Source organism: Sphingobacterium sp. ML3W (assembly GCF_029542085.1).
Classification (GTDB): Bacteria; Bacteroidota; Bacteroidia; order Sphingobacteriales; family Sphingobacteriaceae; genus Sphingobacterium.
Map to the genome: position 1 here is coordinate 1,441,056 of NZ_CP107036.1, position 57,671 is coordinate 1,498,726.

The window sequence follows — 57,671 nt, forward strand, 5'->3', positions numbered from 1 at the left end:
ACATGATCCAAGAATTTCGACTGTTCCAACTCGGCCAGCAGCAGCTGTTCATTGACTTCATCCAACAGCGTCAATGGTAGCCGCGGCTGCCCCAGATCTAATCCGATTTTTTTCATAATAGCGCGCTGCACCGGGATAGGCCCATATTTTACCAGCAGCTGCACCATCTCCACGGCTTCAAAATGCAGGTTGCGTGCCGCTTCGTGGGCACCGGCCTCAAACCGGCGGATTACCTCCAGATACAGGGGGGCAGCGTAATTGTAGGTACTGCCAATGGCGCCAGTGGCTCCCACCGCCAGTGCCGGCAACAGCAGTTCATCGTAGCCAAACAGGATATCGTATTTGCCCTCCTTGTATTGTAGGCAGGCCTGGTATTCGTGCAAGGTCGCCGCCGTATATTTGATTCCCTGAAAGGTCGGAATTTTCTCTTCCGCCAAGGCAAGAAAGCGGAGCATATCGATCTGTAGCCCCGTGACAGCCGGAATATGGTAATAGTAGAATGGCGTATGGGGGGCCGCGGCCGCAATGGCGGCCATGGCATCGACCAGGTTTTCTACGGATGAAGGCTTGAAATAGAAGGCCGAGACTGCTGAAATATAATCCGCACCGATGCTTTCGGCATGCGCTGCCAGGCGCTTGGCTTCGGCAATGGAGCTATGCCCCACATGGACAAAAGAAAGGATCCGGCCGTCAATGGCCTTGATATAACGTTCGGCAACTGCCATGCGTTCGGCCGTCGAAAGGCTCGGTCCCTCACCATTGGTCCCGCAGATAAATATTCCCCGCAGCCCCTGGCTGACAAGGTGCTCCGTCATGGCCGGAATAGCGTCCAGGTCAATATTTCCGGTAGGATCATAGTTGGCAAATGCCGCGGCGATCAAGCCTTTTATTTTATGTTTTTTTTTCATTATTTTTTGCAATAGTTGAGGTTATAACAATTCTTTTAGTGGTATCTGCTGAAAGATCAGATCTGCCTGGCTGCTTTCATAGAGCACGCCAAGCGTATGCTCGTCCACGGAAGTGATGCAGGAATAACCCCGACCCTTGCCTTCGTCAAGCAAAACCTTGGGCTGCCAGGAGTCGCCATTATCCTTACTGGTTTTTAAGGTAATATGTGAACGGACAAATTTTGAATCGGGATTGCAGAATACCAGCAGAGATCTGCTGTCCTTTCCGGACTGATAGACATGCCTGTGGATACTGGCCATGCAGGTCGGTTCAATCAGCGCTTTGTGCGAACTGGGGTGTTCGGTCCAGGTCTCGCCCAGGTCCTTCGTTACGGCAATGGCGCGGCCATTGTCATCGCCTTTGTGGGTGGCATTATAGTTTGACCGCATATTTAACATGATCTCCCCATTATCCAGCTGCACCGCCATGCATTCCGTTGTGGATTCTGCCAGTGCCGGATTGGATGTTTTCCAGGTTTGGCCACCGTCTTTGCTGTAGGTGATATTGGAAAACGCCTTGCCCGTCTCATCACGTCCCTGGCTTGGCATCAGCAATGTGCCATCCTGCAGGCTGATGCCATGTCCGGGTGCAGGTGCCCAGAGCCACCATTCCGCCTTTTTGAGATGGGTAAGATTGAGCGGTTTGGACCAGGTTAGCCCATTGTCTTCGCTTTTTACCAGTAGAAATTGCGAGGTCTGTTTGACCTCAAATCCCGGTTGCGATCCCTTATTTTTCCATTGATGATTGTGGATTTCGCGGCCATCTTTGATCCCGGGATACCAGGTACCCGTTTCGTCGAGTACACCATGCATCCATAGCCCTGCAACATAGATCGTCCCGGTTCGCTCGTTGAGCAAGATATTGGGATCGGAGACGCCATTGAATTTCTGCGGCAGGCCGCCGAATGTGCCCATATCGATCGCGGTCTCCATCGGCAGCCAGCTGCGGCCACCATCTAGGCTGCGCGATACGCCGATATCGATGTCGCCTTGCAGGTCCCGGCCCAGCTCCCTGCGGGCATCGTATACCGCGACCAGACTGCCGTCTTTGGCCGTAATTATGCCCGGGATACGGCTGGTATGGACTCCCTCAGCGCCTTGCCGGTGTACGGCAACGGCGGGCCTGTAGCGGTCGAACTTGCCCGAAAGCTGCGATTGAGATGCTAAGCCCGCGAGTGAAACTCCATTTATGGCCACTTGAAAAGTTCGGTTTAATTGTTTAAAAGGACGTACTTTGGCCGTCACCCAAAGGTAGTTGACGCCCTTCTCCAGGGTTAGCGGAACCTTTATTTTCCCTGTTTTTCCTTTCCATTTCTGTGCTATCAGCAGCTGCTTTGCGCCGGGCTTTCCGTTTTCAATAATTGTCGAGTCCGTGCCGGCAAACCAGCAGCTCAGGCTATCGATCTGCTCCGCCCCCAGTGCATCGACCCTGATCCTAAGCTCCGCATCGACACGTTGCTGTTTGTCTGCCACAAATTCCAGCCGTTTGAGGATATTTATTGGTTGATCTGCCAATACAGGCAAGGTATAATGCCGTTCGGCAATCTTTACCTGGGCTACAGAAGTCGCTGTCAGTAAACTGAAAAGGGCGAGCAAGCTGTAGTGTATTTTGGTTATCATTATCATATTTTAGGTACTTATGTACTACATTATAGTATATAAAAAATATTGGGAAGCGGCTAGCGTTCCCCAAGAAATTCTAGGTGCGGACGCAAATGTTCCTGCATGGCCTTTGAAAAAGCATCGCGGTCGCCGGTTTTGAGTATCTGCACCAGATCGCTGTGAGAGACCTCCGATTTGATGCTATGGTGGCTTTTGTTCAACACAAAACCAAAGATCGGCATCAGCATCGTCTGGAAACGTTTCAGGGTAGTATTGCCAGTAATTTCATACAGCTTACCGTGAAATGCAATTTCCTGGCTGATTCTGAACTCTTCAGCATCGGCATTTTTGTCCTTTTTCACAATGCGTTCCAGTTCGGCGATATCTTTATCCGTCTTGCGCAGGTACAGCAGGTCAGCCATCCCCAGTTCAAGGAGCAGGCGCAGTTCAAAAATATCCTTCATTGTATTTTCGTCCATCAGCTGCGGATTCAGTACCCGTTCAAACGAGCCCAGGATATCCGGTGCGGACAGCACCATGCCGCGTTTCTTTTTGGTTTCGATCAGGCCCAGCATGCGCAGGCGGCTCAGGGCTTCCCGCAGTACATTGCGGCTCACATCGAGCGCCTCCGCGAGCTCCAGTTCTGTTGGGAGGGTATCCCCTGCTTTTAATTTCTTGCTGGAAAGATATTCTCTTATGCGTATTTCGACTATATCAGCGCGGGTACTGGTCGCTATTGGGGTAAGGTCATTGATCATATTATAAGCAAATAAATCATTTATTATGTTCTACAAATTAACAAAAAAAGAATAGCAATCCAAGCGCCCTAATTGTAGCCCTCGGTCTGTTTAATATTGGGATTCGTGTTGATTGAGCTATCGTGAACCGGCCATAACAGGATGTTTGTTTTAGACTGTTGGTTTTTTAGGCTCTCGACTTCATTAAACACCACGCCGAGACGGATCAGGTCCCACCAGAGTTTACCTTCGGCCACGAATTCCCGTTTCCGTTCACTGAGTATGGCAGTATTGATGTCATTGGTCGGAAGTCCGGCTGCATAAAAATTATCCGTTCCATACGCCCGTTTTGCGATCTTGTTCAACTGTTGGATGGCAGTCTGCCCGTTCCCCAGTGCATTTTCGATTTCGGCACTGAACAGAACGGCATCCGCATACCGGTAGACAATCAGGTCTGCATCAAAAATGCGGGTGGCATTCTCCCATTTCCCAGCATATTTATTGATCCATTGGAAGGTCAGGTTTTTACCTTTGTCGAAAGCCGTATCAAAACTGACCTTTGCGCGGGTGTCGGCCGTATTTTCCGTCAAAAAAGCCTTGTAACTGTTCGTCAGAAATATCCACTGCTGATGTGAGCCCACTTTAATGGGATTTTCAACCAGCCCAGGCGAAACATATTGGATAGGCACCAGGAAATCCGCGGGATAGCCACCCGTAAATTCATCCTGTGTCAGGCGCCAGCAAAAGATCACTTCGGGATTCAATTCCGTAGCAAAGATATCCGGGAATTTCTGCATCAGGGTGTGCTTTCCCGTTAATACCTTATCCACAGATTGTTTCGCCATATTCAATGCCGCTGCCCCACCATTCTGCCGTTTGGCCATCCAGAGGTAATAGTCTGTTTTGAGTAAACGGATCGCATCCAGATTACCATACTGTGCTTTTGTGGCCGTAGCCGGCATCAGTTCCTCCGCCCGATCGAGATCCTCTTTGACCAATTGGAAAACTGCCTGCACAGGCTGACGTGATGGATAGAGGTCCTCCTGATTGGGTGATTCAAAACCGGCGGTCAGCACCGGTGCGTCGCCCCAGATGCGGGCGATCCAATAATAACAGAATGCACGGATAAAATAGGCCTGCGCGAGGTATTCATTCTTTTTTTCCACCGTGGAAAAACTGATTTCCGGCAGATGTTTCAAGATCAGGTTGCAGTCGTTGATCGTGGTATATAAATTATTCCAGTTTGCATGGGCATGTGTACTGTTCAGCTGATTTAAGAATGCCGTGCTGTAGGTCGCATTGGTTTCAAGTCCGGCGCCCCAATAGCCTGTGCGGTATTCACCCCAGAAGATATAAGCCGTGGCAAAGGTACTGCGCATACGTACGTAGGCACCTGTTACGGCCGCCTGGGCATCGCTCTCATCCTTCCACATGGAGTTGGCATTGATGGCAGCTTTCAGATCGGCATCTAGTTTATCCGAACAAGCGGTTCCGGATAACAGGCCCAGGAATAATATTGATCCGTATAAAATTCTTTTTGTCTTCATTTTCGTTTCTTTTATAAGGTTAACTTGGCACCGATCGCGATTTTACGGATGGCCGGATAGTTATAATAATCGTTACCATAGGTTGTTCCGGCGCCGAGTTCCGGTGAGATACCCGTTCCCCGCAGCGCGGAAAAATAAAAGAGGTTCTGACCGGAAACCGAAAGCTGCATGGAGCGGATCCCGATGCGTTTGCTCCAGGTATCGGGCAGCTGATACAGGAAAGATACCTCCCGTAGACAGAGGTAGTCCCCTTTGTAATTGAATACGTCTGAAGTTCGGGAGAAATTGCTGTTCCCGGTATCAGGGTCATTGGCGGTAAAGCGGGCATATTTCGACTGATCGCCTGGATTTTTCCAGGTCTGGTTGACCTCATCTACCAGGGTGTAGTTGTTGGCAAAGGTATTCATGAAATAGCGCATATAAGCCGTATGATTGATGGAATGACCCAGTGCCCAATCCACAAAAATATTAAGTCCGAACGAGCCATAGCTAAAGTTATTGGCCAGTCCGCCCGTGGTATGCGGTACGCTGACCCCCAGTTCATATTGATCCTTGCTGCTGATGACCCCATCGCCGTCGCGGTCCTGCCATTCGTAGTCACCGGCGAGTTTGCGCCCTTTGATGTTCTTCTTGTCCGTTGGGCTCCAGCCACGTGCCGACTCATCGTAACGGGCGGCAGCAGCCTCTTCGGGAGTCTGCAGAATATGGTCCACCTTATACCCGAAATAGCGGTACAGCGATTCACCCTCAGCGGTACCGCCAAAGGCTGTGCCGTCCGCCAGCTGGATCCCGCCGATACGGTTTTTATCGCGGCCATTGTCAGGAAGCTGCTGTACCCTATTTTTAACAAAACTTAAGGTCAGCTTGCTGTCCCAGCGAAATTTGCCGGAACGCATATTCTCACTGCCGATTTCAAGATCAAAACCCCGGAAGCGCACCTTACCCACATTGGTCTGCACCGTTGAAAAACCCGAGGTATTGGGCAGCTGTACGCTAAAAAGCAGGTTTTTGGTGATCTTGTTGAAATAGTCCGCCTGGATATTGATCCGGTTGTTGAACAGGGCAAGGTCAAAGCCAAAGTCAAACTGCGTTGAGGTCTCCCAGGTCAGATCGCGGTTGGGCATGGTTGCGGCATATATCCCTGCTGCACCGTCGTACCGGATATCGGTGCTATATTTTCCCAGCGCATCATAAAGCCCGATGGAATTATTTCCCGTCTGGCCATAACTGGTACGGAATTTTAGGTAGTTCACCGTCTGCTGATCGCGCATAAAAGGTTCCTGTGTCACGACCCAGCCTGCCGAAACACCCGGAAAAAATCCCCAACGGTTTTCCTTGGCAAAGAGCGAGGAACCGTCGTACCGGAAGGTTCCCATCAATAAGTACTTTTGTTTGTAGGCATAATTGGCACGGCCGAAATAGCCGATCAAAACCTGTTGCCAGATATCCTCTTCGGCACCCGTTTTATTCGGTCCTGCCGACAGTGTGGGTACCTTGTCCGAACTCGCACCATTGACGGTCGCGTTAAATGAATTAAAATCCGTCTGTTGATAAGAGTAGCCGCCAAGCAAGGATAAGGTATGGTCTGTATTCCAGTTGGCATCGTATTTCAGTAAGGCATCCACTTTGGTACGGTCCAGCTGGGATTGACTCGCCCTGGTCGTCCGCAATCCCGAAAATTCATGCGCTTTTTCGAAATAATGGTAGTTGGAGAGATGGGAATAGTTGGATAGCTGCACCTGTGCTTTAAGCCCATCGATAATGGCATAGTCCAGGCCACCAATCAGCGATAAACGCCGGTCTTTGGTACCATAATCCCGGGTATAATCCCACCAGAGCGGATTTGGTGAGGTGGCATTATAGCCCGGTGTTGGGCGGCCATTGTCGAAGTACATCTTTTGCGTTGCCGGTGTGGCCAGACCCCTAGCAATCACGTTGGTCTGATTGTCAAACTCCTGCGAATTGGTCAGGGAATAATCAAAGGCCGTATTGATCGAGAGTTTTTTCGAAATGCTGACATCCCCCTTTCCCCGTGCAGAGAAGCGGTTGTACCCTGTACCCAATGCTACACCCGCATCGTCCGTATAGCCTGCACTCGCAGCATAACGGACAAGCTGGCTCCCCCCGTTGACACCGACGTAATAATTCTGCCAGCCCACATTCCGGAAGAGCAGGTCCTGGTAGTTGTTGTCCTGGAAGATCAGCGTTTTGCTTGGATCCAAGGGATCCGGCATACCCTCATAACCAGCAGGCATCGCCTCTCCGGCCTGAAGGTAGCGCGTTGAATAGATCGAATTCGCATCATTGCCCGAGCTAGCGGAGTAGCCAGAGCTGGAATTATAATTGGGATTGGGGCTCAAGGCCACGGCAGGCCGCACGATCTGGATATAATCACGGGCGCTCATCATATTTAGTTTAGATTCCGGTTGCTGAAAGGCATAGGTAGCATCAAATGTAATGGTTGCCTGTTCAGCCGCTTTTCCCTTTTTTGTCGTGATCAAGACCACCCCATTTGATGCGCGGGAACCGTAGATCGCTGTTGATGCCGCATCTTTCAGCACCTCAATGGACTCCACATCATTGGGATTGACCCCTGAAAAGGAACGTTCGACACCATCTACCAGGACCAAGGGATCGTTGGTTTTATTGATGGATGATCCACCGCGGATCCGAAAGACCGGATCCGCTCCGGGACTATTGTTTGACTGATACACCCGGGCACCAGCTACTTTCCCTTTTAGTCCCTCACCGACGGTGCTGACGGGAACATTTTCCAGCGCCTTGCCATCCACTTTGCTGATGGCTGTGGTCAGCGTGCGGCGCGACTGGGTGCCATAGCCAACGACGACGACCTCGTCCAGACTCCGGTTTGTGGCAGTGAGTTCTACTATCAGCGGAGCCGTCGAGGAAACCAGCCTGTCCAATGGCTGATAGCCTACCGAACGGAACTGCAGCGTATCCGGCAGCTGCTGTACATCCAGCCAGAATTTTCCGTTGGCGTCCGTCTGTGTCTGGCTGCCCGAGCGGAGGCCTATCACCGTAATGGATTGTAAAGGTTTTCCCTGTTGATCCCGTACCGTCCCTTCGATACGCTGCTGCGCATACAGAGATGATACAAGGATAATTTGGGCGCCCACAAATAAGCTTGCTTTTTTGCTTGTCCAAATCATAATTTATGTTTTAATAAGTGTAAAAAACTTATACAGATGAGCGCTTCCCTTAAACGCTCTACAAACGATGACCTAACCCAAATTTATTCCAAAGCAACTCGATATCCATTTCGTTTTAAGGCTTATAATCAGGTATATCATTTGATTTATTGGTTATTCTTTATATGTATAAAGTTGTTATGTCCTACATAAAATTAGAAAGAATAAATCGATAAAACAAAATTTATTTAATGTTCAGGAATAATTTGCTTTCAATTGTCAATGTATTTTGAGGGCTCAGCTGAGTAAAGAAGCCATGTGGTGCACTATGCCCATATACCTCCGTACATTATCTTTATGCCGATATCATTAAAGCAGACAAAATTTTGGGCCAAGCATATACAACGCTTGACCCAAACTACATCCTAAAATATTGTTATCCAATATTGCAGGATTTTAAAATCGGTAACACACACGGATGCCATGCCCTTTATCAACTTCTACTGTTGCCTTCGGTTGCCCCACCGTCCCAGTAACCTGCTTGTCGCAAAACTGACCAGCGTACCCAATACAGCGGTCAATACAGTCTGTGCTATATCACCAAAGGAGAAGCTTGCCCATACCGAACAAAGCGTACCTCCCAATGCAGAAATACGGATATCATTCAGCTTCATCGGCTTCGCTCCTTTCCACCTTATCTATTTTTGGGGAACTGTCCAATACATCCGGCGGCGACTCCTCCTCGTCCAATACCGTCTCCAGTATGCCCAATCCAATAGCCACATACTTCAATACATTCCCCACCTTACCCGGTAGTTTAACAGGCGCCGCCAGCACCAGCTGCAGCACCTGTCCTATTTTGTTAAAGATCTTTTTCATTTTGTTACGCGAAATAGACATGATGAGCGGTCAGAAGCAAGATATTCCGATTGCAAATTGATGAAGTCAAATGGCGTTAAGAATGAATTCTTGTCTGAACATAGTGAGTTTGAATTCATTTAGCCATTGGGCAATAAACAAATTGCACCAAGGAATATAGCGAATGACCACCATCATGTCGTTTAACGCCACAAGCCTTCTATTTATCGAATACTCAAATACACTTCATCACCCATATCCCACAGGCAATACACCAGCGCTTTCAGCTTGGCCAGGGCCTTCCCACTTCCGATACCCTGTCCCTCACCGGTCAGACTGGTGACCGGCGCGATGCAGCCAAGCAATTCGTTCTTGGCATTATTAGCCGCGTGTATCAGGATACCCTCACGGTTTAACACATGCGGGATACCGATCTGCTCGCCATGCCGCTGGTAACGGATTTTCTCCAGTTTGTACTGACCGATCGGGATGCAGCTGATCCGCTTGATGTTATTACGGTCAGGCAATTCGATGGTATGGCAGATATGCTCACCGTTGTACGTGATCGTTCCATTTGTTCCCTCAGCCCCATATTTCCGTAGGAGCTTGAGGGTATGCCTGTTGCTCATGGCTATACTATGGAATATCGACCTCGACGATGGTCATCGCGTTATAGGGATTGTTCTTGAGTGGATAGAATTCGTCGTTAACTTCCTGGTACATCGAAATACCGACAATGATGTACACGACCTTTGCAGCATCTACCACCAATGGCGCCTGGAGGGTTTGCTCGGCATGTACACCGATCAGCGGAATATATCCCGACCTTACCATGACTGGACGTGGCGGAACATCCTCGGTACTTAGCTCTGCGGCAGCCAGGGTGAATAGCATATGCGTAGCCCCCGGCAGCAACATGACATCATTCTGCGGATTGAATTCTGGAATGGTCAGTGTGACTTCGCCGGCAGTACGGTCATAGGTTGTATCCAGTTTTTCGCCCAGCAGCATTTTTAGGTTGCTGGCCTGGTTGAACTCAAAGCCTTTGAGCATGGCGCTATTTTCCTCCAGAAAGATGCGCTCGCCACGTGCATTGGACGAATCCGACTTTTGGATCCTGTGGATCAGTGAGGTCAGCCTGTTGCGCATGGTATTGTCTGCAAATGTGCGCAGCAGATTGTTCAGCTGGATACGTAGGAGTTTGGCTGTGCCCGCAGCAGTACCAAATTCGGCCATGTTTTCACGTGTCCGCTGAAAATTGGGATCCGTCTGGATCCGTGCCTTGTCCACACCACCCTTCATTCGGACTTCGTAACCGCGACTGCGGTGTTTGCTAAAGGAAAGGTCCCCGACCTTGCCTCTAAACTTGATTAAACTTTCTTGTTTTGCCATGATATTGAGTTTTTAATGACAACACAAAGATGTCGAGGACCAAACTGATCCCTGTCCAAAATGGCCGCATATGGCCAACATGGCTTAAATAGACAGCATTAGGCTCGGAATGGCAGAATATGGCACAATATGTCCATCAAAAGGAAGTGCAAAGGTACGGTGAGTGTACTGGGAGTGTACTGAAAAGGTACCAATGCCCTACCAAAAAGGTACTGGAGAGCTACTAAAAAGCTACCAAAGAGCTACAGCAATCAGTAGCGTAGCAGTATGTAAAATGTGAATGAACCGTATCCATTTGGCGGGGGTCGCGTGCCTGGACATCGGAAGAATCTATGTGCCGTTAATGGCGGTTTATAACCCTATGTAATAGATCAGATAACATACATCAAATCATTATAATACAATTATTTAAAACAAAAATTCGATTGATTCGTTAATTCTAGATTATTAATTTTTTTCTTAAGGGCTGTCTATAACCGACATTGACGAATATGGACAGAGAGGTATCCAGCTGACAGGAAGATCATGGTACCATTAGGTATTGTCTGCGGCATGCGCTTGCTATGCCCATAGTCAATACCACAGCCCGATTTCTTATGACTAAAAAATATCGACTGTGTATCAGTGCAAAGGATGTCGCCTCCGTACTCGACCTTAGCCCCAGACAGGCACAGCGCAAATACCAGCAGGCAAAAGATGCTTATGGAAAGGCCAGGCATCAACAGCTAACCGTACAGGAATTTGCAGCATATTATGATTTACCCCTAGCGGAAGTTATTGAACGGCTTTAAGTGCTTAAAGCCAACCAGGGGGCGGCCCTCCGCCCCTTGGATCTTATCCTATCTTGGATCCACAATTATCCATTCTTCCCTTATTTTCAGCAGCCTATCGTAAGCCTCGGCTGGTACCTTCAGCTGCTCCTGATCTATACCAAATAGCTCCACAATATAATCACTGCCCACCCTATATTGGTCTTTTATGGCCAGCTGTTGTATCAAAAGCCCCCGACCGGCACGGAAAAATAAATTAGGCCATAGTTTTTCAATTTTTGCCAGCGAGTCTATATCCACCGTACCTTCACGGCCATCCAGTAAACGTACATCGACCAATTTGGATTTGGCAGAGCCTTCCTTGAGATGGAAATACGCTATCTGTGGTATTCTTACGCATTCATTGACAGCCCCTATCATTACCTCAATCTGTTGGGTGGCCTCTTTGAGACAAGCCTTCAATCTGTTTTCGTCACTGCTCAAACGATCGTGATTGGCACGCAGTCTTTGCTTCCGATTTCTTAGTTCATTCAATTCATGCTCATAATGCATCCGAAGCTCATTGCTCTTTTTTTCCTCTGCTCTTATCTGCTCATCTTTCTGCAAAAGCCATTTTTGTATTACTTTTACACGTTTTTTACTATAGTTATTAATCTTTCTTTCCTTTCGAAAGGCATAATAGAACTGAACCATTATAAAGCAGAACATGACTACGACAAAATCCCGCTCAAAATAATCGCCTTTTTGTAGATCTTGCCCAAATACCACTAAATAAACCTTGTAAACAATTCTTAAAGCCACGGCTCCCAAAACTAAAACGAGTAGCGCAAATTGGATCAGATAGCGTACGAGCTCATACGGTTCAAGGTATTTATTCGAGTCAAGTCTGTATACGACAAATGCAACAGGGACTATTGCCAATAGCATTAATACCCAACTAAAAAGAAATATCAAACCATGATTTTCCATGGTTATACTCGAAAATGTTGATTCTTCAGTAGTATAAAAAGTGATGAAACAAGATGAAATACCTGCAAATAATAATATAATCCACATGTTCCCATACCACGACCGAAAGAAAGATTTAAGTGCTATCATAATAGGCTGAAAATAAGATTAACCTCTAAGTTAATAATATGTATGATTACTTAAGGTAACGTTTCCTTTACATGCTATCATAGATTTAATTTATTCCTTCGTAGAGTTCGCAAATGCGTTTAAGCAGCCCTAATGCGTATTTTATACTTGTTTCGACGAAACGAATTTCGTTTTCGCCGATCTCGGCCTTTGTTTCCTTCGCTTTTTAGTGATTTGGTTTTAGATTCGCTTTTCGATCGAATTATAAAACTAATTTAAATTTTTAACAAGGTGAATACTAGTCGGCTAGGTGTAGCATTGGCATGCTTGCTATATCCTTTGGGACTAGCGATCACCGATAAACTAAACAGTATGAATAAATACACACTTGATGACACAGGAGTCAAGCGATGGCTCCGGGACTTGTACAACTCGACCATCGAATTTCAGACGATGGAACAAAAGCTGATCCTGCTGTGCTTACGCAGCTGGCTTATGTCCCGTTTTGAACTTTCGGAGAGCCAGGTTGATTATATCATATCCCTGTCCGCCGACTTCAAAAACAATCTTGCACAACAGATTGCTTTTGCCATTAACAATCAGGCAGACATCACTTTGGATAAGCAGACCAATGAAAAAAGCACCAGTACACTTTCCCGGGATTCGGTCAAGGTGACGGAATATGAGTCAAACAAGATCCAGTCAGATACACCGGAAATCCCCGTCGGATCTGAAGCGAATGAGATCTTTAGTCGCCGTTTGGAAGGGCATTTAATCGTCCGGATTTACTACACGCTTCTATAGGCTATCTAAAATAATTCAACAAAAACGCCATGGGCCATATCTCTCTCATGGCGTTTTTGTTTTTTATGAACTGTTCATTTACAATATATTAACTGTGAAACGTTTTACCAAACATTTAAATACCTATTTCAATGCAGATGATCCCTGTCGCGACGAACTCATAACGCATACCAAACTACGCCAGGGAAAGCGTGGGCAGATCTATTGCCGGGAGGATGAAAGTCGTCCCTACTGGTGCTATGTGCTTGATGGCAAAGTGGGTGCTTATGAGATGAAACTCAAAAAGCCCTATCTCCACTGGATCGCGACCGAAGGGCATTACTTTACCGGCACCAAGCATGAGTACAGTTTTAACAGCCAGGATCTGAATATTCAATTTCTCAAAAAAAGTACCATTGCCTGTATCCCGCTGACGGTCTTGCAGGAGCTGCAAGATCAGTATCCGAGCATGCATCACTTTGTCAGTATCATGCGGCAGCGGAAATCAGATTTTTTCAATAAAAAGGGACTAATTATGGCGCAGGAAGCGCGTGACAGGTCGGCGAAGCTCAAAGAACTAATGCCTGCACTATGGCATAGTCTGAATAATAAATTGCTGAGCCAATTTTTATATATAGATCCCAAGACTATCTATCGAAATAGAAAATGAAATCACAAAAAAAGTAAAATACTACCCACATGCCCGATTTTAGGCTGTAAAGTATCCGCTCCTTTGTAATAGACAAACGGACAACTATGTTACAAAGTAGAAAGCTATCATACGAAGAAGAAAAATAAGATCATGAAGACCATTGGCACAGCTATTAAAAGATACCGACGCAAGTTTGCAGTATTTCCCTTCATGGGTGAGGGAAAGAAGACCACTTTAGTGATAAAAGCCTCTGTTTCACAGAAGCTTTTATGTGGCCATCCTGTTACGCACAAGATGATCAATTATAACCGATATGAATAGATAGAATATTCATAGCTATTTTATTTAAATAATTAATACTTATAAATCATGAGTTGGTTCAGCTTTACGGGTTCAGACCCATCACAACCTTCGCACTATACGTTGGTCGGAGATACTCCACCATCATGTGCTACCCCTACAGAACAGATGTGTGCTCTTCAAGCAGCAAATTCTGCAGGTTCACCAGTTATCACTGATGCATTGAAAAATGAAATCATTAATTCATTGCAGAATCAGGTAAACGGTACGAATGTGCGATTAAAATCGCGATAGGAATATTTTACAACATCAGCGTTTGCTACACTTAGTAATAGGGTATGAATTTTCATACCCTATACTATTTACAGGTTACTCGATTTCTTCGATGACTAATACCTCCATCTCCTCCTCGCCCAGTACAGCTTCAATGCCGTACGCTGCCAGCTGTGAATTGAACTCCGCTAAGGTTTCATAGGGTGTAATCTTTATTTTTTCTTTGCTATTTACTCGGTCTAAAATAGGTGGGAATTTTCCGCCTAGATCTGTCATAACCGCCAAGACTGCACTATTTTCATATACCATACCATCTGCAATTGTTTCTTTTGATCCGGACTGTAATGGACCGGGCTGTAATATGAGACAAGGGATTTTCTTCATTGTTCTATACGATCGTATGCCTAAAAAACTATGTAGGTCATTCAATACCAATCGTGCTTGGGTGGAATCTGCCCTCAAAATTTTATCTTTTCGCTCATAGGATAGCGCGTGCTCCAACGACCATCGTTCTCCTTTTCCCGCGATATCTTGATAATGATCAGGGTTCTTAACCTTTAATACAAGTCTTTCGGGACGGGGTACATATCCAGCCGGACTTATTTTAGCCCAAATGAATTTAATAGCGTTACTAATCGAGGCATTGTAAAAAGAGGTATTGATCGTATTTGTAAGACTATCTTTTTTTATACGCAAGGACTCAAAAGGGACACCATTTTGATAGCCAGATATCCAGACACCAAACTTGACCGCCCCCTTGTCGTTGTTGTTTGTGTTTTTTTCCATTAGATCACCTTTACCAAAGTCATCCTTTAGGGGTAAATCGATCGTCCCTTTTTCATAGAGTTCAATTATGCTCTCCTCGGTTATTAACTTATTACTTGTTATTGCTTTAACCTGTTCCTTATAAAGGAATACAACATGTGGAACGCTTTGGTGCGGAAACCGTTGCTGTAAATAAACATCAGCAAAAATAACTGGCAGATTGACCTTGTTTTCTTTAAGATAACTGTTCGCAGCGAAGAACTTATCGAGAGTTGCTTTGTCCTGCCAAGTTACACTGATGATCTGAACTTTATCTTTCAGCTTATCCTGTAGCTTTTGCAATTTGGGCATAGACTGTATACAAGTACCACAATAGGTATCAAAGAAATCCAATATCACTACTTTGCTTGTTAACTTTTGAAGATCTAACGTTTTTACCGGTCCACGCATTAACTGAATAGCGCTTGGCGATATAAAGGTATCCCCGATTTTTAAAGCCTCGCCTGATGTTATATTATTATTGACCTGTGCAAATGCAGTAATTGTCAGGATCAATAAGATGAATGAGATGAATAGTTGTTTTAAATGATTCATGTTTTTATTTGATAATTGGTTAACGAATGTTTTGAGGGATATTCCCAATGACAACGGCAGGCTCCGGTAATCGAAAGGCATATTTTCTACTGTCAGGTGATAAGCTATACGTTTGCCCTTGGATATTCCTTTGTATAGTTTTCCGAAATCTAGGATCTAGGTTTAACCGTTTCAGATCAGACCAACGTCGTCCCCGAAATAATAGTTCTTTCTGACGTTCCAGCAGTATATTAGACAGCAGTACATTGGCATCCGTTTCAGTCACTGCTGTAAACCGATTTTTATTGAATCTGTTTTTTAGTAATGAATTTAGGGCATCCAAGGCTTCACTAACCTTCCCGATACGAACAGCACACTCTGCTTTGATAAGATAAACCTCACTTGTAGTCAGCCCCACAAAAAGAGTTGCTATGGACTGATCATAATTTCCCTTGAAACTATATGAATCTTTGGGGTAGCTGTTGCTCCTAAAAAATAGCAGCTTTCGCAGGTCGTTATCGTTATAGCTATCATATAAATTAGAATCTATCAAACCATTGTTTAAACTCATCGGCCCTGCGTTATTACTAATTGCAGAGAATAAGACTTCCGTATTAAATCGTTCAAAGGGTAATTCGGCGGTCACATTAAGATTGTTGAAATCCAATAACTCAGCATGTAACTTCAAACTCGAGTCAGCATAGAGATATGCTTTTTCATATTCTGCCATATATAGATAAGCTCTAGCTAATCCGGCATAAGCTGCTGCACGTGAGGGACGTCCGGGTATGGACTCTTTTGGCGGCAATAGAGCCACGGCCAATTTATAATCCGTAATAATCTGCTCATACGACTGCTTCAAGCTTGCACGCTCAGATGGTTTATCAATACCGGGATCAAGGCGCATCGGAATTCCCATTTCCGTAGAAGCGGTTGCACCATCGTATGGCGGAGCAAACACCTCTGCCAGCTGCTGGAAAGCAAATGCTCTAAAAAAGTGAGCGATTCCGCTTAGATGTCTTGCTTTCTCATTGGATGCCGTCCCTTCCACCTTGTTTATAATTTCGAGTACCTGATTGGCGTTAAAAACAGTCTTAAAAGAACCCTGCCATTGTGTTACATCAAAGTAAGGCTCATCTTTCCAAATATACGCGTTGCGTTGATCCACGGTCATCATCCCATCAAAGGTTTCTGCTGAGACATAGTATTCGTCTGTGCCCCACTCGCCAATTGCAGGGTACCCAATATTCATGGTGCTATAATCATTGAGCAACAGCTCCGCATCATCTAAACTTTTGGGGATTACCATTTTGATATCAGGCTTTTCTTCCAAAAATTTGTTGCAGGCAGATAATATCACCAGAGCGAATATGCCAATTGAGAAATATAATGTTTTCATAATGATCTGATTAAAAATTAAAACTTAGGCCGAGGGCGGACATCATTGGATCAGGAATATTAAAGCCATACTCGGTGTCAATCCCGAGTTTATTAGCCCGCCATATAGTTGCTACATTTTGCATATATCCATAGATTTTAAAGTTCTGTACTTTAAAACGAGATAGCGAAGACAGGCTAACGGACAATTGAATATCGCGCAGTTTGATCTGTCCTCCATTTTCCAATAAAGCCGACGAGCGCATATAGACCTGACTCCCCAGATCCGCCGGATATTTAAATGCTGGCACATCAGTATATAGTTCATCTCCCGGTTTTTGCCAGCGCAACGCATAGTCCTTATGTCCGATATCGCTATTTAAGAAAAGGCTATTGTCAAAGGAATTTCTCAGAAACTTATGCCCCAGCTGATAAGAAATATTCCATGACAGCTCCACAGTCTTATAACGGATACTATTCCGCCATCCACCCGTATATAGCGGTACTGTAGATCCATAGTTTTCGAGTTCGCTAACGTTCAAGCCCAATATAGCGGAATAGTCTTTGGAGATTTCGCCATTGATATACACTCGAGGTTCACCTGTTTGCGGGTCCAAGCCTGCCCATTTATAGCCAAGCTGGCTATATAGATCCATTCCCTCAATGGGTGTCATAGTACCAGACTGTGCTGAACTGATAAAATCCTTTCCATTTTCATTTTGCACATAAGATTTAAGCACTTTTGTGCGTGCGTAGGAGAATACAAGATTACTTGACCATGTCCAGTCCTTGCCTTGTACCGGTAAACTATTGAGTGAAATATCCCAGCCTTTGGTACGGATATTTCCACTATTGACCATCAAGGTAGAGAAGCCTGTACTCGGGTCAATACGATCTGGAGCAATCAGGTCCGTTGCGTTTTTTACATAATACTCTATACTACCGGATAAACTATTATTTCGGAGTGAAAAATCAAGTCCCACGTTCGTGATCCCAATCCTTTCCCACCGCAATCCGGGATTAGGCGGAGTCATGATCATACCATAGTTTTGATTGGTGATGTAATGTGCTTCACTTTGTATTGACATGATTGGATAAGCCGATACGCCGTTATTCACATTACCATTATAGCCATAGGTGGCACGAAGCTTTAAGAAGTTAACGGCACTGTTGGCCAAAAATGGTTCGTTTGACAAGACCCAAGCCCCACCAACTGACCAGAAGGGTTGTCCCCGATCATTGCTTTTGACTCCAAACAGATTTGATGCATCTTTACGAAAACTGGCGCTTACCAAATAGCGGTTTGAATAGGTATAGGCACCATTGGCAAAGTAAGACACAAAGTTATTGCGGAATCGCTTAAATACATTTACATCTGTTATCGCAGAGGTGCCGAATGCACCGTTCAACATAGGTACCTGAATACCATATGGCACAGATTTAAATGCCCCTGTCTCTGGATCATAACCACGGTATTGGCTGGAGGTTACCTTCTGTTCATTTTTGCGTACTTCCATACCGGCAAACAGCGAAATTTCATGTTTTTCATTCCATTTTTTACTGTAGTCTGCAGTCGCCCTACTCTGATGATTGTAGCTATCCCAATTTACTATTCCAAAAAAATCCCCTACCGGCATATTCCAAGTAACCGCGTTGTCATTCCAACTCGCAAATGAATTGATCTCATCCCGCTGTTCGTATGTCCCGATACCTTTCCATACCTCAGTAGGATTCATCGTGCTTTGGTATGCATATAACAGATTCAATTTCAATCCAAAATCAAAAGAATACCTTGCGTTTATGTTCGTAAAAAATTCCCGTATTTTTTGAGTTTCCTTAGAATCATTCAATTGATTGAGGGGGATATAAGACCAATCCAATAGTCTCCCTCCGGCTACCGTATCCCTGAATGCGGGATTTAACCCACTAATATCTACTGCTAATGGATTGCCATTTGCATTCGCTAGACGCATATAGGGATAATTCTTAACACCTTTAGCCATGCGGTTATAAGCTACAGGAAAATACGAATTCTCGTTTTTGGAGTCTGTATACGCTAGACCAACATCGAGGATCATATTCTTGACCGGTTTGATCTGTGTATTAGATTTCAAGTTCATTCGCTTAAAAGAAGACGTAACCACATCATTCAGGTTCTTGTCATAGCCTACAGAAAAAAGCGTATTCACTTTATCGCTCCCCGTCTGCAACTGAATGTTATATTGCTGATTGACAGCCTGCCGGTAGATATATTTCAAGAAATCGTCTCGTACATCAGTTGCTTTCATAAGCCCGATCTGCTCGTTAAAATCAGCTTCGGATAGTGTGCCGTTCTTTTTAGCATACATTAGCCATAATGCGGGCTGTGGATTTCTGAATTTGTTTTTAAACCAGCTGTTATATTTTCCCTGATCGAAGATATACTGCTGTGCGTCGATATAATCCGGGCTACTCATCTGTGGATAATAATACAGATCTGGCTTAGCTTTTATACTGATATTCGAGTTAAACGAGAGCTTGGTCTGCTCATTAAACTTACCTCTTTTGGTCGTAATCACTATGACACCATTTCCCGACTGTGCGCCCCATATAGATGCCGCTGCCGCATCTTTTAATACAGTGACATTCTCAATATCATTGGGATTAATGTTGTTAAAAATCCCCGGACCGAGACCTGGATTGGATACATCATAAGGTACACCGTCGATAACTATCAAGGGAAACTTCTCCGAAAAGAGTGTACTCAGCCCCCTAACGTTTACATTTAAGTAGCTACCTCGGCTATTTCCGGTTTTATTGGAAGTAAAGCCGGGCACCACATCCTCCAATCTGCTAACGAAATCAGTTGATACTTTGCGATTGAACAGCTTGTTATCCACAAACTCAAAACTACCCGTCGCCCTATCTTTAGGGATCTTTTGGTAGCCCGTGGAGACGATTTCTACCTCATCGAGTTTGTTATCTTCGGGTATCAATCTGACCACAAGATGTGTTCCAGCGGTATAGTTGACTTCTTGGCTTTTGAAGCCGACATATGTAAATTTGATCTTGCCTATTGAATTCTTGACAAGCAGTTGGAAAGAACCATCTTTGGCACTCTTGATCTGTAAATTTTCAGTATCTATACGTATGGATACCCCTTGTAGAGGACTATTATCAACTTCAGATTCAATACGTCCTGTTAACTCATGTCTATTAGGCCCATTAGCCCCGCTGTCCTTGCGGGGCGTCTGAGCCGATAAACTAAACATATGAAATACAGCAATGCATGTCAAAAGCATTGTTGTATTCTTTAATGCCTTTGAAAGGCAAATAAAATCATTTAAAATATTAAAAGTCTGTTTACTGACAGCTCCCAACAAATAGGCAATACGCTCCCCGTTGCAAAATTTTTGCATGTTAAAAATGTGTTGTGCAAAGGCCATAGCTATGGCTAATGCTGATCCAACAATAAAGAATTAGCTTATCCGAAAAGCGCCGTCAAAACGGTTATAAGGCATTGATTAGGAATAATTATGACGCTTCCTACCGGAATTAAAGAAGAACCGACCTATAGCATACCATTGTATTACAATAAAAAGTAACGGTAAAAAGTTTGGATTCAATAAAACTTTGCTTAATTTTAAAGTGCAAGATTAAAACAAGCTCATTTCATTGGCCATTATTACCTTTTATGCAATCATCTAAATGTATAGGTCGGTGACAGGGATATAAAGAGGGAAATTAAGCTGAACAAGGTTCAGTACCTTTTCATTGTAAGGAAAGTCAAACCCTCTCCTTTTTATTGCTCTTTACAACCTGTTTTTTTCTACAGTGTGTCTATTCAGGCGCACGAAAAATGTTCTTTAAATGTGATTTGCGGGAATACCTCACCAAGCGATCGCTGATCGAATGCGGGTAATGGATGGTGTTTGTTCGTTTCGTTCTCATAATCATTTTTGGTTTATGTGGAACGATGTCAACCAATCATTGAAGAAGTTAATTTGCTCTAAAAACAATAGGGCGAACTTCAATGCTTTTGAACGTGGCACGACCAAGCGCCAATAATCCAAAGATTATTTTCCACAAAAGACCGACATGAAGTTCGCCCTATTAGACTATACCACTAAGATATGAAAATCTAATAGAAATGGCGAACTCACGATTGCTCATGTGGAATTTTTGGTCGTTTTCGTTCATGAGTAACATCGTTAAGTTAGGGCTATACCCTACTTTATCGCTATTAATTACTACAAAGATAATAAACACTTGTCGTAATATCAAAATAAAAATATAATAAGTGTAAAATATGAGTTGGAAACAAAACTTGTCAAACATTATAATAAATTCAAGCTATCAATTATCAGAAATTAGTTCGTGGACAAATATCGAGGTGCCTAAACTCTCTGATATGAAAAACTTAAAACATCCAAATTTCAATTGCAAAGAATTTTTATTATTAAAGCTTTTATTAAAAAGGCAACATAGCTCTTTCATTGATGAAGTTTTTGGTTTCAATTATTTCGACGGAATAAAAAAAATTGAATATGCACCCAAACTCACAGGATTGGGAATCATATTGAAAGATAGGTACCAATTTGAAATTCTTCCAAAGAAGGAGGTTGTTGAAAATTCGAAGCTAAAATCGAGTAGAATTGATTATTTAATCTCGCAGGAGGACGAAAGTATTAAAATTGAGGAAATCACAAAGCTAGAACTAACTTTTGGCGAGGAATTGGGCACTTTGTGTAATCTTAGATTTCCAGATTTACGAATCAACACTGAGGAGGAATATTTAGTCAAATTGGAACAGATAAAAGAATACAATAGAGAAGCAAATAACAGGAGGAAAAAGTAAATAATTATATGTCTACGATAGAACAACCTAATTATTTAAATAAATCTGTAAGAATATTTAGATTCTATACTATTGCATCATTAATCTTAATTCTACTCGTTATGCTTTTGTCGTCTTTACGGCAGAATTATTTAATATTGATATCGGCAATAACACTATTACCTGTATTAATTCCGTTAATATTGGCTCCAATGGGTTTGTATTACAAGCCAAAGAAGAGCCAAGGAAAAAACGGACAATGTTCTTTATGGGACATATGTTCTTTTGTACGTTGATAATATTATATGTCATGGCCATAATTAAGGATGTATCTTTCCTTAATTGGTAAAAGATTGATTTTTATATTGATTTACATTGCTAATCCTAATTTTCAAAAAATGAAAACACGATGGTTTTAGAAGTAGCTATTTTAAATGTAAAACTTGGTAGAGCGGAAAAGTTTGAAAATGATTTTCAAATAGCTAGCCAATATATTTCATCCATCGACGGATATATAAAACACTCCTTAAAGAAATGTATAGAGGTAGACAACCAATACATTTTATTGGTGCAATGGGTTTCTGTCGAAGCACATGAAGTTGGATTCCGACAGTCGCCGCAATACCAGAAATGGAAAACCCTACTACACGACTATTATGATCCTTTTCCGCAGGTTTTGCACTATGAAAAAATATGATAGATTGAATGTCTTATCCCCTCCTATCAAGGCAAGGTATTAGACCCTTGATTATGGATAAAATGCAAGAGATTTATAAGGATTTTCATATGCAGATGCTAACTGTTGATGCGACAGAATTCTACAAAGAAATGAGATTCTCTCGTGCAGGGCAGACCGAGCCTATGTGGATCTATATATAAAGGTAGTGATCACTGAGAGAAGGTTAAGATTGTGAAATATATGGCAGATTTTAAAGTAATAATACCCAATGATTTATATTCCTTGCTTAATTTTGAACAAGATGATTTACCGGGAGTAGCCGTGGTCAACACTGCATTAAAGGAATTTGAACCAAAAATAGTTTTCGCGTGGCATTTATCAATTATGATAGATCTAGACGATTTAATAGAAAATGGAATGCCTTCAAAAAGTGAAGTTGAAGTAATTGACAACTATGGCGATTATTTAGATAATGAAATAAAAGGAAAAGATAAGGAAAGGCCTAATGCCTTATTTCTTGCAAGAATAACCTGGAATAAGACTCGAGAATTAATTTGGAGAGTCTACGATCCTGAAGTCTCAAACGGCTTTCTGCAAGAAATTATTACAGCTAACTCCTCCCCTAGACAGTTTGACTATCGAATCGATCCTGACGATAATTGGGAATTGGCAAAATGGCATTTGACAGATTGGGATATTTCTAATAGGAGTGATTAGAGTTCACCACCAATTGGGTAAATAAAAAATACAGAGTTCAGTTATGTTCCTTATAACTGAACTCTTTTTTCAAATAAGGTATTTACACACATCGCTTCACTTATTTAACTGACAGTCAATTAGAAAAGTCCAATCTCAGCTACCGAAAAAATGGGATACTTACACCCTATAACTGCACGTCAGTTACTTCCTTGAAGTTTACATATTACTAAAAGTGAAAATGATAACAACGTTGGCTGCTATTGGATCATTACATCGAGAAATCTTTCTCGGGCAGAGTACAAAGCGAAACCGACAATCAGAATGAATCAAGTAACCATTGTTCTACTCTTCGAATGCTTTAGAACTTTCTTCAATACATCCTAATATACTGGAGTAAATTTCAGAAAAGGCAATTTACTCCAGAATTTTAATTTTAAATACGCTCGCAAAAAATCCCTTCAAACTTATTCGGTAGAATTATACACCTTTGAATTCTCTTAATAACAAAATTTCGAATTGCACCATCCCTAAGTAAACAATTACATTTCAAGGAAGGAACTGAAATTTCACCTGTTAACTTATCGGTATCAGAAGAAAGCTCCTGTATGTTTACAATTCTCTCTGTGTCATTACCATTACGATCTGTATACCATATTTTCGCCCATATATTCTTTAGGCTTTCAGCATTTTTTATATCAAAAAAGTCTGCAATATTTTCAACAATATTTCCATCCTCAATTATAGTATTAAAATCGACAAATGATTGTACTGGAAACTTGTGGGAGTAACTTGACCGCTTGTTTGTAAAACCATTTATTATGTCAAAAACATAATAATAATGCTTAAACGTTACGGAGTCAAGATAAAGAGGAATAGCTTTAAGAAATAAATTTGGATTCCCCTCCATCCCCTTTTTATCTTTTAAACAATGATAATAGTATTTTTTATGAGAATAGTATATAGGCTCATTATTAAACTCAACCATTTTTAAAGAATCCAGTGGTATTGTATCTTCGCTAAATTTCCCAGATTCATTATTCAGCCACTTAATCTTTGCAAATAATGTAGATTTTTTCGCTAACTCTTTGCCGTCTTTTTCACTATGTTTAGTACCATCTTCTTCATATTTAACATCAATTATTGTGGCAATTGGAGGAAGAAAGTCTAACAAATTATTTACATTCATTTTGGTTTTGTACCCTATAGTATCTTGAAATATCTTCTGTTTGCCAAGCTCTAAATCGACAGTTCTTAGAATTACCTCCTTTCCAACGAATTCTTTTTTCCACTTATTAAAATTAAATACATTAGCGCTGTATTCTTGTTGCGGTAGTGTTTCAATATGTTTTACCTCGTTAGCTTTAAACCATAATTTTTCAAACTTACCCTCACGAGTGGAGTAAAAGAGACACTTATATTGATTTGGATCTTTTGCCCCAGTTAGTGGATCATGAGATGTCTTTTTTAACACCTCAATTATTATCATCAAAGGAGGTGTAAATTTCGCATAAGCTCCAATCTTTGGCAAAAAATACTTGCTTTGAAAGGGATGGCTCCTTAAAGATACTATATCCCCCATCTCAAACTTTTTCTCAACAGCAGGTTTGATATCAGACAGATAAGATTTAGTAGACACAATTTGACTTTCCATAATACAGATTATTAATTATTACTAAAAAAAAAGGTTAATTATCTGCGCAATTTACTAATTTAGCTGAGCTTTGCAATGGGATAAAACGTAGTTTACAATTAGGTAGGATTATAGAGCTTTATAGCTTTACTATTTTTTTATAAAAGTAGGTGGTGGTTTACAATAACTGGTCTCTTTCGCAAAGAATAGAGCATCAGCTGTAACATCAATCAGACTATTTATTATTCCTCCTAACAGCTCTGCTTGAAGGAGAGTGGATATGATTGTTATTATCATCTTCAACAAATTTAATATAAATATGTCACATTTATCGCAATTACAATGACTCAGTTATTGGGTCCTGATCCGCACCATTGATGGTGGTATGTAAACATGAATACATTATTGATAGCCCATTGCGAAGCCTATTTTAGATTATGAAAAGAAAACCAGATTGGCTTCAAAGCAAAGGTTATATGCATATAACTCCATCATTAAGTATGGAGAGTAATTGGTTAGATTACTATCGTAAAATCACCTCTCCCACCTACATAGCTAAATATGCTTTTTTTCCTTTAATACATCGGATTCTTTCTGACAGAAAATACAAAAAGGGTGATCCAAAAAAACATCATATTAAAGAAGGTAAATTCAAAGCGCACAGCCATAATCGTATTGATGGTAAAGGATCTGATAAAACAATAAAAAAACGCCCCCTACATTATGCTAGTCACTTCGATGCTTTAATATATAGTTATTATGCACATGTACTTGGTGAATGCTATGAAGCTAAACTGAAAGAAGATGAGGAATTAGATAAAGCTGTTTTGGCGTATCGTACTATCCCTGTCAGTAAGGAAGATCAAAAAGGTAAAAGTAATATCCATTTTGCCCATGATGTTTTTTCAGAGATAAATAGACGGGTTGAAACTGATAGTGAAGTATCTGTACTTGCTATCGATTTGAAGAGTTTCTTCTCAACTTTACATCACGACACATTATATAAGATATGGGCTTATGCATTGGATCGAGATGAATTACCACCCGATCATTATAACGTATTTAAATCCTGTACGAACTTTAGCTATGTATTGTATAATGACCTTAAAAAAAATGGTAAACGACACTTCGACGAATCTAATCTTGCTAAGATAAGGCGCTCGAAAGGATTTAAGTGTTTTTTCGAGTCTAATGAACAATTTAGGAAAACAATAAAAGAAGGTAAACTCTCAATATATAAAAATCCATTCCGTGGTGATAAAGATATAAATGGTAAGAAGCAAATGATCGGTATTCCACAAGGCCTACCCGTCAGTGCTATACTAGCGAATCTTTACTTAATAGAGTTTGATCGTAATATTATTAATGAAATATGTAGGAAGTTTGGAGCGCACTATCGGCGCTATTCTGATGATATCCTGATATTATGTAAACCAGATCAAATGAAATTCATTGATGAGTATGTTAATGAACTCATTCTTAAATATCATGTTAAAATAAGTAAGGAAAAAACCGAACGTTTTCTGTTCAAGAAAATTGTCTATAATAAAAACGGAGATGAACGAATTACATCTATTAAAATTTTAGCAGAAGACAAACAAATTATTGATTGTCCTTTAAATTATCTGGGCTTCGAGTTTCGTGGATATAATACACTGATAAAATCAACCAACATTGCAAAATACTATCGAAGGGTAATTGAGATTATCAAAAGGCGATCTCGACGAGCTGTGAAACTTTCGGCCCACAACCCTACTATTCCAAGAGCCGTATATCTTAATCAAGTTAAGAAGCTTTACAATTCCCCTCTAAAGCATGCAAATAAAACGGAGAATAAGCAAGTATTCCGTAGACGCTATTCGTTAATTATTAATGACCGTGGAGATTTTATGTTTGATCATCGTGACATAGAAGTTAAACAACAATCGAATTATCTTTCATACATAAGGCGTTGTCGGAAACAATTTGGCACAGACTCCTTTTCTCGCCAGCTCAGAAAAAAGCGACAAATTATTGGTCAGGCTATTAATAAGCATTTGGTCAATAAGGATTGGTAGAAATTTTTGGTATATATTTCCGTTAACAATTCCCAAATAAAATGCCATATTTCCGAATATCGATTACTGATTTTTTTGTATTAAATGGTCGGGGTTCGCAATGTGTCTTAGACTATTACCGCTCTGAACTTTCATACCTTGCATGATCATTCTCCATTTGATAACTTCTGTAATACCACGGTCAATGACATATCCATCATAACCTGCAGATTTTAATAACAACATTGCACTGAGCATAACAAGCCGATTAGCCATAACGCTAAGCAACTCCTGATCAGTTAAATCAGAATTTTCGTTCTTTGGAAGGTTGCCATGCAGAAAGAAATTACGGCTTTTAATGCATTCTAGCTCTTCTTCAGAAAGCGATATTCCCAATTGATCAAAAGGAGAAGTCAGTTTGTTTTTGTTAGGCATACTATTCATCAAGTCAATTTTGGTTTTCAATAGTTGATATTGTTCTTTGGTAAGAGTTTCATTATATTCCTTCAATACCTTTTTGAGTTTATGCTTGATTCCTGATATTAATGAAGAATCTGATATAATTTTACCCTCAGTTTTTTTATCACCTATTTTTTGGGTAATTGTTTCTAGTGCCACCGCTCCCATAGAAGCCTTCGCTGTATCGTTTAACGACCCTGCTTCAATAAGCAAGTAGCCAGAACGCTGGTAATCACCATCTTTATAAAACATATTTACCAACTTATTAAATTGAGTTGAAGTCATTTTTCGTTCCTTTTCCGGCACATCTGGGTAATTTCCGGAATCGAGTATAGGGCTACCCGATAGAATAGCGGCCTTACAATTTTCGTAATAAACGGAGGTTTTACTTGTATTTGAAAGCTCTTTTACCGTAATGTAATAGATCGAATCTAACATATAGAACCCATTCAAAAGACCATATGCTGTGAGGATCGCGCTGACTATAGGTTGAAAAACATCGAAATCAATCATTTTTTTTGGCCAAATAATAAAAACACCAACACCATCTCCAAGCTGCTCATGGTAAAATAGCAGTTCGGTTTCTTCAATTTTTAAAGGTACCGCATTATAGAAACCTTTATCCTCGGATGCTGTAGTATAATCGAATATAAGCCCCGAGCTCAAAGCATTAAATGATTTAGTATCATATTTGATGTATGCTCTTTGGCGAGAATTCTTCCATAAAGAATCGTCAGCATCTCCTTTGAAAGATTTTATTTCGATGTTACATTTGAAAGGGGCGCTAGTGTCCAATCCCATAGATCCGCTTACAACCTTATGATTGTTAACAAATATACGCATCCCATCCTGTGTGACTAAACCGAAAGGTCTACGAAAAAAATAGTCTAGATCAATTCCTTTTTCGTGCTCGTCAGGATTAATAGTCATATCTAAATAATAATTCCCATTTTCAAGTATCCGAAAAGAGCAGGCAACGGCAAGACCTGTTATAGTTGTGACAATTTTATAACTAGGTTTTCCGCTCTCGATTATATCAATTAGGTTCATTGAGGCCGTATCTGGCTCTAACATAGCGTATCTTTTTATCTTGTTTAAGTTATGAAATTTAATATTAATTCCTGTCTTTAAAGCTTTATGATAAGTTCTTTTAAAAATAACATTCACGAAAAACCAAAATCGTTTGAATAATTGAATTTAAGTAATCCTATTGAATTATTCCATTGATATAGCTCCGTTTACAGTCTCGTCCCATCCTTGCCGTCCATCAAAGAATACATTAGAAGACCTAATACCTATATTTAGTTATTTCATTGCCAAAGTTTACATTACATTTTCGAAAATTCCTATTGATTGCATTAAGAAACTAGCCATTCTATATATTTCGAATCGTATTTACTCGAGGTTTTGATCCATTTCTTTTGAAGTCTAAGATAAACCTTTTGATAGCTTTTATTGTAAGGTATTAAGCTAAACCGCAGCGCACCCAATTTAGTAATACTACTCTGTTTAAGTAAAAATAAGAGGTATTTTTCATCGACTTCATTAAGTGCCTGATCAAGGTCTTCTACTGTCTCGAATCCAGCTGCAACTAACTCTTCAACATGCTGCTCTAAAAAACTGGAGCTTTTAAAGTTCCTCAATACTTTATGCTTACTACAATATTGAGTAAGCAGAGGTAATGTTAATCGACTTGCGTCGATCTCAAGCTCAGATTCAATTAAAGAATCAAGATCAACCTCAAGTACACCTTCTAACGTGCGATCTGCATCCAAAATATTTATTATCTTTCCTGTGTTATAATAAACATTCTCAATATAGTGTAAATAAGGTTCTTTTGAAGCAGACATCCAATCCTTTTTCGTAGCATCAAAAGTTAAAAAGATCGCATTAGTATTATTATCAACCATATATTTCATAATCTCATGAATGATAATAAAATCTCCATAAGGGTTTTCAGGTTTTTTCTTAATATCCCCCAATCCTGGAAAAATTATCTTTCTATTTTTTGATATAGATTCGGGACTAACATCTTTGGTATCCTTTTTCAAGTTATCAAATTCAGACTTAACTGATTTTAAATACTCTTGGTCTAATCCGTCCAGAATTATACACTTATTAATTATGTCAAGAAAAGGATCTTCAAATTTTAGTTTTTTATAGTCGTTGCTTACAGTCTTTATTTTGCCATCAATAGATCCTTTAGCTTTCTCCAAGTTATCTTTAGCATTTGAAATATCGCTTTCAAAATCTGGATAATCTTTAAGAATGACTTTGTTCTGATTTAAAAAATTATGTATTTTATTCAAAACCTCAGACGTGAAATTTCCTGGTATTTTAGCGGTGACATCTTTAAAAAAATTATCAATTACCTCTTCCCTATTTTTGAGAAATTCCTGTTGAACCTGATAGGTCAACACAATTCGCTGAGTTTTGCTTTTAATAAAAGTTAAGAGTTTTTTTCTCGCTACGAGTGAAATCTCATAATATCTTAGGAGCACATTAGCATCTAAAAATATTGGTGTATTTGTTTCGAGTCCAATCTCCATATCAATATTTTTGTGATACTCTTTTAAGCAAATACTATATTTCTTTAAGTCATGATATCCTCTTTTGGCAAAAAATGAAATCCTTACTCGTTCTTGGTTTTCCATAAATATAACTCTTGGCTCTGATTAACCGCTTTTTATTAATAATGTTTGAATCATAATTCATTTTCTATTAAAAATGAATGTCACTTGCTACCTTTAAATCTAAATATTTAATCTCTTGAACTCATCGATTTTATTTATTAAGTTTTCGAGAAATGGGATGGTGTAATATCGCCCGTTTAATTTTACAAACTTTTCATTTAAATCTATTATCCCATCTTCCCTTGTCCAAACAGGATAATATTCACCTTCTTGCCGAATTTCTATTCTTATGATTTTGTCAAGTTTTTCAGCTAGTTCATCACCATAAAGTGTTGTATAGGGAGAAGTTCTCCTATTTTGGTTCCAAAAGGTAAAAGCCCCACTAATCTCGATATATTGGATCCGTTGACTTTCCTCGACAACTTTAACCCAATCTTTTTTCAAATCTCTTATAAATTTTTCTAACTCCATTTTTCTTATTCTTTATACATAAAAGAAAAGTTTATTTTAACTTTTCTTTCAACATATTAAATTATCTTTTTAATCCCTATAAACACGGAAAAGATTAAAATCTGATATTGATTAAGCATAAACTTCTTTTAAACCAACAATCTGAGCTATTGTATTTGTTATCTCGAATACACTGCTTATTCTTAATTCTACCATATTCCCAAAGTAAATAGGGTTTTTTATTATATCTAAAACATCTCCCTCGAAAATATAATGAGGTTTGGATAGTTCCAGAACATACTTCCTAAATTTCTCATATTGAAGAGTTGTTTTGAAATTTATTGAGTAATAATCTTTATCTAACTTATAATAATTTATGTTCCACTGCTTCTGAAATTCTGAAAGAATGATATGTATGTTCTCTTTATTCTTCAAAAAGAATTTATCCAATAGGCCATCGCCGTCATCATTAGATTTATAATGTTGCGTATGCTCCCAGTGAATAAAAATATGCTCTTCGAAATTAAGTTCAAACTTCCCCGCCAAACCATTGAAACCATTTAAAAAAATCTCTAGGTTTTCATGTATTCCATACTTTAAAGCACATACAATGTACAAAATAGGAGCATTCCTAAGTCTGTATTCTGCTCTCTTAATTTCTCCCTCAATATCGTTTAAAATTTCTCGACAATGATAATCAGAACAAGAAGCGAAGTATTTTAAAATTTTACCTGATAAATCTAATAATGACCAGCCATACTCATTTAGACTGTATTCTTTTAAAAATTCAGCCATCCGGCTATAAAGTAATTTATGATTAGAGTTATTTTTGAGGTCTAGAGACGCGTACCAATTGTCTGCGCGATAAATATTACTTTCATATTCAAACTTTCCTTTACACAATGCGAAAATCTGCTCCTGAACATATAGGTTGAATAAAAGATCGTCAACAGAATATGTTATCTTCATATGCCAATTGTGATTATAAGATCTTAACTGTTGATTGTTTTTTTTATGCAGTACATATTTCCCAAATAAAATATCTTCGCTGGCTCTTTTTACGATTTGATTTAGTAAAGATTTGCTAATGGTCTTAGGTGCCATCTCTTCCTTAAGATAAAATTCTACTTCATCAATTTCATGCTTTATTTTTTTGTAAAGAAATTTTAATTGTGCCTGAACTGTCTCTATATTATACCTGTCCTCCGGTCTTTGGCGCATCATATTCTCTACAAGAGTATCTATTTCAAAAAAAAGAGGATAAATATCTGCTATTAACTTAAAGCGTGAGCCAGCGGGATTTTGCTTTGTAAAACATTCGTTTAAAATTAGACCTAAAGCATAAATGTCAGCTGCTTTATCAATATTTTTAGCGTTGTTTTTCAATTTTTGCTCAGGAGCCATATAATTACGGTTCGCTAGCAAGTCACTTTTTTTTGTATGATGTTGATCTTTAAAATGTGCTATACCAAAGTCAGCCAATACCAGTTCGTTGCCCTCAATAAGGATGTTTTCTGGTTTAATATCTCTATGCAGCACTCCTTTATTATGGATAAATTTTACTGCGTTGCAAAGTTTTAAAATATACTTAATTAACTTGTCGAAATCACTTTCCGTATCAATTACATCTCTAAGTGTTTTTGAATAATGAGGCATTACATAACATAACTTCTCTTTATATTCCCCCTGTGAGACTACTTTTACAACGTTTTTATGAACCGTATTCTTGCAGAACGATATCTCATTTTTAAAGCGAGCTATTTTATCAGAAATTTCTGAATTGATATACTTGATTGCAAAACTATTCCCGTTGGATTCTGCTGTCCAAACAGTACCAGAACCACCACTTCCCTTTCGTTCCTTGAGTTTATATTCGATTCCCTCGAATTTTACAATTTCGTTTTTTTTAAACATAATTTAAACTATTATAACACTCAATAATGTATTATCAGGGTTTCGAATTATATGCCTTTATTTTTGATTGGTATACCAAATCTCATAATTTAGAAAACAAAATTCTTATTTATTTATCAGTCCAAATTCCCCCTTAAGTTATCATACTCCCCTAGAAACGTGAAAAAGGTTTCCTCCAATTGATTAGCTTTAACCGACAATTTCATTAGTTTGTTCAGCGCCGAATTGCATTCTTCTACAAAACTTTCTGTATACTCAGAATCCAATTGTGGATTTTGCAAAAACTTCGAGTTTAAAGATTTTTTAAAAATTGTCTGCTGAAAAGTGGCAGTTTTCTTTTCTCCCTCTTTTAAAGATTGATACTGTTCTCTTATAATTTTCTTTATATCTATATAAATAGCAGATTTACGCTGTAAAATACTATTTATAAGCAGGTGGTTCCCCTGCAAAACTTGAGAAAATTCGTGGTGATAGTTTTCTACATCGCTGTTTACTTTGTCAACTAATAGATCTAATCTTATCAATGACTTGTAAGACAAATTGAAATGTTCTGTACTATCAAATCCTGCGACCAAATGTGATACAAAATGATTTTCGTAATCAAGTTTTAGAAGTAATTTTAAGGACTGTGGTCTAAAGCTCAGTACTGAGGGGTTAAAATCAAAATTCTCATCACTGATTTTTTCATATTCCCTTTCAATAGCAGAATGAATTTTATCCAATTCCACAATTAAAGATTGAATATTGCTTTGATATATTCTTCTTACTGAACGAGATTGGCTATTGGACTTTTCTTCTTCTGCTTGTGCTTGCTTTTTCAACTGATGTTTCAAGACAAAAAAAGCACCTAAAACCCCAAAAACGGAACCTATAATAGGTACGATAAAATCTTTGGTTAGATCATAAAACGAATGTTCTGACATAAAAATAATCGTAGGGATTTTACTTTACACTTTTTATTAAGTCTGCTGTGGATTGCAATAATTCCTTAGCTTTTTCCATCGCTTTCTCTGGAACATTGACTTCTTCTTTCTCCAAAGATGGTTCTCGGTAAATACCAGATACTGCCTGAATTAAAAGACTGTCTTTAACACTCATATTATCTGGCGTTTCGTCAGATAACATATTTGTATAAGAAGTCAAGGTCATCGCGACCGCTGATTTAAATGCATACTGTTCTTGATAATTTCGTTCCTTTTTGTATTGGTTTACACAGAATGCTACTAAAAACCAACCAGGCGATGTTTTTACTGCATTGATTAGTAAATCAATCCACTTAATTCCAATATCCGAAGGTAAAACTGTAAATACAAGATAGACCCATATTATCGTAGAAACAACAGAAATAACAGTTCCAATTATCCAATTTCTCGCATTATTTGATAATTGTTTATTTCGATCATCAAATTTATAGCCTAGGCTACCATCGGCGGCCAAACCAATTAGTTTAATAATAGTTTCTTCTTGAGATTTAATATTTTCATGACTTTCTTTGATTTCATCGTTTAAATTCTTATTATCTGTTTCCAGTTTTAGAATTTTAGCATTTATATTATCAAATTCTTCAAGCTTAATTTGGTATTCTTCATCATAATGTTCGTTAGATTTTTTAATTTCTTTTAGCTCATTATTTGACTCTTTTTGTATTGCCTCAATACTTTGCATAGATTCATTTGATTTGCCCAATAGAAGATTTATTTCATTCCCTTTTATTGATAGATCTTTATGCAATTCCTGAATATTATCTGCTTTAGAAGTAAAATCTTCGATCAGTTTAGTTATTTTCTCAAATTCTTCACTACTTTCGTCCTTTAAATTTTTAAGTTCAGCAACACGCTCCTCTAATATTTTGGACAGTAGTTCAACCCTAGTTTCTGCTCCAGCTAAATCAACTCCTCTTAGATTATGAAATTTAATAGATGACTTATCCCAAAATCCATGGAATATTTCATAATAAATTATTTTATTTAAAACCTCGGCAGCGGCATCTTTATGAGGAAATACTTGTAAATAAGCAAAAAAATTAGTTATCTCATTATTGATATCAATTGTTCCATACTCACTTCCAGTATTTATTACATTCGGAAGAAATAGTCCTAGACCTTGTTCCAATTCAATTTTTAATTGATTGAACGTCCTATCGTATAATGCTTTAAATTCGCTAGCTTTATAATTTCTAAAGAAGATATCCTCAATATTGTCAGTTTTATTGTTATCAGAAATCAATTTATCAAAGTTGAAAGAAAGGATATCTTCTATACCCTTCAATATCCGCTCTTTTTGGCTAATATTCATTTTGTATTACAATTAATATCAAATTTTATCAGAATTTTAAATTTATAGATGTTAAGATGGGAATACCTTTGGGAGACTCTAAAGGACTCCAAAGAATCGCTCCTATATCGCTAAAGATATTGGTGCCGATAACTACATTGGCTGCTATTGGATCATTATATCGTGAAATCTCCCTCCCTTCGATGGAATTGGTCGTGGTTACTATCATGGCATGCTACTTTTCAATCGGGCATGGTTAATACCCAAGCCGAATATAATTATTTATTTTGAATTAATATGTTTGTCAATATTAACTATCTAGATTATTACACACTTCGTAAGGCTAAGGTATTGGTTTGGAAGAAAGGCTGGTTACGGGAAACCGTAGTGCTAAATAGTTTTGAAAAAGGATCTTCGTATTGTCTTTATAGAATGACATACATTTAACAGTGCCTTATATTATTAATAACGATATCAAAAACATGAAAGCATATTTTATTTTAGCAACAGTAATTTTTACAGCATGCACTTCGCCGTCACGTCAACCAGCATTGAAGGAAACTCCCGAAGAGGTTATTGAAAACAGTCAACCGACTACAGAGCCCGTTCTGGACTATATGCCAAGAAATTATACTTATGATGAAATAGCTAAATATGCGATTGCAACCTTGATGTTTCAGCACCACGATAATTTAACTGTAAAAAATGAAGGGGGAATTTATATTGTGTCTTATTTCAAAGATTCACAACAGTATCATTGCAAAATAAAATTTAGTCAGGACCAGATAATATGGGGCGTAGCAGATGGACGGTGGCGGGAGCATCCAATGGATGAGAAGCTATCCTATAAGGAAGTCGGAAATAAACTACTGATCACCCAGCATTTCACCGACGGCTCTAACTCAATAAAGGAATTTCAAGAATAATTCTTTGAATATGGCACAAAGAAAACCTTACAATCCAAACACGAAATATGGTCGTCGCAAATTAAGGGAAGATCATTACCGTCGGGTGGCAAATATGACAGACGATGAAAGAAGCAAACTGGAAGGCAATACCATTGGATGTATGCTATTGTTTATCATCATAGGTGGTTTAATTGTATTTTTTCTATTTGGCGGAGACGGACTTATGAGATGGCTTGGTGGAAAACACCCTTATTAAACAATCCATTTAAACTCTAGATAGCTTAGAGTATAGGGAGCCATAGCAACTCATAAAATTTAACCACGGTATATACTTAATAAAATACTATAATGAAAAGATTTTTATTCATATCACTGAGTGCAACAATACTGTTTGCTAGCTGTCTAAATTCAGAAACAACTGAGTCTACTGAGTTGACAGACACAACCAATGATGAAACAAGTATTGCGGCGCCAACTAAACTAAGCGGATACATGGTATCACCGCCAACCATTTCTACGACACCAACAAAAACCTTATATAGAGCCGACATCATATTAAAGGGTGACGATGGATTAAACGATGAAAACAATAAACAGCTCCTACTCCATCTTTATGATTCCATAAAGAATAGTGATGCAAGCCCGAATGCAGTCAGTCTATTTCTATTTCAAACGGAAGAGCACAGTAAAAGTGGTATGGGACAATGGGTTGCAAGGCTTTCAAAGGCTAAAAACGATGGTGAACCTACCGTAGCTGCACAGCATTTTAAAATTCCTTCGCCTCAAAATGCACCATCTTATCGTAAATCACTTACACTTGAAATTCGAAAAGAGATATTTAAGGAGATTATCCAGGCAGAGGACAAGTCGATGCAAGAGGCCGAAAGAAAGTATCCATTGACGAGCTTTAGTAATGCGGAGAAGAATGATACTTATCAACATCAGTTAGCAAAAAAGTTCAAAGCTGAGATTCAAAAGAAATATAAAGTAGACCAGAAAATACTTAAAGCGATATCATCAGAAGGATTGGAATATAATTGGCCAATGCCTGCAATGAAGAGGTAAAACAAAACAAGAGAGCAATCCAGCGAGAACAAAAGAATAAAATATCCAAAATAAAACTATAATTTTATATAATGAATAGCCAATTTCAAAAAAAACTCTATCATGATTGAACGATTAATTAATCATTCAATTACTAAAATTATAGAGGAATTTGCTGATATTTTCAATGAGTTCGAAATTATGAGTCTTTATATTTTTGGTAATACTATATCAGGAAAAGATATAGATCTAGTAATGGTTTCCGATTCTTTTAAAGGGATATCTCTCCATAAAAGAAAGTTACTTGTGCAAAAAAGCAGCAAAAAAATAGACCCTATTTGTTTCACTTGTTGGGAATTTGAGAAATTTAAATTGTCTAACTCATCATTATGGAAAGAATTTATCAAAAGCGGAATATTAATATATGGATGTGAGAGAAGATTTAATTGAAAAAACTGCAGAAATACAGGATTTTTTAGTTAATAAATATTTTAATCATGAGAGTGGTACTAAACCAACTTCTGTTCAGGATCAAAGACTAATAAATGAGGCTCTTTCAGTGATAACCTCGATATTAGATAATTGCGAGTATGCTTCACATAATAAAGTAATTTTACAAAAAACATTTAGATTGGGTTTAGAAGTAGTCTATGAGAAGTTATTTTATTATTCGGCGTATTATTATTCCTATGAGAAAATTAAAAATGGAGATATAAATGACCAGCAATCTTCATTCTTTCAAATCAATGTAAATACGGCTACTGCAATATCGGTTTTTGAAGGATACAGGAATGGTATCACAGATATTGGCGGTTCAACTGATGATTATTACCTAGAAAGAATGCCTCGTGTACTCTGGAGCCTTAAACTAATACTCAAGGAGAATAGACAAGAATTATTCTTACCATCACTATACGTATTATATAACCTAAGTCAAAGCTTGTCTCTTTATTTACTAAGTGGACATAAATGCTATAAAGCTCAAGTCGGCGATTTACTAAGTGAGGTGTTATCATGGCAGATAAAATTTCATTCTAATATCACTGTCGAACAACTCTTAATGCAAAATACTCAATTAAGATTATTTAAGGATTATCAGTTTTATTTGTCAGAAAAAGCTACAAACAAAAACTTTTCTAAAATTGAAATCCCAAATCATTTCTTTGACGATTATAAAACTGAGAACATTCTAAGAATATTGAGTTCTATATTTTTTTTCGATAAAGATGCTTTCGTGCGAGTTTTTGAACATAAATATAAAGCAATCCGAGATGAAATCTCAAACGAAAAATGTGGATTAAAAACGTTTTTATTTACAAAATGCTTAGCTCAATATATTTCTGCAAGAGGGTTTAAAGATGAGCTCGATTTTTCATTAAAATCGATGCAAAAGAACACTGTGGAATTCTCCAATCATATAAATTCAATATTCAGAAATTATACAAGCAGTGCTTATCTTAAATTATCACAAAATGAATTGGAACAAGTACTATTACTGAAAGATGATTTATTGAGAGAAAAAGTTGCTAATACAATAATTGGCGTGGATCCTCATATCTTAGCAAGAGAATCAAAGAAACCACATGGCGTCTCCGAAATTTCTGATATGGAGATCCCAATTAAACTTAATGGAAGTAGATATTATTTATGTATGCCATTTAAATCTGGGATTGAAATAAACGGCAAAAGTGTTCCCGAGACAATTTCCTATCAGATCTTTAGACCGTTTCTTCACTTTGACAATTGTATTGTTGTATTTATTAGTGCCAAGAGATGTTCACAAAATCTAATGAATTATATAAAAAGGATGAGAAGCAAGCTGGGGTGGAATATTGAAGTTATTGAAAACGAAGAACTGGCCAAACTTCTGAAATCTAATGGTCAATTAGACTAAATATATTTTAAATAAAATCCGAAAAATTATAACCTACTATTTGATATATGGAACAACCATTTTACATTGAAAAGACTATCCAAAGATATATTGACGAATTAAAAGATAGATACGAATGTAATGAGAAGGAATTTAATGAATTGATTAAAGAGAAATTGGTTGGAATAACTAAAAACATTGCTAGTGGCGTTCTAGAAACTATTTTCGAAGCTTGCATTAGCAACAACAGTGACTTGAAACGAAGGGAAAAAGAGATATGCCAAAAGATATCAAATAATTATGAAGAAGGAATAAAAGTATTCGAGGGTTTTATGGAACTTAATGCACAAATAAGTTCTATGTGTTACGAGAAATACTATAAACTGTTTGATACATTTAATGATCAGATTAAACTAGATACATTAATTGCCATACATGTAAGAGCTTGCCAAGTGGCTAATGAAATTTTGGTCTTAATAAAGAATGGTTATGCCGATGGGGCTCATGCTAGATGGAGAACACTCCATGAGTTATCAGTGACATTTTTATATCTATATGATTCAGATTACGACGTTATACACATGTATAATGACTATGAAATCATTGAAAAATATAAAAAATCAAAAGAATATAAGGCATGCGAAGATATATTGGATCTGGAAAAATTAGAAGATGAGGAGTGGATGGAACTTTCCATACAAAGAGATGAAGTTATTGTAAAGTATGGAAAAGATTTTTGTGAGAGTTATGGATGGACAATGAAAGATCTTCCGAAAGGAAGGAGGAATTTTAGAGAACTTGAAAAGTATGTTGGGGTAGAGAATTTGAGAATAATTTATTCGTGGGCCAACGAAAGTGTCCATGCCGGTGTCTCTGGTATTAAAGATAAACTTAGCCTAAGAGAAGAGGAATTCTATCACTTTCTAACAGGGCCAAATGATTGTGGACTTTTGGATCCGGCCCAATATACTTCTTATTCTTTATGTCAAATGAGTGAGGTATTGCTGAGCATGGAAGATTCTTTATTACATACTATATTTGATGAATTATTGATTTATTTCCAGAAAGAAATTGTGAACACATTCTCCAAAGTAGAGATTATTTTAAAATAACTATCATGGCAATAATTAGGTGACCCTAGATCATATTTTTAATGTACAATAAAGAAACAGCATTACTTGGAAAAGAAGCCATCTACATTGATGGAAAGGACAACACAAATGATATCCAGTCCTATTCTTTTATGGGCGAGAAATGTATTGTAGCATTTAAAAGCAGTAATAAAAAATATACTTACAACAGGGATAGAGTTCAGATTATCAAGTCTGCTTTGCAAAGTAAAAAAACGGAGACCACATTCAATTACCTCAAAGAGATTGCAGATACTGTTGGACTTAAATCTGAAGAGGGAAAAAACATCCTTGCAGATAGCTATGAGAGGATATCATTTATCCCTGAATACGCAATCCTAGCCAACTATCTGAATGAAACACATCCGGAAGATTTTGCCTCTTCCTCTCCTATTGAAATCTATCCTTTTGGATTTAACCTCAGTCAAAAAGATGGTGTAAACAATGCTTTTGCTAATCCCCTGAGCCTTATCGAAGGCCCTCCAGGTACCGGAAAAACGCAAACCATTCTTAATATTATTGCCAACGCGGTTATAAATGGACAGAGTGTAGCAGTAGTTTCGAGTAATAATTCAGCAACTAAAAACGTCTATGAAAAGCTGGAAAAGAATGGCCTCTCCTTTGTCGCAGCTTTACTGGGTAATAGTCAAAATAAAAAAGAATTTATAGAGTCGCAATCGGACATCCCTGATCTATCGAAGTTTCAGCTAACGGACAAGCAACTCACTCAAGTCAAGCAGAAAAATAGCGAACTCCTGATACAGCTTACTGAAAAACTGGCTCAGAAGAATGAACTGGCGACGCTGAAACTTTTGCTCGAAAACATTAAAACAGAACAGCGGCATTTCTTGCATACATTACAAACGTCTGTAGACTTCAAAATGAACGGTAGCCTCTCATCGGATCGGCTACTAGCGCTCTGGAATTCGATCACAGATCAGGAACGCACTGGCAAACAGTTTAATTGGTGGAAGAAACTGGTCTATCGCTTTAGGTACCAAATCAAAGATAAGGGCTTTTATACCTTATCACATTGGGACATGATCAGGATTGCTCAATCGGCTTATTACCGAACTAAGATCGCAGAATTAGCGTATCGTATAAAAAGCCTGGAAAAAGCATTGCACAACTTTGCCTTCGATGCAAAAATGAGGGAATATAGTACGATTTCGATGCGTCTGTTTAAAAACGAGCTGCATAGAAGATATCAGCACACAAAGCGCCCAATTTATCAGGAGGCTGATCTGCGCGCTAAGTCTACAAGTTTCATCGAAGACTACCCCGTCATTATGAGTACTACCTATTCACTGCGGAGATGCCTAGCTGAGCATACGGTCTATGACTATGTGATTATTGATGAATCTTCGCAGGTAGATCTGGCAACAGGAGCACTGGCCCTTTCCTGTGCCAAACGTGCTGTCATTGTCGGTGATCTCAAACAGCTTCCGAATGTAGTGGATGCGACAATGGCTCAAAAGACGGATGCAATCTTCCAAGCGTTCAAGTTAGCGGAACCGTATCGTTATGCTAAAAATAGTTTGCTAGCTTCTATCACACAGCTGTTTCCTGATGTACACAAAACACTGCTGAAAGAACATTATCGCTGTCATCCCAAGATTATTGAATTCTGCAACCGTAAATTCTACAACGATCAGCTTATCATTCTCTCCGAACCAACTACCGAGCGCGAACCGCTCTTGGTCTACCGGACAGTGGCTGGTAATCATGCACGTGCGCGAATGAACCAACGGCAAATTGATGTCATCCTACAGGAGATTATTCCACAGCAGCAGCTGGCTTCGGCTGACCTGGGTATTGTGACACCTTATCGCAACCAGACAAATGCATTGCAGAATACATTTGCGGGAACTGAAATAATGGCAGATACGGTAGATAAGTTTCAGGGTAGGGAAAATGATGTGATTATCCTTTCGACAGTCGATAATGAGATCTCCGAATTTACAGATAATCCTAACCGACTGAATGTCGCAATCTCCCGCGCCAAAGATCAGTTGATCTTATTGGTTCATGGCAACAAGTCTGAAAATGAAAGTAATATTGCGGATCTAATCCGTTACATCGAATACAATAATTTTACAATCATACAGAGTAAGTTACATTCTATATTTGACTATCTGTACAAGGGCTATGAGGAAAAAAGGCGTAGAATTTTGTCCCAAAAACGTATCAAATCGGTATTTGACAGTGAAAATCTGATGTATACACTGGTGCATTCTGTATTATCTGATGATAGGTTTTCAAAATATGATGTGCTGCTACATTTTCCGTTAAGAAGTCTGATCCATGATTATTCACTGTTGTCACCTGAGGAAGAGAAATATGCGCGCCATCATCTGACGCATCTGGATTTTCTGATCTACAACAAGCTCGGGAAAAATCCGGTGCTGGCCATCGAGGTGGATGGCTATGCTTATCATGCTCAGGCAGGGCGACAAACCGAACGTGATGCGATGAAAGACGCTATCCTGGAAAAGTATGATCTTCCCCTACTCCGCTTTTCGACTACGGGTAGTGGTGAGCGGGAAAGGTTGGTCAGGAGGTTGGAGGAGATAACTGCTATTAGGCAGTAGATAATAACACGCTACAGGATTGGTAAAAAAGCTGTATCGTACAATATGAAGAAAACTGAAGAATAAAAGACTAGAAATTATCATAAAAACAAATAGTGGTTTTGATTGAGAAAAAAAATGAAAAAAATAAACTTTAAAAACTGGGAATTAATCGTCGATTATGAAATAACCAAAGCGACTTATGAAAAAACTCCATTTGGAGGAAGTGATAACTGTAGATGTAATTACTGCAAGAATTTTGCTGACAATTAAATATACTAACGAAAACTACCGAATAATATGAACATAAAGCTTAGTGTTAATCGAGATTTGAACGCAAATGACATTCTGCAACTTTACCAAGCTAATAAATGGAGTGCAGCCGAAAAACCAGAATTACTAATGAAAGCCCTCTTAAATTCGCATTCTCTGGTTACTGCCTGGGATGGTGCAACATTAGTAGGCCTAGGGAATGCCATTTCAGATGGGTATCTTGTGGTATATTATCCGCATTTACTAGTGCTACCCTCCTATCAAGGCAAAGGGGTTGGTCGTTTGATTATGGATAAAATGCAAGAGATTTATAAGGATTTTCATATGCAGATGCTCACGGCTGATGGAAAGGCTATCCACTTCTATAAAAAGAACGGTTTTGAAAGAGCGGGACAAACGGAACCGATGTGGATCTATTCTGGTGGTGATCATTAAATTGAAGAAATACAAAGTTCGCGCAAATATTGTCAGCAATAATGGAATGATACAAACATTGCAAATATCTTCTAGTAATTCTTTACTAGATTCTAATTCACAAATTAAGAGGAATTGGTTTTACTATTTATGGGCAAACTTGCTGAAGTATCAATAATACTTCAATGATATATATGAACTAAACCATCATTAAAATAAATGGCCAATAAAGTGCCGTTATTCAGATATAAAAAAAATGGCAAATAGAGAGCTATTGCCATTTTTTTATATCTGAAATTATTTAACCAGAGTTGCTTCTAGTTCTACCTTTAAAGTTTCAAACAATGTCTTGACTTCCAAAACTGTACTTGTTTGTTTTACTTTATTTTTAGTGAGCCAGTTTTGAATCACATCAAAGTTTTCAAATAATGCTGTAGAGTCGGTCGTGTAGATATTCAAACGAACGAGATTTCGAGCTTCATATCCACTTGATTGAATTACTTTTTCAAGATTTTCAATAGTATGAAAAATCTGCGTTCTCATACCGGCATTACTCGATATTCCATCTTCACTAATGGCACACTGTCCCGATACATATAAAGTTGAATCTACATGTTTAACTTCAACTGCCTGCACATAATTTCTGGCATCCTGCCAGTTCCAAGGATTGATTACTTTCTTTTCCATCGCTGTAAGATTATTATGAGACAAAGCTCAAGATATTTTTACATTCACCCGTGTGACAAACATCACAATTAAATAAATCAATCAAGAGAACAGACGGCTTAATGTCTCCCTGGATACGCCTAGGTAAGAAGCAAGCAACAATTTTGGAATTCGTTGTACCAAAGCTGGATTTCTTTTTATCAACTGCTCATATCTTTCTTTTGCTCCCAAGGTTAAAAATGACAAGATCCGTTGCTGTGAACCGATATGGCCGGCAATTGATTTACGGAGGAAAAAGCGTTCCATCTTTTGAAGACTGTTGCACAAACATTCAAAATTTTCCAGCGATAGACAAAGTAACGCTGTGTCCTCAAGACATTCCAAAGTAAATGAAGCTTTTCCACTTGTATAAAAGGCCGAAACATCTGTTTCCCACCAATCCTCCATTGCAAATGAAACAATATGTTGCTTAGCATTATCGTCCGTATAATAAAATTTGAGAAGACCGGACAATACAAAGTAGATATAGTTTACGCTATCGCCCTCTCTAAAAATACATTCGGATTTTTTATACTGCTTGTGAATGAAACATTCTTTTACAAATGCAAATTCATCTTCAGTAAGTGTAACGACTTTCTCTATATGTTCTTTTAACAAATTATATTTATCTTCCATTAGTTTCTAAGTACCAATTGTTGCTGATTTTGGTTTGGTTGAATCCATATCAAATATACAAGTGGCCATTCATTTCTACTTCCAGCAACTGCGATACTAAGTATCTGTAATTCGCAGAAAAACGATTACAGCTCCAATTCGGTTGCGTCTAGTTCTTAAATATAGGTAATCCGTCAAAAGATATCAATGGTTCTTGGTTTTTCCAAAATGAAGCTCGTAATTCATATTGATTTCGAAAAGATCAATGAATGCATGTCAACCAATTCAACTGCAAACTTACAGAAGGTATATCTTTTTGCTATTAAGCACTTATTTTATTGAACACAAAAAACAGAAACTTTTCTAAAAATATTGATAACCTCTGTTTTTGAATATATACATAACTTAGCGATTATCAAATCAATCGTTTAGTTTAGACAATAATCCCCCAAATTATTGTTATTATTTTTCAGGCAGACTATCTCGAGTAGTCTGCCTTTTTATTGTATATTATCAATTATCTTGTATAGCGCTTCCCCTTTACACCTTCCTATAAAAACGGCTGCGGCTCTTTTGTAAACAAAAATCTCAATCTGGAAACCAAATAATGAAATAGCTGAAATTCATAACTATTTTAAAGATTTAGATAACTGCGATCTAATGCGGTTATAGTATTTTTGGCAAGGTAATTTTCATAAATGGTGTTTCACAAATTATCTGGTACATTTCTCTTAGCCAGCTGTCCTAATGCAGCTGGCTTTTTTTATAGAATATCTCTATCATAAAAAACCTGTGCAGCTTTGTCTGAAACAAAGTGCACAGGTGGAACTGTAAAACAATTAAAGTATATATGAAAGATTCTTATTTCTGTTCCGAAATACAACGAATTGTAAAGCCGGAAGTTTTACCTAAATTATTAGGCTGATTGTAATTAGAAGTCCGTATTTCTACTGTATTCTGTACAAAAGAAAAACGTGTCAAATTGCTGCCACTTACAGATGAGGTCCAATAATCACCACTTCCCCCTCTCCAAGTAAGCTGCCCATCTTTAGCAGTACGATATCCAATGGCGGGGAAAGTTAGTTTCACATTCGGATTTGTTTTGCTGGTAAAAACTTTTGCGGCACCGATTGTATTTGCAGTGCTGCTATTCGTCCATGTACCGATATTACTTGCAGTCGTATTTTTAATTAATTCCTCATATTCCTTTCTAGTCGGTAATCGGAAACCGCTGGGACAAGGATCGTTTGATGTTTTCACGGGATTGCTTTCCGTCCCACTGTTCCAAGATCCATCCGGTGCGCTACTGGTATTCCATCCGGAAATAGCTCCATTTCCAGTACTAGAGGTGGCAGCTACGGCCGATCGACCAAATTGATAATAGTTACCGATTAGATCTCTAACACTTGGATTCTGATCAGGGTCAAGATTGTAATCTGCTTTAAGATTATGACGCATCCAGATCTGACCATTTATCCTGACAGAAAACAATCCTGCATGAAGTAAATTACCGTCAGTTCTAGTTACAGTAAGATTTAGGTTGTATTTTACACCAGGTGTAATCGTCAAGTTCGTTATCGCTGGGATGTCGGTCCGTGTTGTTCCTCCGATCGTTAATTTTGAAATCTTAAGTGATCCATCAGTTGCGTCACCGTTTAAAATAGTCGTGGCAGAAACTTTCCCTGTATTGACTCCAGCAAAAGAAAGCGCGGTATTTCCTTTGGTTCCCAAACGAGTAATTCCTGCATCTGACAAACTAATATCCGCATTTGGATAATGTGAATCAAATGAAGCTTCAATTGCCTCAATATTCTTACCTGTTGAAGTCGCATCAATAACGGTTGCGATCTGGCTAAATTTATGATTGAAAATAATACTCAAATAATTATCATTTTCACTCGAAACTTTCAGATCTGTGCGATAATACATAAAATCGGCATTACCCTTTAGGCCAGAAATGGATGTATGATCAAGTGTCTTACTTTGGTCGTTAAATGTCAGTGCAGGATTCTCCGCCGTACTATTGATAGAATAGGCAATGAAGGTATACTGACCACCATTCAATGTCAATTCCTCACCATTGGATTCTTGACCACGAACATAGTCCCTGTCAGTCACATACCCTCCTGATTTATCAAATACCACAACTTTATACTTTACACCTGACGCGACATCCTCTTGAACAGCTGCTGCTCTTTTAATATTTGAAGCCCGCAAAACTGATTCTGTTTTCTCATTTTGGTCTCCATACGCAGGAGAAAGTTCAACGTTCAATGAAAAGTCCGCATCAAGTGGGACGATCCTTCGTTGAGCAGTTACTGCAGCCCTTTGAGAATGGACTGATGCATTTTTTGTTCCGATGTTTTCTGAATTATTAAATTCAGAATTTGTTACTGTTACAGTAACTTTTGCCTTCCCATTTGCAACGGAATTATTTGCCTCCCTCTTACAGGAAAAAACACTCAACAACAGAAATAGACAAATAGGTGATGTATAGGAACGAGATTTACTTTTTATTTCATACATATTCTTAACTTTAAATTCCAAATTAATTTTTACCATTCTACATTGCTGTTACTATCAGAGCCAGTATCCCATTGACTCTTTACCTCATTTGAACTGCTACCAGGCTTAACGGCGGCCGATCCGGCAGCGATACCTTGTTCCATTTCAACTTCTTCCACGTTAAGTTGAGGTGATACATACTTCATTTTTTTTCTGTGATTTTCCATAATCTCCATGAATTAATTAAGTTCTATTTTTAGTAAATTTTTCTTGGATTAAAATTATTAACATATATCAGCAAATGTCAATACTATAAGTTATTAAAACCTTTATAATACTTCTTAAAATCCGATATAAAGCAAGTGAAGCGCTTCCCTGAACCAACTTCTAATGTTTACAAACAATATTTATGATTTAGGCAGTTTAATCTAATCGGTCAAAAAGTGGACGTACTTAGTCATAAATTCCTTGACTGATCTTCAATGCTATCCGGGAAATAGGCATAATCTTGATCTATTGTGGAAATTAAGGGGGAATAACACCCCCTTAACATTTTCAATTTATTGTTTTGTTCCTTCTAATGTACTTATACTTTTGGCTGGGATGGAGATCGAATAAGCTCCAGCGGATATTGGGTTAATAGCCCCCACATTTCCCCAGTGTCCAGAACTTGTCGCAGTTGTCTGAAAATTATTCAACGGTCCACTGGAGAAACCAGTTAAGTTTATGTTCAACTGAACAGCAGATGTTCCACTATTGGTTATGATCATCACAAATTTTCCCGTTTGAGGATCCTTATAGGCCGAAAGTAAAAGACCGCCTCCATTTTGGACTGCAACGTTGATACGTTGGTAGCCCGCTTTGACAAACCGGGAATAGTGTCCCATTACGTCGTAGGTTTTTGGGAATTCCAGAGAACCATTCGGACGTGTGCAAATTAGGGACTCATTGTTTTGAATAGCAAGCATACCGAGCCAAAATACATAAGCACTGGCATCACACTCGGCCAATAATTTATGCATATTTGCCGCTAATTTCAATCCCCCCTCGATTCCACTGTCATAGTTACCACCATCATCGGAAGCCTCTGTCACCCACATCGGCTTTCCACCTGTGCCAAAAGTCCATTTTGATGGACTCTGGTTAAAGCCCCTCTTTCCACTGATAATCTCACTAATCTCAACATAACCATGGCCAGCAAGAATATCCACATTACTTTTATCCATACCAGATAAGAAACTATTCGCGGTGCCCCAAGCAGCATTTTCGGATGATATTATTTTTGTGGTCTGAAGCCCTGCCTCATTCAATGCAGGTCTTAGGTTATTACTTATAAATTCACCTAAATTCTTAGATGTCCAATAGGATGCATCCCAATCCGAAAAAACATTTTCAGGTTCGTTCGCAGGCGATATCGCATTGATAACAATTCCTTCATTTTTAAACGATTTAACAAATCCTGCCAGATAACGGGCAAAATTAGTGGACGAAGTGCTGAAATTAAGACCATTGAACCACTTTCCGGAAATACTACTTGGATCTGTCTTCATTGACAATGGCGGAGTCCAAGTACTTGCCAATATGAATGGAACCTGGAAACGCTCTTTGGCTTTTTTCAATATCCATACCTGACCAAGCTGTTCTTTTTCATCCGCTGATAGATTCTGATAAGCCGCGCTATTCCTATCTACGTCGATTGAAACATTGGATGGTTTAATGCTTACGACCCTACTCTGTTGATCAAAAGGATAAGTATGAAGAACCTTACCACGCAATATATTTAATTTAAGTCCACTATTTCCCCATAGGTAATCTAAAATGCTATCTCTCTTGGCAGATTCAAAGAATGGAACGATACGCCCACCAAATGCGCCAAACCCATCTATTTTTTGAAACGTCTGATTCCAATCCACTGTAGCTGTAACACCTGTATCAGCGGCTGCGGCAGCTTTGCGGATATTACTGGATGCTAAATCTTCATTATTTAGTGCGGTCTTTTTACATCCTCCAAAAAGTACAATAGAGGAAAAGGCCATAATTGCATATAAACAATTATGCTTGTTTTTTATTCTGATCATAAGGTTTTTAAAATTATATTTATTGTTCTTATAAAACTGAAATGAGCACAACTAGGTATGCTGCTACTTGGTTAGTAATTAGGTCATGCCATTGGGATTATCCGCTCATAAAAGCCTCCTTTCTATCTTTAGTCTAACTTGGTTATATAACACTAAGATAGCTTGATGAATTGACTGCCGTAAAGCAAATAAGTTATGAAAATCAGTACTTTAATTTTAGTTTTCCGATATCAACCTAACTATCAGATTATTTTTAGTGCTAACCACTACAAAATAGAAATCTGACTTCGTCCCTGACAATCGCCAGTCATTTAATTTAATAATCGGGATGCCTTGATCTAAAAATATCGGTACAACTTTCAATGTAAAGTATCTTAAGACAAGGAAATTTTGAATTTTCAATCCAAAATTTCTTAATAATATCTGATTTTTATAAATAATATAAAGATTTTGAAAACACTATTTTTCAGCAACTTACCTAACTTTAACAACTGATAAATGAATCTTCTAATCCTACTTCATTAATTATATAGGTTGAATTATATAGGTTGAATCGGAAGTAGATTTTTTAAATGGATTTAGTAATTATCTCCTTATGTCAAAGGCAATAGAAGATCAAAGCATAAAAAAAAATAAAATAAAGATCCTTGAGGACGAACTACATTCTGAACATATCAGAAAAGAAGCGCATCTCACGGTTGGACATTTTTTCGAGTTACTCGAAGATCATTTTGCAACTCGAAAAACAATCGAATTCTATGCCGTACAATTAGATACAACTTCCAACAAATTAAACAAGTTGATCAAAAGTTATTTTGGGTTTAGCGCAACTGAACTCATAAAAATACGCCTCCTCATAGCAATCAAGAAGGATTTAGCAACCACAGAAACTTCAATAAACATGCTAGCAAAAAAATATCTTTTCAGTAGCGCCAGTGCATTTAATCGGATATTCACCCTGTATACAGGTATGGCCCCTACAAGATTCAGAGCACTAGCCTACAATATTAACTTAATCAAATGATGCGAACATCCTAAACTTATTCAGTTAACATAACAAAGCAAAAATCCTTATTTAGAGACGATATAAATTTTAACAAAGAAACCCTATGACCATTGAAAAATACCTCCAGCATAGAGCACCAGTTCAGGCGAACGACCAGATAATATGGTCGTTCATTAATTTAGTAGAACAGTATTATATTCAGCATAAATCCATTAAATTCTATACAGACCAACTCAATATTTCTCCAAGAAAGTTAAATGATATCATTGAAAATTACTTTGGATTATCACCATCAAAAATTATACATAAGTTTCTCGAAATAGAAATAAAAAAGGAACTTACAACTACGGACAAGCCACTAAAAGAATTATGCTATAGCTTTGGCTTTAACAAGCCGAGTACTTTCACAAAATACGTAAAGAATATAACTGGTGTTACACCGAGTAGGTACAGAGCATTAAACGCTGTTCTGCCAACGACCAAGCACAAGACAAAGATACTCTTTTAGGGTATCTTTGTTCTCTTCAACCCCAAGCCCTCTAATTAACTTTTGTCCATAATAGCCCTGTACTCTTTCGGGGTCATGCCTGTCTGCGTTCTAAAAAAGAATGAAAAATGAGAAACATATTGAAAGCCCAGCTCAAAAGATATCTCCTTAATGGTATAATCGGAACTGTGCAGTAGCTTCTTAGCCTCTAAAACAACTCGTTCATAAATAAATTCTAACGGTGATAATTTATATTGTTTTCTACTTATAACCCCAAGATAGTTGGGCGTGATACATAGTTGTCCTGCGTAAAAAGATACCCGCTTTTGGGTTTTAAAGTATTTATCCACCAGGGAGTGAAACCGGAAACCGATATTATTATGGTAATTCAATCCTGCTTCTCCATTCACTTCTTCAACCCAGAGATTTATCATGAGCGCCAGCAGTCTGACTCGGGCATCGATAAGCTCCGGAAATATAATTTCGGAATCTATTTCTTTTCGTATTGCATGGAACTCAGCACTTAATTTCTGATAGGTCTCATCGTTGGGCTCTATCATTTCATGCGGGCTGCTCATGGAAAAAGTATGCTTTAACGTTGGTGAGAAAGTTTGTAGAATAGCATCATCAACGATCAATCTTCGTCCTGATACTCCTTTTGGTAAGCTCCATTGATAGATGCGGTCCGGCAGATGAATGAACAGCTGTTTTGAATTCAAACGATAGATATTATGGTTTGTTATACATTCGCCATGATCACATTTGTCTAAAATAATAATGGTAAATGAGTTTTCTGGGAAACGGTTGAGTTCATCTGAGCTGACCTCATCCTGATATATGACCTTGATTTTTCGATTATCTTTTTTTTCGGAACTTGTAGCACCTTTCTTCGCCTTCATCAATGTGATTATTATTGCAGAACACTAAATTAAAAAATACTTCCCATTATCTTTTAAAAACTCCCAATTTTTAATTTAAGGAGTATTATTCAGAATTATTAACCCAAAAGCTATCATCAATTGTGATAACACTATCATTACTCACCAATAATAGAAAGACCAATAAACTGCTAGAAAAACAATCAGTATATTTGATAGAACATAGGTTGTAGAATTAGGATAGTGTTCATGATCACAGACAAATTAGGAAGAAGAATTAATTATTTACGGCTTGCAATAGTAGACCGCTGTAACCTCCGTTGCACCTATTGTATGCCTGAGCAAGGTCTCGACTGGATCAAACAAAAAGATCTCCTGACAGATGAAGAACTGTACAGAATAAGCAAAGTTTTTACAGAACTGGGTGTAAATAAAATTAGAATCACCGGTGGTGAACCATTTGTCAGAAAAAACTGCATGGGCCTAATCGCCAACATTGCGGGATTAGAAGGTATACAGGATCTTAGTCTAACAACGAATGGTTTACTAACCTATCCCTATATTCCACAGTTAAAAGCGTTGGGAATAAAGTCAGTCAATCTTAGCCTAGATACAATGGACAAGGACAGATTCTTGGAAATCACACGTAGAAATAGTTTTGATAAAGTAATCCGTACTTTGGATGCTCTCTTGAAGCATGACATCAAAGTGAAGATCAATACAGTCGTAATGGAAGGCCGTAATATAACAGATATCATCCCATTGATACAACTGGCCGAAAAAAATCCCATCGATATACGCTTTATAGAAGAAATGCCTTTTAATGGGAGCAATAAAAAAATATCCATCAAATGGGATCATAGGCAGATACTAGATCATATCAAAGCACATTTCCCAACTATTAACAAAACTATCGATCCCAAAAGTTCAACATCGTACAATTATCAGATTCCCGGATTTCAGGGGAGCGTGGGGATTATAGCGGCATATACGCGCTCTTTCTGTGGTGACTGTAACAGGATTCGCATAACGCCTGCCGGTGTATTAAGAACCTGCCTGTATTCGGAGAGTGGCATCAATCTAAAAGACCAAATGCGCAGTGGAAAAAATGATGATGAGCTCAAAAATAGTATTCTTGACGCTATTCAAGATAAACCAATGATGGATGGGTAGCACAGGAATTAAATCAGTCCGTAACGGCCAATATGCAATCTATGGCGACAATAGGAGGATAAAATGGAAATGATTACCGTACAGCAAGCCGAAGATATCATTCTTACCCATTTACTGGATTATGGAATTGAAGTTGTTTCTTATGAAACAGCGACCGGCAGAGTTCTTGCTGAAGACATATGTGCAGATAGGGATTTACCTCCTTTTGACAGATCGACTGTAGATGGTATTGCCATACGATATAATGCATACGAAAGAGGAATCACTACCTTTAGTATTAAAGCCGTCCAGCCTGCTGGAACAGCAGCTATAACTCTTACTTCTGATAACGAATGTGTGGAAATAATGACAGGGGCTGTGATAGAAAATTCTTTAGATACAGTCATCCGCTATGAAGACATAGCAATTGTGAATGGAATGGCGACTATTCCTCAGCATATAGCTATAAAAAGAGGGCAAAATATCCATCTAAAAGGTAAAGACAAGCTAAAAGGACAAATACTCGTACAAGCAGATCATGTGATTACTCCGGCTATTGTCGGCATAGCAGCCTCTGTAGGAAAAACGACCTTATCGGTTCGCAAAACTCCAAAAGTTATTATCATTTCCACAGGTGACGAAATGGTAAGCCCAGATATCGAACCAAACTCCTATCAATTGAGGCGTTCAAATGGGATTACTATAGCATCTGCACTGAATAAATATAAAATTCAGGCAGATTTGCTCCACATTAATGATGACATTGCAGCAATAAAACGTACGCTTTCAGCCTGCTTAGAGAAATACGACGTCTTGCTCATAACCGGCGGAGTATCGATGGGCAGATTTGACTATCTACCGCAAGCTTGCAAAGATCTGGGGATTGAAAGGCTCTTCCACAAAATAAAGCAAAAGCCCGGCATGCCTTTCTGGTTCGGGAAAAGCCAAAATCAGCAACTTGTCTTTGCTTTCCCCGGAAATCCGGTATCTGCATTTATGTGCCTGAATAGATACTTTATTCCCTGGTTGAAAAAATCCCTAAAAATATCAGAGAGCTTATTTCAATATGCTATCTTACAGCAAAATATCAGCTTCCCTCCTGCTTTACAGTACTTTGCTCAAGTAAAATTAGGTATCTCAGAGCAGGGAAAATGCACTGCGGCCCCTGTGAATACAAATGGATCCGGAGATTTTTCTCACCTTGCTGATACAGACGCATTTATAGAGTTACCTTTGGAAAAGGATATCTTCAGACAAGGAGAAGTGTATAAAATATGGAAATATAATGATTAAGAAGATATGAATGATTTTTCACACCTCAATAAAAAATTACAGCCAAAAATGGTGAATGTATCTGCCAAGCAGATTACCCACCGAAAAGCTGTAGCAAAAGCTACTGTAATATTGCCCGTTGAAATTTTAAAGAAACTGGCATCGGAGGACTTTAAGACGGGGAAAGGATCCGTTTTCCAAACGGCAATTGTAGCAGGTATTATGGCCGCAAAAAATACAGGTAACCTCATCCCGCTCTGCCATCCGATCGGTCTTGAAAATTGTCAGATAGATATTGACCTCAACGATAATAATGAAATCGAAATTTACTGCACTGCCCAGGTGGAGGCGAAAACCGGAATAGAAATGGAGGCATTAACAGGAGCATCTATTGCTGCGCTAACAATTTATGATATGTGTAAGGCATTAAGCCATAATATCACCATTAAGGAAATTAGATTAATCGAAAAATCTGGTGGAAAAAATGATTTCAAAAGATAACTCAAAACTACCAAAGCTCAATGGGCTAGTACTTGCTGGAGGAAAAAGTACCCGGATGGGGCGCCCAAAGGATCTCTTAAAATGGTATGGAAAAGAGCAGCGCTACTATGCGGCTGATCTTTTAACTACTTACTGCGATGAAGTCTTTATCTCATGCAGACAGGAGCAATTAAACAATTTGGATATTGGCTATCACCCACTCCCCGATACTTTCCTCAACCTCGGCCCCCTTGGCGGTATTCTATCAGCACTTCGTTTCAATAGAAATTCCGCATGGCTGATTGTAGCCTGTGACCTCCCTCTGCTCGATACAAAAACATTGGAAATTTTAATCAACTGCCGCGATCCTGAAAAAATTGCAACAACCTATAGAAGTCCTTACGATGGTCTTCCTGAACCATTAATTACTATTTGGGAACCAAAAAGTTACCCCATTTTACTTAATTTTTTAGGTGATGACGTGACTTGCCCCCGAAAGGTATTGATCAATAGTGACATCCTGATTCTGGATCCACATGATCCAGATGTTTTAATGAATGTGAATACACCAGAAGAGGCAAAGAAAGCAAGCCAGATTCTACGCATAAAAAAATACTAGTTATGGAAGATCAATTCGAACGTTACCAATGTCAGATCGCATTACCGGACTTCGGTGTTCCGTCTCAGAAACTCCTGAACAAGGCCAAAGTTCTTCTCGTAGGAATGGGGGGGCTTGGCTGCCCTACTGCACAGTATCTTGCCGCCGCAGGAATAGGAACAATAGGTATTGCCGACGATGATACAGTCTCGTTGAGCAACCTCCACCGTCAGATTTTATATGCTCCCCAAGATCTGGGATTGTATAAAGTTGATGTAGCAACACAAAAATTAAAACAACAGAACCCTACCATTGATTTAATTCCATATCGAATGCGGGTCTCTGCATCCAATGTAATGGAGCTGATAGCAGAATTTGATCTGATCATTGAAGGAACGGATAATTTCGATACAAAATATCTGTTAAATGACGCTTGTGTGATCGCGGGCAAACCGCTGATCTATGGTGCGATCCATCAATATGAGGGACAGGTAAGTATATGGAATGTATTGCAAAATGATGGTACATATTCAAGCAATTACCGTGATGTTTTTCCAGAGGTGGAACCCTCACAAATACCCAATTGCAGTGAAGGTGGAGTAATCCCACCATTAGCGGGAATCGTAGGCTGTATGCAGGCCAATGAAGCAATTAAATACCTAACCGGATCTGCTGATATGCTGGTAAATAAATTATGGACAATAAATGTGGTTAGTGGTAGAACCCAAACAATTAAACTGCGCAAAACAATGCATGCAACCATCACTTCCCTCCCCCAGACAATACCGCTGATGACTTTAGAACAATTAAAACAAACTGTACATAACCTTGAAATAATTGATGTTCGCTCAGCCGAGGAACACAAAAAATTTAATATCGGTGGAAAGAATATCCCTTTGAATCAACTTCATGATCTGCTCCCTGTTCTCGGTAAATCAGCACTTCCCATTGTCATCTATTGCCTGTCGGGTCAACGTAGTATGGAAGCAGCAAAGAAAATCAAAGAAGCATTCCCTTCAAAAGAGATTTATTCATTGAAGGGCGGTATTAGTCACATCCATCATTAAATGTTATCTATTCTTATCATCCTTTTATCGGGATCAATCTATGATATTATGAATTGTCTTTTGGCCAAAATTAGTCTTCTCGCCCACCATTTCGTAAATAGTCTCATCAATCATATGACTCATGCTATTTAATGCTAAATCATTGGCTTCTGTCCCGAACGGCTCTTCAATCTCATCGGCAATTGCTTCAAATGCAACAAAGGTATAAGCAACAAAAACAACGATAAGGGGCATAAACCAGCCTAAAGTATCAACCAACCCAAAAGGTAGAAGTGAACAATAAATATATACTGTCCGATGTAATAGGACACGGTAACTGTATGGAATTGGTGTTGAAACAATCCTTTCACAGCCCCCAACCACGTCCGCAAGCTTATCTAGATTTTCATCAAATCTCGCCTGCTGAATGGAGTCTATCCTACCCATATCTTTCTCACGTTGCAACCATTCACCCATCATTCGCATCAAAATAACAGGTTTATACTTTGATTCAATAATAATTTTCAGGGTAGCAGCATCCAGCCGTTGCCTAAGATCATCATAAGGATCACTTCCTCTTAACTGATGTTTGAGTGCAAATATAAAAGCACTCAACAATTGAATAAACTCGTGTAACGTCCCAGGTTCATTCGCAGAACTGTTCCTTAATGTAAGTGCCTGCCGGATTAACGATCTTGAAATATTCAATAAACTGCCCCATAGTTTACGTCCTTCCCAAAATCTATCATAACTGGCATTATTGCGAAAGCCCAAAAATAACGCCAGTACAAAACCGAACAACGTAAGTGGTGCTGGATTAAGAGGTACTTTAAAAGAGAAGATCATGCCATGAAGATAAGCGACTCCAACAGACAATATGAAAAGTAAGATCAAGCGGGGCAATAATGCTGGTAGCACAGAACCATGCCAAACAAAAAGCATTTTAAACCAATTTTCCTTTTTCCGTATAATCATAACTCTCGTCTATCCTCAATATAATATATACTATTTTTTATTCGTTATTACATCTCGCTAATCACTAAGGGCGTTGTATTGCGCCCTGATAAAGCATCTTATCCACCTTTTTGTAAACCTCAGGATCGTGTTTTTTAATTTTTATTTTAACATACTTTGAGGCTGGCATATTACTTTCCTTTACAACATTGTTAACTGAAACCAGCACATTCGTCTCCGGAAAATAAGTGACCGTGTTCTTTTCGGGAATCTGATAGGAGACAATAATAAATAGCGGAGCCACACGTTCGATACCATCATCATAATTAAACAGGTCCACACGTTCACCGGCCTTAAATCCTCCCTTATCGATATCCGCCTGATTCATAAAAATTACCCTGCGCTCATTTTTAATCCCACGATAACGATCGTCCAATCCATAAATTGTAGTATTGAACTGATCATGGGTACGTGTAGTGGCCATCATATATTCATCCATTGCAAGCGTATTGTCAGGTATATCGGTCAGTGTAAAGGGTGCACGGCCACCAAGATCTTTGGCAAAATATTGCTTATCACGTGCCGCATTCGGAAGATAAAAACCACCTTTCTGGCGTACTCGGACATTATAATCCTCAAAACCCGGAATACATTGCTCAATATCATCCCGAACTGCATCGTAACTATCATGATAACGTTGCCAGTCCACTACCGCCCGCTCGCCTAATGTAGCCATAGCCATCCGGCAGACAATCTGGGTCTCATTGATCAGATTCCTAGAAACTGGATCCAGCATACCCTTGGAGTCCTGAACAACACCCATTGAATTCTCAGTGCTGACAATCTGTACCTCTCCATTTACAATATCTTTATCACTTCGACCATATGTAGGTAAAATCAATGCCTCTTTGCCATGGACGAGATGCCCACGATTTAATTTGGTAGAGACTGATACCAATAGATTAAGTTTGCGTAAGGCATGTGCAGTATAGGTCGTATCTGGTGTTGCTGACAGAAAATTACCACCCATACAGAACATCACCTTGACTTTTTCTTCGTGAATGGCCTTGATGGCCCGAACAACATCATAACCATGTTTTCGCGGCATCTTAAATCCATAGAAGTTTTCAAGGCGATCCAATTGCTCATCCGTAGGTTTCTCATCAATCATCATTGTCCTATTTCCCTGAACATTACTATGTCCACGGACCGGACAGACTCCTGCGCCCGGGATTCCTATGCTCCCCTTTAGTAAAAGTATATTTAGAATCTCACGGATCATGTCCACGCC

51 protein-coding genes (3 of these 51 running past the window's edge) are annotated in these 57,671 nt (G+C 38.8%); 22 read left to right on the forward strand and 29 right to left on the reverse strand.

Annotated features, from left to right (window positions below; translation table 11 throughout):
* Positions 1–4, reverse strand: the 5' end (the start) of a protein-coding gene (locus OGI71_RS06035; protein WP_282254480.1) for a galactose oxidase. It extends 1,094 nt beyond the left edge of the window; only the first 4 of its 1,098 coding nucleotides appear in the window; the start codon lies at positions 2–4; its stop codon lies beyond the left edge, outside the window.
* Positions 1–908 carry the 5' portion of a dihydrodipicolinate synthase family protein gene (locus OGI71_RS06040; protein WP_282254481.1) on the reverse strand. It extends 16 nt beyond the left edge of the window, so 908 of the gene's 924 nt are visible here — the first part of the coding sequence; the start codon lies at positions 906–908; the stop codon falls past the left edge of the window. The genes OGI71_RS06035 and OGI71_RS06040 overlap by 20 nt, the downstream gene beginning before the upstream one ends.
* Positions 909–929: 21 nt before the next feature.
* Positions 930–2,567 carry a sialidase family protein gene (locus OGI71_RS06045; protein ID WP_282254482.1) on the reverse strand — a complete coding sequence of 546 codons (1,638 nt, stop codon included), beginning with the start codon at positions 2,565–2,567 and terminating at the stop codon, positions 930–932.
* 59 nt (positions 2,568–2,626) lie between these two features.
* Positions 2,627–3,307, reverse strand: coding sequence for an FCD domain-containing protein (locus OGI71_RS06050; protein ID WP_172393500.1), 681 nt, complete (start codon positions 3,305–3,307; stop codon positions 2,627–2,629).
* Between the two features lie 68 nt (positions 3,308–3,375).
* Entirely contained in the window at positions 3,376–4,833 is a 1,458-nt protein-coding gene (locus tag OGI71_RS06055; RefSeq protein ID WP_282254483.1) for a RagB/SusD family nutrient uptake outer membrane protein, read from the reverse strand.
* A gap of 11 nt (positions 4,834–4,844) precedes the next feature.
* On the reverse strand, positions 4,845–8,003 hold the full coding sequence (locus OGI71_RS06060; protein WP_282254484.1) for a TonB-dependent receptor: 3,159 nt from the start codon (positions 8,001–8,003) through the stop codon (positions 4,845–4,847).
* A 479-nt stretch (positions 8,004–8,482) separates the two neighbouring features.
* A complete protein-coding gene (locus OGI71_RS06065) occupies positions 8,483–8,656 on the reverse strand; it encodes a hypothetical protein (protein ID WP_282254485.1) in 174 nt (57 codons plus the stop codon).
* Entirely contained in the window at positions 8,643–8,861 is a 219-nt protein-coding gene (locus tag OGI71_RS06070; protein ID WP_282254486.1) for a hypothetical protein, read from the reverse strand. Before OGI71_RS06070 ends, OGI71_RS06065 begins: the two co-directional genes overlap by 14 nt.
* 203 nt (positions 8,862–9,064) lie before the next feature.
* A complete protein-coding gene (locus OGI71_RS06075) occupies positions 9,065–9,469 on the reverse strand; it encodes a DUF5675 family protein (protein ID WP_282254487.1) in 405 nt (134 codons plus the stop codon).
* A 7-nt stretch (positions 9,470–9,476) separates the two neighbouring features.
* Positions 9,477–10,232 (reverse strand): hypothetical protein, encoded by a 756-nt coding sequence (locus OGI71_RS06080; protein WP_282254488.1) that lies wholly within the window; start codon positions 10,230–10,232, stop codon positions 9,477–9,479.
* Positions 10,233–10,828: 596 nt separating this feature from the next.
* Between OGI71_RS06080 and OGI71_RS06085 the strand changes: the two genes are divergently transcribed.
* Positions 10,829–11,023, forward strand: coding sequence for a hypothetical protein (locus OGI71_RS06085; RefSeq protein WP_282254489.1), 195 nt, complete (start codon positions 10,829–10,831; stop codon positions 11,021–11,023).
* 48 nt (positions 11,024–11,071) lie between these two features.
* On the opposite strand, the gene OGI71_RS06090 is transcribed toward OGI71_RS06085, so the two are convergent.
* Positions 11,072–11,971, reverse strand: coding sequence for a hypothetical protein (locus OGI71_RS06090; RefSeq protein ID WP_282254491.1), 900 nt, complete (start codon positions 11,969–11,971; stop codon positions 11,072–11,074).
* Positions 11,972–12,451: 480 nt separating this feature from the next.
* Here OGI71_RS06090 and OGI71_RS06095 point away from each other — a divergent pair, with 480 nt between their 5' ends.
* The 3 genes from OGI71_RS06095 (at position 12,452) to OGI71_RS06105 (ending at position 14,108) form a co-directional block, all read left to right on the forward strand.
* A complete protein-coding gene (locus OGI71_RS06095; protein ID WP_282254492.1) occupies positions 12,452–12,883 on the forward strand; it encodes a hypothetical protein in 432 nt (143 codons plus the stop codon).
* A gap of 94 nt (positions 12,884–12,977) precedes the next feature.
* Complete coding sequence (locus tag OGI71_RS06100) at positions 12,978–13,532, forward strand: hypothetical protein (RefSeq protein ID WP_282254494.1); 555 nt, start codon at positions 12,978–12,980, stop codon at positions 13,530–13,532.
* Between the two features lie 351 nt (positions 13,533–13,883).
* Positions 13,884–14,108, forward strand: coding sequence for a hypothetical protein (locus OGI71_RS06105; protein ID WP_282254495.1), 225 nt, complete (start codon positions 13,884–13,886; stop codon positions 14,106–14,108).
* A 75-nt stretch (positions 14,109–14,183) separates the two neighbouring features.
* On the opposite strand, the gene OGI71_RS06110 is transcribed toward OGI71_RS06105, so the two are convergent.
* The 3 genes from OGI71_RS06110 to OGI71_RS06120 are packed head-to-tail and all read right to left on the reverse strand — an operon-like array spanning position 14,184 to position 20,200.
* Complete coding sequence (locus OGI71_RS06110; RefSeq protein WP_282254496.1) at positions 14,184–15,446, reverse strand: TlpA disulfide reductase family protein; 1,263 nt, start codon at positions 15,444–15,446, stop codon at positions 14,184–14,186.
* 19 nt (positions 15,447–15,465) lie between these two features.
* Positions 15,466–16,824 carry a RagB/SusD family nutrient uptake outer membrane protein gene (locus OGI71_RS06115; RefSeq protein WP_282254497.1) on the reverse strand — a complete coding sequence of 453 codons (1,359 nt, stop codon included), beginning with the start codon at positions 16,822–16,824 and terminating at the stop codon, positions 15,466–15,468.
* A 10-nt stretch (positions 16,825–16,834) separates the two neighbouring features.
* On the reverse strand, positions 16,835–20,200 hold the full coding sequence (locus OGI71_RS06120) for a SusC/RagA family TonB-linked outer membrane protein (RefSeq protein WP_282254498.1): 3,366 nt from the start codon (positions 20,198–20,200) through the stop codon (positions 16,835–16,837).
* Between the two features lie 992 nt (positions 20,201–21,192).
* Here OGI71_RS06120 and OGI71_RS06125 point away from each other — a divergent pair.
* The 3 genes from OGI71_RS06125 to OGI71_RS06135 all read left to right on the forward strand — a co-directional run bounded on the left by OGI71_RS06125 (position 21,193) and on the right by OGI71_RS06135 (position 23,014).
* Complete coding sequence (locus OGI71_RS06125; RefSeq protein WP_282254500.1) at positions 21,193–21,639, forward strand: hypothetical protein; 447 nt, start codon at positions 21,193–21,195, stop codon at positions 21,637–21,639.
* A 388-nt stretch (positions 21,640–22,027) separates the two neighbouring features.
* Positions 22,028–22,315, forward strand: a complete 288-nt coding sequence (locus OGI71_RS06130; protein WP_282254502.1) for an antibiotic biosynthesis monooxygenase — start codon at positions 22,028–22,030, stop codon at positions 22,313–22,315.
* 222 nt (positions 22,316–22,537) lie between these two features.
* Positions 22,538–23,014, forward strand: coding sequence for a DUF695 domain-containing protein (locus OGI71_RS06135; protein WP_282254504.1), 477 nt, complete (start codon positions 22,538–22,540; stop codon positions 23,012–23,014).
* A 415-nt stretch (positions 23,015–23,429) separates the two neighbouring features.
* Here OGI71_RS06135 and OGI71_RS06140 read toward each other — a convergent pair whose 3' ends face one another.
* Complete coding sequence (locus OGI71_RS06140; protein WP_282254505.1) at positions 23,430–24,647, reverse strand: hypothetical protein; 1,218 nt, start codon at positions 24,645–24,647, stop codon at positions 23,430–23,432.
* 416 nt (positions 24,648–25,063) lie between these two features.
* On the opposite strand from OGI71_RS06140, the gene OGI71_RS06145 reads away from it, so the two are divergent.
* Entirely contained in the window at positions 25,064–26,683 is a 1,620-nt protein-coding gene (locus OGI71_RS06145) for a reverse transcriptase domain-containing protein (RefSeq protein WP_282254506.1), read from the forward strand.
* 63 nt (positions 26,684–26,746) lie between these two features.
* Here the strand turns inward: OGI71_RS06145 and OGI71_RS06150 are convergent, their stop codons facing one another.
* From OGI71_RS06150 to OGI71_RS06175, 6 genes are all read right to left on the reverse strand, one after another.
* A complete protein-coding gene (locus OGI71_RS06150) occupies positions 26,747–28,288 on the reverse strand; it encodes a hypothetical protein (RefSeq protein WP_282254507.1) in 1,542 nt (513 codons plus the stop codon).
* Positions 28,289–28,479: 191 nt separating this feature from the next.
* Complete coding sequence (locus OGI71_RS06155) at positions 28,480–29,775, reverse strand: PIN-like domain-containing protein (RefSeq protein WP_104381716.1); 1,296 nt, start codon at positions 29,773–29,775, stop codon at positions 28,480–28,482.
* Between the two features lie 99 nt (positions 29,776–29,874).
* Positions 29,875–30,225 (reverse strand): hypothetical protein, encoded by a 351-nt coding sequence (locus OGI71_RS06160; protein ID WP_282254509.1) that lies wholly within the window; start codon positions 30,223–30,225, stop codon positions 29,875–29,877.
* Positions 30,226–30,336: 111 nt separating this feature from the next.
* Positions 30,337–32,118 (reverse strand): serine/threonine-protein kinase, encoded by a 1,782-nt coding sequence (locus OGI71_RS06165; protein ID WP_282254510.1) that lies wholly within the window; start codon positions 32,116–32,118, stop codon positions 30,337–30,339.
* Between the two features lie 116 nt (positions 32,119–32,234).
* Positions 32,235–33,041 carry a hypothetical protein gene (locus OGI71_RS06170; RefSeq protein ID WP_282254511.1) on the reverse strand — a complete coding sequence of 269 codons (807 nt, stop codon included), beginning with the start codon at positions 33,039–33,041 and terminating at the stop codon, positions 32,235–32,237.
* 19 nt (positions 33,042–33,060) lie between these two features.
* Positions 33,061–34,413, reverse strand: a complete 1,353-nt coding sequence (locus tag OGI71_RS06175) for a hypothetical protein (protein ID WP_282254512.1) — start codon at positions 34,411–34,413, stop codon at positions 33,061–33,063.
* A gap of 461 nt (positions 34,414–34,874) precedes the next feature.
* Between OGI71_RS06175 and OGI71_RS06180 the strand changes: the two genes are divergently transcribed.
* The 8 genes from OGI71_RS06180 to OGI71_RS06215 all read left to right on the forward strand — a co-directional run bounded on the left by OGI71_RS06180 (position 34,875) and on the right by OGI71_RS06215 (position 42,625).
* Positions 34,875–35,318: a hypothetical protein gene (locus OGI71_RS06180; RefSeq protein WP_282254513.1), complete on the forward strand. Its 444-nt coding sequence runs from the start codon at positions 34,875–34,877 to the stop codon at positions 35,316–35,318.
* Between the two features lie 10 nt (positions 35,319–35,328).
* On the forward strand, positions 35,329–35,556 hold the full coding sequence (locus OGI71_RS06185; RefSeq protein ID WP_282254514.1) for a hypothetical protein: 228 nt from the start codon (positions 35,329–35,331) through the stop codon (positions 35,554–35,556).
* 92 nt (positions 35,557–35,648) lie between these two features.
* Positions 35,649–36,365, forward strand: a complete 717-nt coding sequence (locus tag OGI71_RS06190) for a hypothetical protein (protein ID WP_282254515.1) — start codon at positions 35,649–35,651, stop codon at positions 36,363–36,365.
* Between the two features lie 102 nt (positions 36,366–36,467).
* Complete coding sequence (locus OGI71_RS06195; protein ID WP_282254516.1) at positions 36,468–36,794, forward strand: hypothetical protein; 327 nt, start codon at positions 36,468–36,470, stop codon at positions 36,792–36,794.
* Positions 36,769–38,238, forward strand: a complete 1,470-nt coding sequence (locus OGI71_RS06200; protein WP_282254517.1) for a hypothetical protein — start codon at positions 36,769–36,771, stop codon at positions 38,236–38,238. Before OGI71_RS06195 ends, OGI71_RS06200 begins: the two co-directional genes overlap by 26 nt.
* A gap of 47 nt (positions 38,239–38,285) precedes the next feature.
* Positions 38,286–39,329: a DUF5677 domain-containing protein gene (locus OGI71_RS06205; protein ID WP_282254518.1), complete on the forward strand. Its 1,044-nt coding sequence runs from the start codon at positions 38,286–38,288 to the stop codon at positions 39,327–39,329.
* 41 nt (positions 39,330–39,370) lie between these two features.
* Entirely contained in the window at positions 39,371–41,938 is a 2,568-nt protein-coding gene (locus tag OGI71_RS06210) for an AAA domain-containing protein (RefSeq protein ID WP_282254519.1), read from the forward strand.
* Between the two features lie 279 nt (positions 41,939–42,217).
* Complete coding sequence (locus OGI71_RS06215) at positions 42,218–42,625, forward strand: GNAT family N-acetyltransferase (protein ID WP_282254520.1); 408 nt, start codon at positions 42,218–42,220, stop codon at positions 42,623–42,625.
* Between the two features lie 276 nt (positions 42,626–42,901).
* On the opposite strand, the gene OGI71_RS06220 is transcribed toward OGI71_RS06215, so the two are convergent.
* The 5 genes from OGI71_RS06220 to OGI71_RS06240 form a co-directional block, all read right to left on the reverse strand.
* Complete coding sequence (locus OGI71_RS06220) at positions 42,902–43,291, reverse strand: RidA family protein (RefSeq protein ID WP_282254521.1); 390 nt, start codon at positions 43,289–43,291, stop codon at positions 42,902–42,904.
* Between the two features lie 81 nt (positions 43,292–43,372).
* A complete protein-coding gene (locus tag OGI71_RS06225; protein ID WP_282254522.1) occupies positions 43,373–43,945 on the reverse strand; it encodes a Crp/Fnr family transcriptional regulator in 573 nt (190 codons plus the stop codon).
* Positions 43,946–44,785: 840 nt separating this feature from the next.
* Positions 44,786–46,450, reverse strand: coding sequence for an FISUMP domain-containing protein (locus OGI71_RS06230; RefSeq protein WP_282254523.1), 1,665 nt, complete (start codon positions 46,448–46,450; stop codon positions 44,786–44,788).
* Positions 46,451–46,479: 29 nt separating this feature from the next.
* Positions 46,480–46,656 carry a hypothetical protein gene (locus OGI71_RS06235; protein WP_282254524.1) on the reverse strand — a complete coding sequence of 59 codons (177 nt, stop codon included), beginning with the start codon at positions 46,654–46,656 and terminating at the stop codon, positions 46,480–46,482.
* A gap of 333 nt (positions 46,657–46,989) precedes the next feature.
* Positions 46,990–48,507 carry a glycoside hydrolase gene (locus OGI71_RS06240; RefSeq protein ID WP_282254525.1) on the reverse strand — a complete coding sequence of 506 codons (1,518 nt, stop codon included), beginning with the start codon at positions 48,505–48,507 and terminating at the stop codon, positions 46,990–46,992.
* Between the two features lie 595 nt (positions 48,508–49,102).
* Between OGI71_RS06240 and OGI71_RS06245 the strand changes: the two genes are divergently transcribed.
* Positions 49,103–49,531 carry an AraC family transcriptional regulator gene (locus tag OGI71_RS06245; RefSeq protein WP_282254526.1) on the forward strand — a complete coding sequence of 143 codons (429 nt, stop codon included), beginning with the start codon at positions 49,103–49,105 and terminating at the stop codon, positions 49,529–49,531.
* A gap of 525 nt (positions 49,532–50,056) precedes the next feature.
* Here the strand turns inward: OGI71_RS06245 and OGI71_RS06250 are convergent.
* Positions 50,057–50,899, reverse strand: coding sequence for a helix-turn-helix domain-containing protein (locus OGI71_RS06250; RefSeq protein ID WP_282254527.1), 843 nt, complete (start codon positions 50,897–50,899; stop codon positions 50,057–50,059).
* 228 nt (positions 50,900–51,127) lie between these two features.
* On the opposite strand from OGI71_RS06250, the gene moaA reads away from it, so the two are divergent.
* The 5 genes from moaA to OGI71_RS06275 all read left to right on the forward strand — a co-directional run bounded on the left by moaA (position 51,128) and on the right by OGI71_RS06275 (position 55,447).
* On the forward strand, positions 51,128–52,051 hold the full coding sequence (gene moaA / locus OGI71_RS06255; protein WP_282254528.1) for a GTP 3',8-cyclase MoaA: 924 nt from the start codon (positions 51,128–51,130) through the stop codon (positions 52,049–52,051).
* Between the two features lie 63 nt (positions 52,052–52,114).
* The gene (locus OGI71_RS06260; RefSeq protein WP_282254529.1) at positions 52,115–53,323 is read left to right on the forward strand and encodes a molybdopterin molybdotransferase MoeA; all 1,209 of its coding nucleotides are present in this window, start codon (positions 52,115–52,117) and stop codon (positions 53,321–53,323) included.
* A gap of 6 nt (positions 53,324–53,329) precedes the next feature.
* Positions 53,330–53,803 (forward strand): cyclic pyranopterin monophosphate synthase MoaC, encoded by a 474-nt coding sequence (gene moaC / locus OGI71_RS06265; RefSeq protein WP_282254530.1) that lies wholly within the window; start codon positions 53,330–53,332, stop codon positions 53,801–53,803.
* Entirely contained in the window at positions 53,787–54,401 is a 615-nt protein-coding gene (locus OGI71_RS06270; RefSeq protein ID WP_282254532.1) for an NTP transferase domain-containing protein, read from the forward strand. The genes moaC and OGI71_RS06270 overlap by 17 nt, the downstream gene beginning before the upstream one ends.
* A gap of 2 nt (positions 54,402–54,403) precedes the next feature.
* Entirely contained in the window at positions 54,404–55,447 is a 1,044-nt protein-coding gene (locus OGI71_RS06275) for a HesA/MoeB/ThiF family protein (RefSeq protein WP_282254533.1), read from the forward strand.
* Positions 55,448–55,480: 33 nt separating this feature from the next.
* On the opposite strand, the gene OGI71_RS06280 is transcribed toward OGI71_RS06275, so the two are convergent.
* Together OGI71_RS06280 and OGI71_RS06285 are read right to left on the reverse strand one after the other, a co-directional pair.
* Positions 55,481–56,401: a bestrophin family ion channel gene (locus tag OGI71_RS06280; protein WP_282254534.1), complete on the reverse strand. Its 921-nt coding sequence runs from the start codon at positions 56,399–56,401 to the stop codon at positions 55,481–55,483.
* A 64-nt stretch (positions 56,402–56,465) separates the two neighbouring features.
* On the reverse strand, positions 56,466–57,671 hold the 3' portion of the coding sequence (locus OGI71_RS06285) for an FdhF/YdeP family oxidoreductase (RefSeq protein WP_282254535.1). The gene runs 1,188 nt beyond the window's last position; the window shows 1,206 of its 2,394 coding nt (coding positions 1,189–2,394); its start codon lies beyond the right edge, outside the window; the stop codon is at positions 56,466–56,468.

What these genes read in the sequence shown, in the direction of transcription:
- OGI71_RS06045 (WP_282254482.1), bottom strand. Translation starts at nt 2,567, where the DNA reads ATGATAACCAAAATACACTACAGCTTGCTCGCCCTTTTCAGTTTACTG.
- OGI71_RS06050 (WP_172393500.1), bottom strand. Translation starts at nt 3,307, where the DNA reads ATGATCAATGACCTTACCCCAATAGCGACCAGTACCCGCGCTGATATA.
- OGI71_RS06055 (WP_282254483.1), bottom strand. Translation starts at nt 4,833, where the DNA reads ATGAAGACAAAAAGAATTTTATACGGATCAATATTATTCCTGGGCCTG.
- OGI71_RS06060 (WP_282254484.1), bottom strand. Translation starts at nt 8,003, where the DNA reads ATGATTTGGACAAGCAAAAAAGCAAGCTTATTTGTGGGCGCCCAAATT.
- OGI71_RS06065 (WP_282254485.1), bottom strand. Translation starts at nt 8,656, where the DNA reads ATGAAGCTGAATGATATCCGTATTTCTGCATTGGGAGGTACGCTTTGT.
- OGI71_RS06070 (WP_282254486.1), bottom strand. Translation starts at nt 8,861, where the DNA reads ATGAAAAAGATCTTTAACAAAATAGGACAGGTGCTGCAGCTGGTGCTG.
- OGI71_RS06075 (WP_282254487.1), bottom strand. Translation starts at nt 9,469, where the DNA reads ATGAGCAACAGGCATACCCTCAAGCTCCTACGGAAATATGGGGCTGAG.
- OGI71_RS06080 (WP_282254488.1), bottom strand. Translation starts at nt 10,232, where the DNA reads ATGGCAAAACAAGAAAGTTTAATCAAGTTTAGAGGCAAGGTCGGGGAC.
- OGI71_RS06085 (WP_282254489.1), top strand. Translation starts at nt 10,829, where the DNA reads ATGACTAAAAAATATCGACTGTGTATCAGTGCAAAGGATGTCGCCTCC.
- OGI71_RS06090 (WP_282254491.1), bottom strand. Translation starts at nt 11,971, where the DNA reads ATGGAAAATCATGGTTTGATATTTCTTTTTAGTTGGGTATTAATGCTA.
- OGI71_RS06095 (WP_282254492.1), top strand. Translation starts at nt 12,452, where the DNA reads ATGAATAAATACACACTTGATGACACAGGAGTCAAGCGATGGCTCCGG.
- OGI71_RS06105 (WP_282254495.1), top strand. Translation starts at nt 13,884, where the DNA reads ATGAGTTGGTTCAGCTTTACGGGTTCAGACCCATCACAACCTTCGCAC.
- OGI71_RS06110 (WP_282254496.1), bottom strand. Translation starts at nt 15,446, where the DNA reads ATGAATCATTTAAAACAACTATTCATCTCATTCATCTTATTGATCCTG.
- OGI71_RS06115 (WP_282254497.1), bottom strand. Translation starts at nt 16,824, where the DNA reads ATGAAAACATTATATTTCTCAATTGGCATATTCGCTCTGGTGATATTA.
- OGI71_RS06120 (WP_282254498.1), bottom strand. Translation starts at nt 20,200, where the DNA reads ATGCAAAAATTTTGCAACGGGGAGCGTATTGCCTATTTGTTGGGAGCT.
- OGI71_RS06125 (WP_282254500.1), top strand. Translation starts at nt 21,193, where the DNA reads ATGAAAAACTTAAAACATCCAAATTTCAATTGCAAAGAATTTTTATTA.
- OGI71_RS06130 (WP_282254502.1), top strand. Translation starts at nt 22,028, where the DNA reads ATGGTTTTAGAAGTAGCTATTTTAAATGTAAAACTTGGTAGAGCGGAA.
- OGI71_RS06135 (WP_282254504.1), top strand. Translation starts at nt 22,538, where the DNA reads ATGGCAGATTTTAAAGTAATAATACCCAATGATTTATATTCCTTGCTT.
- OGI71_RS06140 (WP_282254505.1), bottom strand. Translation starts at nt 24,647, where the DNA reads ATGGAAAGTCAAATTGTGTCTACTAAATCTTATCTGTCTGATATCAAA.
- OGI71_RS06145 (WP_282254506.1), top strand. Translation starts at nt 25,064, where the DNA reads ATGAAAAGAAAACCAGATTGGCTTCAAAGCAAAGGTTATATGCATATA.
- OGI71_RS06155 (WP_104381716.1), bottom strand. Translation starts at nt 29,775, where the DNA reads ATGGAAAACCAAGAACGAGTAAGGATTTCATTTTTTGCCAAAAGAGGA.
- OGI71_RS06160 (WP_282254509.1), bottom strand. Translation starts at nt 30,225, where the DNA reads ATGGAGTTAGAAAAATTTATAAGAGATTTGAAAAAAGATTGGGTTAAA.
- OGI71_RS06165 (WP_282254510.1), bottom strand. Translation starts at nt 32,118, where the DNA reads ATGTTTAAAAAAAACGAAATTGTAAAATTCGAGGGAATCGAATATAAA.
- OGI71_RS06170 (WP_282254511.1), bottom strand. Translation starts at nt 33,041, where the DNA reads ATGTCAGAACATTCGTTTTATGATCTAACCAAAGATTTTATCGTACCT.
- OGI71_RS06175 (WP_282254512.1), bottom strand. Translation starts at nt 34,413, where the DNA reads ATGAATATTAGCCAAAAAGAGCGGATATTGAAGGGTATAGAAGATATC.
- OGI71_RS06180 (WP_282254513.1), top strand. Translation starts at nt 34,875, where the DNA reads ATGAAAGCATATTTTATTTTAGCAACAGTAATTTTTACAGCATGCACT.
- OGI71_RS06185 (WP_282254514.1), top strand. Translation starts at nt 35,329, where the DNA reads ATGGCACAAAGAAAACCTTACAATCCAAACACGAAATATGGTCGTCGC.
- OGI71_RS06190 (WP_282254515.1), top strand. Translation starts at nt 35,649, where the DNA reads ATGAAAAGATTTTTATTCATATCACTGAGTGCAACAATACTGTTTGCT.
- OGI71_RS06195 (WP_282254516.1), top strand. Translation starts at nt 36,468, where the DNA reads ATGATTGAACGATTAATTAATCATTCAATTACTAAAATTATAGAGGAA.
- OGI71_RS06200 (WP_282254517.1), top strand. Translation starts at nt 36,769, where the DNA reads ATGGATGTGAGAGAAGATTTAATTGAAAAAACTGCAGAAATACAGGAT.
- OGI71_RS06205 (WP_282254518.1), top strand. Translation starts at nt 38,286, where the DNA reads ATGGAACAACCATTTTACATTGAAAAGACTATCCAAAGATATATTGAC.
- OGI71_RS06210 (WP_282254519.1), top strand. Translation starts at nt 39,371, where the DNA reads ATGTACAATAAAGAAACAGCATTACTTGGAAAAGAAGCCATCTACATT.
- OGI71_RS06215 (WP_282254520.1), top strand. Translation starts at nt 42,218, where the DNA reads ATGAACATAAAGCTTAGTGTTAATCGAGATTTGAACGCAAATGACATT.
- OGI71_RS06220 (WP_282254521.1), bottom strand. Translation starts at nt 43,291, where the DNA reads ATGGAAAAGAAAGTAATCAATCCTTGGAACTGGCAGGATGCCAGAAAT.
- OGI71_RS06225 (WP_282254522.1), bottom strand. Translation starts at nt 43,945, where the DNA reads ATGGAAGATAAATATAATTTGTTAAAAGAACATATAGAGAAAGTCGTT.
- OGI71_RS06230 (WP_282254523.1), bottom strand. Translation starts at nt 46,450, where the DNA reads ATGTATGAAATAAAAAGTAAATCTCGTTCCTATACATCACCTATTTGT.
- OGI71_RS06235 (WP_282254524.1), bottom strand. Translation starts at nt 46,656, where the DNA reads ATGGAAAATCACAGAAAAAAAATGAAGTATGTATCACCTCAACTTAAC.
- OGI71_RS06240 (WP_282254525.1), bottom strand. Translation starts at nt 48,507, where the DNA reads ATGATCAGAATAAAAAACAAGCATAATTGTTTATATGCAATTATGGCC.
- OGI71_RS06245 (WP_282254526.1), top strand. Translation starts at nt 49,103, where the DNA reads ATGTCAAAGGCAATAGAAGATCAAAGCATAAAAAAAAATAAAATAAAG.
- OGI71_RS06250 (WP_282254527.1), bottom strand. Translation starts at nt 50,899, where the DNA reads ATGAAGGCGAAGAAAGGTGCTACAAGTTCCGAAAAAAAAGATAATCGA.
- moaA (WP_282254528.1), top strand. Translation starts at nt 51,128, where the DNA reads ATGATCACAGACAAATTAGGAAGAAGAATTAATTATTTACGGCTTGCA.
- OGI71_RS06260 (WP_282254529.1), top strand. Translation starts at nt 52,115, where the DNA reads ATGGAAATGATTACCGTACAGCAAGCCGAAGATATCATTCTTACCCAT.
- moaC (WP_282254530.1), top strand. Translation starts at nt 53,330, where the DNA reads ATGAATGATTTTTCACACCTCAATAAAAAATTACAGCCAAAAATGGTG.
- OGI71_RS06270 (WP_282254532.1), top strand. Translation starts at nt 53,787, where the DNA reads ATGATTTCAAAAGATAACTCAAAACTACCAAAGCTCAATGGGCTAGTA.
- OGI71_RS06275 (WP_282254533.1), top strand. Translation starts at nt 54,404, where the DNA reads ATGGAAGATCAATTCGAACGTTACCAATGTCAGATCGCATTACCGGAC.
- OGI71_RS06280 (WP_282254534.1), bottom strand. Translation starts at nt 56,401, where the DNA reads ATGATTATACGGAAAAAGGAAAATTGGTTTAAAATGCTTTTTGTTTGG.